Annotated in this window: 45 protein-coding genes and 6 tRNA genes (1 of these 51 only partly in view); 13 read left to right on the top strand and 38 right to left on the bottom strand. The window is 36.7% G+C overall.

The genetic code is table 11. The features are described from left to right. The 26 genes from AC5YGI_RS03660 to AC5YGI_RS03785 all read right to left on the bottom strand — a co-directional run. Positions 1 to 754: the 5' portion of a nucleotide sugar dehydrogenase gene (locus AC5YGI_RS03660; protein WP_330745521.1), read on the bottom strand. It extends 413 nt beyond the left edge of the window; 754 of the gene's 1167 nt are visible here — the first part of the coding sequence; the start codon lies at positions 752 to 754; the stop codon falls past the left edge of the window. Positions 755 to 765: 11 nt separating this feature from the next. After that, positions 766 to 2061: a nucleotide sugar dehydrogenase gene (locus AC5YGI_RS03665; protein ID WP_227943881.1), complete on the bottom strand. Its 1296-nt coding sequence runs from the start codon at positions 2059 to 2061 to the stop codon at positions 766 to 768. A gap of 54 nt (positions 2062 to 2115) precedes the next feature. Continuing rightward, positions 2116 to 4458, bottom strand: a complete 2343-nt coding sequence (locus AC5YGI_RS03670; protein WP_330745520.1) for a GumC family protein — start codon at positions 4456 to 4458, stop codon at positions 2116 to 2118. A gap of 3 nt (positions 4459 to 4461) precedes the next feature. Next, a complete protein-coding gene (locus AC5YGI_RS03675; protein ID WP_496167539.1) occupies positions 4462 to 5172 on the bottom strand; it encodes a polysaccharide biosynthesis/export family protein in 711 nt (236 codons plus the stop codon). Positions 5173 to 6123: 951 nt separating this feature from the next. Next, a tRNA-Asp gene (locus AC5YGI_RS03680) sits at positions 6124 to 6197 on the bottom strand. Positions 6198 to 6229: 32 nt separating this feature from the next. After that, positions 6230 to 6303 (bottom strand) — tRNA-Asp (locus tag AC5YGI_RS03685). A gap of 32 nt (positions 6304 to 6335) precedes the next feature. Beyond that, positions 6336 to 6409 (bottom strand) — tRNA-Asp (locus tag AC5YGI_RS03690). Between the two features lie 33 nt (positions 6410 to 6442). Further along, positions 6443 to 6516: transfer RNA gene (locus AC5YGI_RS03695), tRNA-Asp, on the bottom strand. Positions 6517 to 6642: 126 nt separating this feature from the next. After that, on the bottom strand, positions 6643 to 6960 hold the full coding sequence (trxA, locus tag AC5YGI_RS03700) for a thioredoxin (RefSeq protein ID WP_027374941.1): 318 nt from the start codon (positions 6958 to 6960) through the stop codon (positions 6643 to 6645). A gap of 81 nt (positions 6961 to 7041) precedes the next feature. After that, positions 7042 to 8217, bottom strand: a complete 1176-nt coding sequence (locus tag AC5YGI_RS03705) for a cysteine desulfurase family protein (protein WP_330745518.1) — start codon at positions 8215 to 8217, stop codon at positions 7042 to 7044. Between the two features lie 2 nt (positions 8218 to 8219). Next, positions 8220 to 8687 (bottom strand): hypothetical protein, encoded by a 468-nt coding sequence (locus tag AC5YGI_RS03710; RefSeq protein ID WP_330745517.1) that lies wholly within the window; start codon positions 8685 to 8687, stop codon positions 8220 to 8222. 24 nt (positions 8688 to 8711) lie between these two features. Then, positions 8712 to 9299 (bottom strand): HAD family hydrolase, encoded by a 588-nt coding sequence (locus AC5YGI_RS03715; RefSeq protein WP_137905434.1) that lies wholly within the window; start codon positions 9297 to 9299, stop codon positions 8712 to 8714. Positions 9300 to 9302: 3 nt separating this feature from the next. Then, positions 9303 to 10028, bottom strand: a complete 726-nt coding sequence (locus tag AC5YGI_RS03720; RefSeq protein ID WP_330745516.1) for an SDR family NAD(P)-dependent oxidoreductase — start codon at positions 10026 to 10028, stop codon at positions 9303 to 9305. After that, a complete protein-coding gene (locus AC5YGI_RS03725) occupies positions 10028 to 11347 on the bottom strand; it encodes an FAD-binding oxidoreductase (RefSeq protein ID WP_330745515.1) in 1320 nt (439 codons plus the stop codon). The genes AC5YGI_RS03720 and AC5YGI_RS03725 overlap by 1 nt, the downstream gene beginning before the upstream one ends. Then, a complete protein-coding gene (locus AC5YGI_RS03730; RefSeq protein WP_330745514.1) occupies positions 11344 to 12231 on the bottom strand; it encodes a decaprenyl-phosphate phosphoribosyltransferase in 888 nt (295 codons plus the stop codon). The genes AC5YGI_RS03725 and AC5YGI_RS03730 overlap by 4 nt, the downstream gene beginning before the upstream one ends. A 107-nt stretch (positions 12232 to 12338) precedes the next feature. Then, positions 12339 to 13028: a YiaD family glycine zipper/OmpA-like lipoprotein gene (locus AC5YGI_RS03735; RefSeq protein ID WP_330745513.1), complete on the bottom strand. Its 690-nt coding sequence runs from the start codon at positions 13026 to 13028 to the stop codon at positions 12339 to 12341. A gap of 26 nt (positions 13029 to 13054) precedes the next feature. Further along, positions 13055 to 13546 carry a hypothetical protein gene (locus AC5YGI_RS03740; RefSeq protein WP_496167540.1) on the bottom strand — a complete coding sequence of 164 codons (492 nt, stop codon included), beginning with the start codon at positions 13544 to 13546 and terminating at the stop codon, positions 13055 to 13057. Positions 13547 to 13670: 124 nt separating this feature from the next. Further along, a complete protein-coding gene (locus tag AC5YGI_RS03745) occupies positions 13671 to 15353 on the bottom strand; it encodes a S8 family serine peptidase (protein ID WP_330745512.1) in 1683 nt (560 codons plus the stop codon). Between the two features lie 77 nt (positions 15354 to 15430). Then, on the bottom strand, positions 15431 to 16054 hold the full coding sequence (locus AC5YGI_RS03750) for a WbqC family protein (protein ID WP_442879159.1): 624 nt from the start codon (positions 16052 to 16054) through the stop codon (positions 15431 to 15433). 60 nt (positions 16055 to 16114) lie between these two features. Continuing rightward, positions 16115 to 17761 (bottom strand): signal peptidase I, encoded by a 1647-nt coding sequence (gene lepB, locus AC5YGI_RS03755; protein WP_330745510.1) that lies wholly within the window; start codon positions 17759 to 17761, stop codon positions 16115 to 16117. A 135-nt stretch (positions 17762 to 17896) separates the two neighbouring features. After that, positions 17897 to 18598 (bottom strand): 4-hydroxy-tetrahydrodipicolinate reductase, encoded by a 702-nt coding sequence (gene dapB, locus AC5YGI_RS03760; protein ID WP_330745509.1) that lies wholly within the window; start codon positions 18596 to 18598, stop codon positions 17897 to 17899. A 62-nt stretch (positions 18599 to 18660) separates the two neighbouring features. Then, on the bottom strand, positions 18661 to 19299 hold the full coding sequence (locus AC5YGI_RS03765; RefSeq protein WP_202839779.1) for a DUF5683 domain-containing protein: 639 nt from the start codon (positions 19297 to 19299) through the stop codon (positions 18661 to 18663). Beyond that, positions 19300 to 20190 (bottom strand): ParB/RepB/Spo0J family partition protein, encoded by an 891-nt coding sequence (locus tag AC5YGI_RS03770; protein WP_227943892.1) that lies wholly within the window; start codon positions 20188 to 20190, stop codon positions 19300 to 19302. A gap of 69 nt (positions 20191 to 20259) precedes the next feature. After that, on the bottom strand, positions 20260 to 21033 hold the full coding sequence (locus tag AC5YGI_RS03775; protein WP_002981269.1) for a ParA family protein: 774 nt from the start codon (positions 21031 to 21033) through the stop codon (positions 20260 to 20262). 164 nt (positions 21034 to 21197) lie between these two features. After that, positions 21198 to 22046, bottom strand: coding sequence for an energy transducer TonB (locus AC5YGI_RS03780; RefSeq protein ID WP_496167544.1), 849 nt, complete (start codon positions 22044 to 22046; stop codon positions 21198 to 21200). A 321-nt stretch (positions 22047 to 22367) separates the two neighbouring features. Continuing rightward, on the bottom strand, positions 22368 to 23654 hold the full coding sequence (locus tag AC5YGI_RS03785; RefSeq protein ID WP_330745507.1) for an adenylosuccinate synthase: 1287 nt from the start codon (positions 23652 to 23654) through the stop codon (positions 22368 to 22370). 178 nt (positions 23655 to 23832) lie between these two features. Between AC5YGI_RS03785 and AC5YGI_RS03790 the strand changes: the two genes are divergently transcribed. Then, positions 23833 to 24417: an HI_0983 family protein gene (locus AC5YGI_RS03790; RefSeq protein WP_065119740.1), complete on the top strand. Its 585-nt coding sequence runs from the start codon at positions 23833 to 23835 to the stop codon at positions 24415 to 24417. Between the two features lie 13 nt (positions 24418 to 24430). Then, complete coding sequence (locus AC5YGI_RS03795; RefSeq protein ID WP_496167546.1) at positions 24431 to 25372, top strand: alpha/beta fold hydrolase; 942 nt, start codon at positions 24431 to 24433, stop codon at positions 25370 to 25372. 140 nt (positions 25373 to 25512) lie between these two features. Here the strand turns inward: AC5YGI_RS03795 and AC5YGI_RS03800 are convergent, their stop codons facing one another. After that, a complete protein-coding gene (locus tag AC5YGI_RS03800; RefSeq protein WP_496167548.1) occupies positions 25513 to 27102 on the bottom strand; it encodes an ABC-F family ATP-binding cassette domain-containing protein in 1590 nt (529 codons plus the stop codon). 394 nt (positions 27103 to 27496) lie between these two features. Between AC5YGI_RS03800 and AC5YGI_RS03805 the strand changes: the two genes are divergently transcribed. From AC5YGI_RS03805 to AC5YGI_RS03830, 6 genes are all read left to right on the top strand, one after another. Further along, positions 27497 to 28051, top strand: a complete 555-nt coding sequence (locus AC5YGI_RS03805; protein ID WP_047374145.1) for a phosphoribosyltransferase — start codon at positions 27497 to 27499, stop codon at positions 28049 to 28051. A 151-nt stretch (positions 28052 to 28202) separates the two neighbouring features. Then, complete coding sequence (locus tag AC5YGI_RS03810; RefSeq protein WP_496167549.1) at positions 28203 to 28781, top strand: adenylate kinase; 579 nt, start codon at positions 28203 to 28205, stop codon at positions 28779 to 28781. Between the two features lie 61 nt (positions 28782 to 28842). Then, positions 28843 to 29826 (top strand): GTPase ObgE, encoded by a 984-nt coding sequence (obgE, locus tag AC5YGI_RS03815; protein WP_110010788.1) that lies wholly within the window; start codon positions 28843 to 28845, stop codon positions 29824 to 29826. Positions 29827 to 30084: 258 nt separating this feature from the next. Next, positions 30085 to 30576 (top strand): DUF6438 domain-containing protein, encoded by a 492-nt coding sequence (locus AC5YGI_RS03820; protein ID WP_496167551.1) that lies wholly within the window; start codon positions 30085 to 30087, stop codon positions 30574 to 30576. Between the two features lie 88 nt (positions 30577 to 30664). Then, positions 30665 to 31303: a porin family protein gene (locus tag AC5YGI_RS03825; protein WP_496167553.1), complete on the top strand. Its 639-nt coding sequence runs from the start codon at positions 30665 to 30667 to the stop codon at positions 31301 to 31303. A 178-nt stretch (positions 31304 to 31481) separates the two neighbouring features. Then, positions 31482 to 32786, top strand: a complete 1305-nt coding sequence (locus AC5YGI_RS03830; RefSeq protein WP_330745502.1) for a DEAD/DEAH box helicase — start codon at positions 31482 to 31484, stop codon at positions 32784 to 32786. Between the two features lie 93 nt (positions 32787 to 32879). On the opposite strand, the gene AC5YGI_RS03835 is transcribed toward AC5YGI_RS03830, so the two are convergent. The 7 genes from AC5YGI_RS03835 to AC5YGI_RS03865 all read right to left on the bottom strand — a co-directional run bounded on the left by AC5YGI_RS03835 (position 32880) and on the right by AC5YGI_RS03865 (position 39910). Continuing rightward, positions 32880 to 33641: a TatD family hydrolase gene (locus tag AC5YGI_RS03835; RefSeq protein WP_496167555.1), complete on the bottom strand. Its 762-nt coding sequence runs from the start codon at positions 33639 to 33641 to the stop codon at positions 32880 to 32882. 5 nt (positions 33642 to 33646) lie between these two features. Next, positions 33647 to 34168 (bottom strand): DUF4269 domain-containing protein, encoded by a 522-nt coding sequence (locus tag AC5YGI_RS03840; protein WP_496167556.1) that lies wholly within the window; start codon positions 34166 to 34168, stop codon positions 33647 to 33649. After that, a complete protein-coding gene (locus AC5YGI_RS03845; protein WP_496167557.1) occupies positions 34169 to 35119 on the bottom strand; it encodes a GSCFA domain-containing protein in 951 nt (316 codons plus the stop codon). 74 nt (positions 35120 to 35193) lie between these two features. Continuing rightward, complete coding sequence (locus AC5YGI_RS03850) at positions 35194 to 36165, bottom strand: polyprenyl synthetase family protein (protein ID WP_110010795.1); 972 nt, start codon at positions 36163 to 36165, stop codon at positions 35194 to 35196. A 102-nt stretch (positions 36166 to 36267) separates the two neighbouring features. Next, positions 36268 to 37410, bottom strand: a complete 1143-nt coding sequence (locus tag AC5YGI_RS03855) for an inorganic phosphate transporter (RefSeq protein WP_110010796.1) — start codon at positions 37408 to 37410, stop codon at positions 36268 to 36270. 13 nt (positions 37411 to 37423) lie between these two features. Beyond that, the gene (locus tag AC5YGI_RS03860; RefSeq protein WP_065393534.1) at positions 37424 to 38062 is read right to left on the bottom strand and encodes a DUF47 domain-containing protein; all 639 of its coding nucleotides are present in this window, start codon (positions 38060 to 38062) and stop codon (positions 37424 to 37426) included. Between the two features lie 150 nt (positions 38063 to 38212). Continuing rightward, positions 38213 to 39910: a DEAD/DEAH box helicase gene (locus AC5YGI_RS03865; protein WP_496167560.1), complete on the bottom strand. Its 1698-nt coding sequence runs from the start codon at positions 39908 to 39910 to the stop codon at positions 38213 to 38215. Between the two features lie 421 nt (positions 39911 to 40331). On the opposite strand from AC5YGI_RS03865, the gene AC5YGI_RS03870 reads away from it, so the two are divergent. The 3 genes from AC5YGI_RS03870 (at position 40332) to AC5YGI_RS03880 (ending at position 43521) form a co-directional block, all read left to right on the top strand. Then, positions 40332 to 40997, top strand: coding sequence for a DUF2461 domain-containing protein (locus tag AC5YGI_RS03870; protein ID WP_496167561.1), 666 nt, complete (start codon positions 40332 to 40334; stop codon positions 40995 to 40997). 241 nt (positions 40998 to 41238) lie between these two features. Beyond that, positions 41239 to 42033: an FkbM family methyltransferase gene (locus tag AC5YGI_RS03875; protein ID WP_110010799.1), complete on the top strand. Its 795-nt coding sequence runs from the start codon at positions 41239 to 41241 to the stop codon at positions 42031 to 42033. 9 nt (positions 42034 to 42042) lie between these two features. Beyond that, a complete protein-coding gene (locus tag AC5YGI_RS03880) occupies positions 42043 to 43521 on the top strand; it encodes a lipopolysaccharide biosynthesis protein (protein WP_330745496.1) in 1479 nt (492 codons plus the stop codon). A gap of 19 nt (positions 43522 to 43540) precedes the next feature. Here AC5YGI_RS03880 and AC5YGI_RS03885 read toward each other — a convergent pair whose 3' ends face one another. The 4 genes from AC5YGI_RS03885 to AC5YGI_RS03900 all read right to left on the bottom strand — a co-directional run bounded on the left by AC5YGI_RS03885 (position 43541) and on the right by AC5YGI_RS03900 (position 48148). Further along, the gene (locus AC5YGI_RS03885) at positions 43541 to 44581 is read right to left on the bottom strand and encodes a hypothetical protein (RefSeq protein ID WP_496167562.1); all 1041 of its coding nucleotides are present in this window, start codon (positions 44579 to 44581) and stop codon (positions 43541 to 43543) included. 122 nt (positions 44582 to 44703) lie between these two features. Next, entirely contained in the window at positions 44704 to 45558 is an 855-nt protein-coding gene (locus AC5YGI_RS03890; RefSeq protein WP_330745494.1) for a glycosyltransferase family 2 protein, read from the bottom strand. A gap of 91 nt (positions 45559 to 45649) precedes the next feature. Further along, a complete protein-coding gene (gene aspA / locus AC5YGI_RS03895) occupies positions 45650 to 47050 on the bottom strand; it encodes an aspartate ammonia-lyase (RefSeq protein WP_496167565.1) in 1401 nt (466 codons plus the stop codon). Between the two features lie 72 nt (positions 47051 to 47122). Continuing rightward, the gene (locus AC5YGI_RS03900) at positions 47123 to 48148 is read right to left on the bottom strand and encodes an N-acetylmuramoyl-L-alanine amidase (RefSeq protein WP_330745493.1); all 1026 of its coding nucleotides are present in this window, start codon (positions 48146 to 48148) and stop codon (positions 47123 to 47125) included. Between the two features lie 135 nt (positions 48149 to 48283). On the opposite strand from AC5YGI_RS03900, the gene AC5YGI_RS03905 reads away from it, so the two are divergent. Continuing rightward, positions 48284 to 48368, top strand: a tRNA-Ser gene (locus AC5YGI_RS03905). Between the two features lie 14 nt (positions 48369 to 48382). Further along, a tRNA-Pro gene (locus tag AC5YGI_RS03910) sits at positions 48383 to 48457 on the top strand. Positions 48458 to 48546: the final 89 nt, after the last annotated feature.

Raw genomic sequence — 48546 nt, forward strand, 5'->3', positions numbered from 1 at the left:
ATCCTCCGTATCCAAAAGACGGATTATTATAATGCGATCCAATTCTTGGATCCAGACCAACACCTTCCACAATCTGGCGGGTATCCAGCTCGTGGATTTGCGCATAGCTGTCTAATTCGTTAAAATAAGCTACCCTCAGTGCCAGATAGGTATTGGAAAACAATTTAATGGCTTCTGCTTCGGTAGGATTAGTAAACAAAACCGGAATATCCTTTTTTACCGCACCTTCTTTCAGTAATTCTGCGAAAATCCTTGCTCGCTCACTCTGCTCCCCGACAATAATTCTCGAAGGATATAAATTATCATATAAAGCTTTGCCTTCTCTCAAAAATTCCGGAGAAAACACTACATTATCTAAATGCATTCTGCTTTTTAACTCTACGGTATACCCCACCGGAACTGTAGATTTAATAATAATTACAGCCTCAGAATTATACTCTGCAATTTCCTTAATTACATTCTCAACACTGCTTGTGTCGAAATAATTGGTAGTGGGGTCATAATCTGTTGGAGTGGCAACAATAATATATTCAGCCTTATCGTAAGCTTCCTTTTTATCTAAAGTGGCTTTGAAATTAAGGGGTTTAGTACTAAGAAACGTACTGATCTCATCATCTTCAATAGGAGATTTTTTAGAATTAAGCAACTCTACTCTCTCCTGAACAATATCTAAAGCTACAACTTCATTATGTTGGGCCAATAAGACGGCATTAGACAAACCTACATACCCTGTTCCTACGACTGCTATTTTCATTCTCTACTTTTTTATAAACGATTATCGTATTTCTCTAAAATTCCTTTAACATCATATAAAACTCCTCCTTCCTTCAGATATCGGGAAAGATCAATATTCAGGAATTCATCATGAGAAACTGTGAGAACAATTGCATCAAACTGTCCTTTCACATCTTCAAGAGAATTGGTAGATTGTATACCATATTCGTGCATTACTTCTTCTGGATTTGCCCACGGATCATACGTTGTAACTTCTACAGAATAGTCTTCCAGAGCATTGATAACATCTGCAGCTTTCGTATTTCTTACATCCGGACAGTTTTCTTTAAAAGTGATTCCAAGATTCAGTACTTTGGCATCCGTAATGTTGATTCTTTTCTTAATCATTGTTTTTACCACCTCGGAAGCTACAAACTGCCCCATGGAATCATTCAGTCTTCTTGCTGTAAGGATAAGCTCAGAATAATATCCCACGTCCTGCGCTTTTTGGGCAAGATAGAAAGGATCTACCCCGATACAGTGTCCTCCTACCAATCCTGGCTTGAATTTCAAGAAATTCCATTTCGTTCCTGCTGCCTCCAAAACGGCATGTGTATCAATATCCAGGAGATTAAATATTTTGGCAAGCTCATTCACAAAAGCAATATTGATATCACGTTGTGAATTTTCAATAACTTTTGATGCTTCAGCTACTTTGATGGTAGGTGCCAAATGGGTACCTGCTGCAATTACAGATTTATATAATTCGTCAACTTTTTTACCAATTTCCGGTGTAGAACCTGAAGTTACCTTTAAAATTTTCTCTACGGTACGTTCTTTATCTCCCGGGTTGATTCTTTCAGGAGAATATCCTGCAAAGAAGTCCTCGTTAAACTTTAATCCCGAAACTTTTTCCAGCACAGGGATACATTCTTCTTCTGTAACACCGGGATAAACAGTAGATTCATAAATAACAATATCCCCTTTTTTCAATACTTTTCCTACTGTTTCAGATGCTTTATATAAAGGCGTCAGGTCCGGACGATTATGTCTGTCTACCGGTGTAGGAACAGTTACGATATAGATGTTAGCCTCTTTAATATCTTCCAGATCAGATGAGCAAAGCAATCCTTTTGATGAGTTTGAAAACGGGTTCTCTTTTACTAAAACCGGCTGCAGTACTTCATCTTCTACTTCCAAAGTGGAATCTTTTCCGCTATTCAGTTCTGCAATTCTGGCCTGGTTGATATCAAAACCTACTACGGCATATTTTGTTGCAAATAAACGGGCCAGTGGTAATCCTACATACCCCAATCCGATTACCCCAATTTTATTCTGTATATTCATATTAAATGTGATGTTCTTACTTTATTTTAATGTTTATTTTGAAGATAATTTGATTTATTTATTAAAAAGCTTTTGCCACCAGTTTTTCTTCTTATCAGCTGTATATCCGTAACCATAGCCATAGTTGTATCCGTAGCCGTAACCACCAACATTTTTAGAAACATCATTGATCACGAAAGAAACGTTTGATATTTTTGATTCTTTAACCAGTTTATTGGCAAAATCAATTAATATTTTTCTTGAAACGCCCGATCTCACCACGTATAATGAAGCGTCGGCTGTATCAGAGATACTCAATGTATCTGAAACAAGCATCAGTGGAGCAGAGTCGATTACAATATATTCGTAACGGGACGACATCTCACTGATAAGCTTCTGATAACGGCCGTTGGAAAGAAGCTCCTGAGGATTTGGAGGAATAGACCCCGCATAGATTACATCACATTCAGGGTTGGTATCGGAAGTATGTATAAGGTCTTCTACATCTGTAGTTTCATCATATAAATATTCCGTAAGACCGGCATTCTTAATACGTTCATCATCATATCTCTGGATCTGTGGATTTCTGACGTCCGAACCAATGAGTAATGATCTTCCGTTTTTGCTTCCCAATGTCAGAGCAAGATTTACAGAAACCAGCGTTTTTCCTTCTCCTTTCACAGAAGAAGTTACCAGTATAACTTTCGCAGAATCTTTCTTAGGAAGTAGAAATTTAAGATTGGAAACCAAGATTCTGAATGCTTCAGCCAACTCTGAGAAATCGTTTTTCTGTACAAGGTGATTCTGGTTATCTTTAAGAGAAGGAATATCTGCAAGCACCCCAAGTGACGAATTTTCTGAAATATCTGTACGGTTGTAGATTTTATCATCCCACATGAAGAAAAGATAGAACACTCCCAACGGCAGCATCAATCCTAATAGAACTGCAGCCAGAAGAATGATATTTTTCTTAGGTGAAACAGGAACATCATCAGTATAAGCAGGGTTTACAATTTTAGCTTTCGGAACATTAACAGATAGATTGATCGCATTTTCTTCCCTTTTTTGTAAAAGGAAAAGGAAAAGCTGCTCTTTAAGGTTCTGTTGACGCTCGATACCTCTGTAGATTTTCGACTGTCCCGGAACTTTTTCAATCATTCCTGTGCTGGCAGAAATCTGGCTGTTTACCTGCGCAATAGATGCCTGGATTGTTGCTTTCTGCTGACGGATGTTATCTCTTACGATTTCTTTTAGTGAAGAAATTTCTTTATTCATTTCTATCACTGCAGGGTTTTCATTGGTAGCCTGCTTCAAAGTTTTATTTCTGGTGATAACCAACGTATTATATTGTGAAATTGCCTGTTCCAAAGAAGGATTAAGTCCTAAATTTGAAGGCATAAGCTGATTATCTCCTTTTGAAGCTTCATTTTGAAGGGAATTAAGAAGATCCAGCTGTGTTTGCTGCTGAAGAAGCTGCTTTGTGTTCTCGTTTGTATTTTGAAGCGCCAATTGAGCCTGAGCCTCTAAGTCTACGATTTTGTTACGGTTCTGGAAGTCTTCTTTCTGATTCTCCACTCCGGAAAGATCCCGTGAAATAACTTCTAAACGTTTATCGATAAACTCTTGTGTATTTTGAGCCTGTAAGTTTTTATCTCTTAGCCCATCCAGATTATACTGCTTGGTTACTTCATTAAGGATGGCTTCTGATTTTTCGGGAACAGTTCCCACGATGCTGATGTCCATAAGCATCGCTTTCTGATCCGGAAGATCAACCTGGATTTTCTTTTCTAAAGATTTTACCTTCTCTATTGGATTCCAGAAAACAATTTTATACTTATTTTTAAAGGTAAGGCCCGGAACTTTTTGAAGAACTACAGTTCCAAAATCTAGTATCAGGTTTTTACCAAAAGTTCCCTTTACTTTTTTGTTTTCCTTATCCTCCAGAACAAATTCATTTCCATTTACTTCTTTTACTTCATATTCGGAAGAAACAAATTTCTTGACATTTTTATAAGAAATAATTTCTGCAACAATGGGTACCTTGGTAAACAATTCGGAATCCCTTATCTCACCCGAATTATAATATTGTATATTAAGATTTAGATTTTCAACAACCTTCATCAGGATGGGTCTTGAGTTTACTACAGCCACTTCACTCTTTAGCTCATCTGCATTTCCTAAACCCAGTCCTAAGTTATCAAGATCAATTAATGCACCTGTTAAATCAGACTGTTTTTTATCAAATTTTAATGTAGTAGTTGATTGATACTGAGGTACAGCATATCTTAGATATATAAAGGCCACAATAACAAATAATAGGACAGATGCTATAAACCAAGGCCATTTGACTAAATATTTCCCAATGATCTTTCTTAAATTCAAAGATTCTTCACTTTCCTGAAATTCTATCTGCTGCATATTTTATTTACGAGTTAAAGCAATAATAAGTGTACCAGCTGTCAGTAAAGCACCAATAATCTGGAATGTAAGGGCTCTGTTCGGATTCGAGTTAGCCTGAACCTGTTTATTTTTGTCCGGCTGCACATATAATATGTCATTCTGCTTCATATAATAATAGGGCGAACTGACAATATCAGATCTTGTAAGATCGATATTAACAATCTGATCTGTACCGCTATCATCAGCACGGATAAGCTTTACATTGGTACGGTCTCCGAAATCCGTCATATCACCTGCAAGCCCAAGTGCCTGAAAAATATTGATTTTCTGAGAAACACTTTCTTTCTGCCCCGGTTCCTTTACCTCTCCTAAAACGCTTACGTTAAAATTTTTAAGGGTAATGGTTACCAGTGGATCTGTCAGATATCTCTTAAGACGCGATTCAAGCTCCTGTTTTAGCTGTACCTGCGTCATTCCTTTAGCGTACACATTTCCTAAAACCGGAAAAGAGATATAACCTTCTTCATTAACAAGGTATTGACTTGGTTCTACATATTGGTTAATTCCCCTGCTAGCGTCACCCCCTACCTTATTTGCGGTATTAAGGTTAAAAGGCTTTACTGCTATTTCGTCAAGTGCAGATACAAGAATCAGGAGAGCATCTCCTTCCTGAATATGCAGGCCCTGAAACTTGGCTTTTGCAACCTCTTCTTCCATATTATGCTTTGACATATATACCATATTCTGCTTCGGTCTGCATGATAATAAAGTAACCGATAACAGTACTATATATGCAATAATAGTTTTATTCATATGTTATTATTCTTATCTACTTGTGTTATTATTTAGGTTTATCGAACTAATTTCAACTATATTTAAATACATATTGTAATAAAACGACTATACTATTTAAATATTTTAAAGCGCACTTTAAATTCTCATGTTAAAATCACTTCTTTCTCTAGCAATTTTCATTCCGTTTAAAAACAAAATGATGAAATTATTATTTTAATATGAACTTTTTTATTTATTTAATTCTTTAATTTTAATTATATGCTTCATTTTCAGATATTCTACATTGCTTGTAAATTTTTAATGACATTTTCTTTTTACAATTCATCAACTGAATTTCCTCAGTTTAATCCTGAATGATCATGTTGATATCATGAGGAATTTTTCTGACACATTTATTATTAAGATTTGCGGTTGCCATTTTGAATACTAGAAAAACTAAGGAAAAATAAAAACAGAATAGTAATCTCGATCAACGAAAATACTTTTTCATCCTGATATCCATTTAAAGTAATTGGTAAGTTCAGACTAATCGGGGGAAAATATAAAACCAAAACAAGAAAAAAAACGGCTAAAATATAACCAGGAAAAGCCAACCACTCAGCCATATACCTTAAGCCCGTAATCTTAAAAATATTCCCCATATACAATAAATCTAGATTTCATTTTCATTAATTCAACAGCCAGTGGTTTTTATTATTGAACGAAGGTAGCAATTATTATTAATATTTTTAATTCTATATGTTAATTTTTGTTTAAAATATAAACTTCAATATTGGAATATTATGAAAGTAAATTTGAAAAATTTATATTCTCTGAACGCTAAAAACACAAAAAAAATACTGCAAAAATATATTTTACAGTATTCTGACTACCTTGATATTGTAGTTGCGATCCGGACGGGACTCGAACCCGCGACCTCCGCCGTGACAGGGCGGCATTCTAACCAGCTGAACTACCGGATCAATTTTTTAAAAAGAAATTGAGAAAACTTCCGCGATCCGGACGGGACTCGAACCCGCGACCTCCGCCGTGACAGGGCGGCATTCTAACCAGCTGAACTACCGGATCAATTTTTTAAAAAGAAATTGAGAAAACTTCTGCGATCCGGACGGGACTCGAACCCGCGACCTCCGCCGTGACAGGGCGGCATTCTAACCAGCTGAACTACCGGATCAATTTTTTTAAAGTAAATTGAGAAAAACTTATGCGATCCGGACGGGACTCGAACCCGCGACCTCCGCCGTGACAGGGCGGCATTCTAACCAGCTGAACTACCGGATCATTATTTTAAAGAACGTCGTTTCTTTTTCGTGGTTGCAAAATTACAACTTTTTTTGTTACCTGCAAATTATTTTAAAAAAAATGCCTCCCAATACTGGAAGGCGTTCATTATCAAACTTATTTTTTTTATAAGTGAGCGCTTAGTTTTTCAGCGATTACCTCTTTTGGAGCTACACCCACTAATTTGTCTACTACTTCTCCATTCTTAAAAATAAGAACTGTAGGAATATTTCTGATACCGTACTGCATAGAAATCTCCTGGTTGTTGTCTACATCTACTTTCCCTACTACCGCTTTACCTTCAAAATCTGATGCTACTTCTTCGATGATTGGTCCTAAAGTTCTGCAAGGTCCGCACCATACTGCCCAGAAGTCTACTAATACCGGTTTATCTGATTTTAAAACCGTATCCTGAAATGAGCTGTCTGTAATTTCTAAAGCCATTTTTGTTTCTTTTATTTTAATTAATATTATTTTCTTTTAATCCTTTTGGATATTCAAAATTACGATTTTTAAAGCACAAGACTATCTATGCTCAACATTAGTTTTTTCTATAGTATAATCGCTTGAGATTTCCTTCAACGCATTGACCAAAGTGTCAATCTCCGCTTTAGTCGTCATATGGCTGAAAGAGATACGTAATGGCGTACAATGATCCATTTCATCCTCAGAAAGCACCATCATCATCACCATTGAGGGTTTTGACGCTCCAGATGAACATGCGCTTCCCTGAGAAATTGCAATTCCTTTCATATCCAGCTGAAGACCTATCAATGGATTTTTATAAGGCAGTAATGCACTTAAAACTGTATAAAGGCTATTTTCCTTTTCTGCACTTCTTCCGTTGAATTTAATTCCTTCAATTTCAGCAGAAAGTCTTTCAATTGCATAATCCTTGATATTCTGCATATGTTGGGTATATTCCTCCATATGATTCAGAGAAAGTTCTAAAGCTTTTCCTAATCCTACGATACCACAAACATTTTCAGTTCCGGCTCTAAGACTTCTTTCCTGAGGTCCTCCGGTAATAATTCCTTTTAAGCCTGTTGCTTTTCTGATAAATGCAAATCCGGCTCCTTTCGGACCATGAAACTTATGGGCACTACACGATGCAAAGTCCACAGGGATATCAGAGAAGTCAAGGTTCATATGAGCCATTGTCTGCACGGTATCTGAGTGGAAAAGTGCCTGATACTGTTTGCAAAGCTGGGCAACCTGTTTAAGGTTAATGATATTTCCGATTTCGTTGTTGGCATGCATTAAGCTTACCAATGTTTTTTTATCTGAAGCTTTTAAAAGTTCTTCCAGTTTAGCAAGATCAATATCTCCTTTTTCATTCGGGCGGATGTAGTTTACCTCTACCCCTTTTCTGCTTTTCATATCCAGAATACTTTCAGAAACGCATTTATGTTCCAGAGGAGAGCTGATGATTCTTTCTACTCCAAGGTGTTCTACCGAGGATTTGATGATCATATTATTTGATTCCGTACCACATGAAGTGAAAATAATTTCAGCAGGAGTTACATGAAGATAGTCTGCAACCTGTCTTCTTACATTTTCAATAAGGATTTTTGCTTCCTGGCCAAAGCTGTGCGTTGAAGAAGGGTTTCCGAAGTTCATCTTCATTGTGCCTACCATTGCATCTATAACTTCTTCTGCAAGCGGAGTGGTTGCGGCATTATCTAAATATACTTTATCCATTGTTATTTTGAATATTTTATTTCTACAGAGGTAAATTTATAATCTGTGGGAACAGTAAATATAAACCAGGGACTTGAGATCACCTGAATTTCCATTCCACCGGAAGGTTCTCCGGCAGGAACTTCTACATACAGAATCTGGTTTTTCACTGATATATTTTTGATCTCTTCAATTTTATGACTTCCTGATCTGAAGGTTCCCAAATTGTATAAAACAACTTTTTTATTTTTCGGAAATTGTGGATATTTGATATAAGATTCTTTTCCCGGTTCTGAAATACCAAAACTTCCGCTGATAATATTGCGAAAATCCTTTTCGTCTTTAATAATCTTAAAGCCGGGAGCATCGGTTCCTCCCTGATTTTCAGAAACAAGGAGTTCCGTATTTTCCTGCATAGCAGAAGACTTCTGAGATGAAGTGCCGGCACAGCCCATAAAGAGTACTGCACATGCAATGATCAGGCTTTTCATTTTTTACAATTTTATCTCCCAAAATTAGTGAAAAAATTGGTAATGTCCCTCATTTGCCCATTTCAACATCGGCCGATCTCCGGAAGTATCACCAAATGCAATAATTTTATCGTACTTGGAATCGTTAATTTCCTCTTTTATTCTTATCAATTTTTCCTTTCCGTTACAATTTTTTCCTACAAAGTTTCCGGTAAAAATACCGTTTTTAAACTCTGCCCGCGTAGAAACAAGCTCCATTTTCAGTTCTTCAGCGAATGGTTTTACCCAGATATCCAATGAAGCGGTTACTAATAAACTCTGTGTATTATTCCTATCGATATTTTTTATAAAATCCAATGCATTCTCCCTTACTATTTTAGGGTAGTGCTGTTCAAAAAACTGTTTAGACTTCTGTTCAATTTTCTCCTGGGTCTGTCCTCTTAAGATAGAACCGATAAAGCTTTTTTTAACTTTTTCCGTTTCAGCCAGTTTTAGCTTCAACAGGATAAAAAGAGGCACGTGTCTCAAAAATTGTATACGGTATTTTGTTGAATCGTAAAATTTAAGATACATAAACATGGTATCCTTATATGTCAGGGTTCCGTCAAAATCAAAACAATACAATTTTTTCATTTTTTAAAGCTTTAATTTCTTGAATATAAACTCAGGAATATTCCTGATAATCATCATAATAATACTCCAAACCGGCAAAACATATGCCACATTTCTCTGTTTTTTGAAGGCTTTGTAAATACAGGAAGCTGCCTGTTTTGGTGTGGCTGTCAGTTTCGGATTTAAAGGCAGGCCTTCTGTCATTTTGGTTGCCATAAATCCAGGTTTTATCGTAAGAACATGCACTTTTTTATCAAAAAGATAATTTCTCAAACCGCTCAGATAAGCCGTAAAAGCTGCTTTCGCACTTCCATAGATAAAGTTACTCTGTCTTCCCCGGTCTCCTGCCACTGATGAAAGCCCGATAATCGTGCCGGATCTTCTGCTTTCAAACTTTTGGGCAAAATAATTCATTAAAGGAACCAGTTTTGAATAATTGATATCAATGATACGCTCTGTATTTCTGTTATCATATAACCCCTCTTCGGTTCCCTCGCCTAAATATCCTACGGCACAAAATAATACATTTGAATTGATATTATCAAATCTATTGTAATCAATTTCTTTTGTCAGATCCAGCTCAATAACTTCCGCCTGCTGCAAAAACTTTACATCAAGATGTCTTGCAAAACGCTCTGTAGTTTCTTTATTTGAGGTAAAAAGATAGATTTTTTCAAACTTTTCTCCTTCCTGAAGTGCTTTTTCCACAAAAGCCTGTGCCACTTCAGATGTACTTCCCAGAACTATCATTATGAATTATTATTTATGATTCTCTTGTGCTGTAAAGACACAAATTTAGGATTTTGAATATTTTTCAGGTAGTTGGTAAGCGATGATCTGCTCATACTGTCTTTGGTAAGATAAATTCTTCCTCCAAACTCCTGAACAATAGCATCAAGCTGATCTACCAGTTTTTTCAGTTTTGAATTAACTTTAAAATCCAGTGCCAATGTATACCCCTCCACAGGGAATGAGTTATAAGCCTGAGGATTGTTTTTTCCAAAAAGTTTTAAAACCGCTAAGAATGATCCGTTCCCGCTTTTAGCGATCGTTTCAAGGATTCTTTTCATACCTTCTTTTCCTGTTTCTTTAGGAATTACCATCTGGTATTGTATAAAACCGGACTTCCCATAGATCTTATTCCAATCTGTGATCGCATCCAAAGGATAGAAAAACGTTTCATAGTCGATAAAGTTTTTCACTTCTTTTTTAGATTGCTTTTTATAGTATAACCAGTTGAAAATCTTTACGGTAAGGGCATTCAGTACAAATCCCGGAAAATAAAAAGGAACTGTAGGAGAAAATTTCTTCTTCAATCTCAAAGGTGTTTTGGAAAAACTATGGGGAAGTTCATGCTGAAAAGCATGTTCTCCTCTCATAAGAATACTTCTTCCGATATTTTTTCCTTTCTGAAGACAATCAATCCAGGCAACCGTGTAGGTCCAGTTTTCACTTTCATCGAACAGCTTAAAGATCTCATCCAGATTGTCTGCTTTGATACTTTCCTGACGAATGTATGCGGACTCTATATTTTTAAGTTTAAATTTTGCTGTGAGAATAATACCGGTAAGTCCCATTCCACCAATGGTAGCCCAAAACTTTTCTGTATTTTCCTCTCTGGAACAGGTAAGGATCTCCCCTTTCTCAGTCATGAGCTTAAATTCAAGCACATATTCTGAAAAGCAACCTTCTGCATGATGGTTTTTTCCATGAACATCCGATGCTATAGCACCTCCTACCGATACAAATTTTGTCCCGGGAGTAACGTATAGAAAATATCCCTGCGGAACTGCTATTTCCAGTACATCTGAAAGCAGCACTCCGGATTCACATTCTATGATCCCGTTCAGACGGTCAAAATTGATGAACTTATTTAATTTTTTTGTTGAAAATATAGCTTCTCCCAATGAAGCATCTCCATAACATCTCCCATTTCCTCTCGCTATGACTTCGTTGTGATTGAGTACAAATTCTTTTATTTTTCTGAAACTGTCCTCAGATCTCATTTCCTTCTCTACTATTGGAAAATTTCCCCAGTTGGTAACTTTCTGTATGAAATTCGGCTTCATTTCTTAAAATAAATTTGAATTAAAAATGCAACGACCCAAAGTAATAAAGTAACCTGTATATAACGGTCTCTGTAGACAATTTTTGTAGGAGACTCCGTTCTGTTGTAAACAAGCGTCTGCTGAAGATATCTTAACAGCGCAAAAACCACGAAAATCACGGTATAAAAGACTCTTTCGTGAAACCTTGCCTGAACTTCAGGAGACAGGGTAAACATCAGGTAGCATACTATGGCCAGCGTAATAGAAATGGATAAAGCAATATCTGCAAACTGCACGTTATAGCCATCCAGTGCTTTTCTTGTTTTTCCTGAAACCTGGGCATTGATAAGCTCTCCCCTTCTTTTTCCTATAGCCAGTACCAAAGCCAATACAAAGGTCAGCAGAATCGCCCATTGCGAAATGCTGATTCCGGTAATATAACCTCCAGCCAGTACACGCAGGACAAATCCTATGGCAATAATAAAAATATCAATAATAGGAACGTGTTTAAGCCTGAAAGTATAGGCAAGATTCATAACTACATAAAATCCTATGATGATTGCAAATTTCCAAAGAAATTCATGGAAATAAAGTTGAGTAAAAAATACAAGACCAATATCAGCAATGATAAGACCTATAAGAATTCCTATCGCTTTTGATTTTGAAATAGCTCCACTCGCCAAAGGTCTTCTCCTTTTCTCAGGGTGTTTTCTGTCTGCTTCAATATCATTATAATCATTCAGGATATAAACAACACTTGCTGCAAGTGAAAATATGACAAATGCAAAAATGCTTTTGAGAAGCAGATCTATATTGGTAATATTACCTGAAAAGAACAGAGGGACAAATACAAAAAGGTTTTTCACCCATTGCTCCACACGGAGCAGTTTTAAATATTTCTTCATTTATGTTATTTCAAATACAAAAATAATAAATTCAAAATTTCTAGCATAAAAATACAAAAAAAACCGCCGGGGCGGTCTTTTACGAAAATATTTATATATTAAATTAACTATTGCCCTTGTTTGGCATCGTTAATCATTTTTTCATTGGCAGTAATTGCAAACTCTACTCTTCTGTTTTTAGCTCTTCCTTCTTCAGTATCATTGCTAGCTACAGGCATCGCTTCACCTTCACCTTTTGTAAACATTCTGCTTGATGCAATTCCTTTTCCTGATAAATAGGCTTTCACAGCGTCTGCTCTTCTTTGAGAAAGTTTCAGGTTGTACTCATCCGAACCTTTGCTGTCTGTGTGACCATAGATATTGATATTCGTATCTGGATTATTAGCCAGTACTTCAGCTAATTTATCAAGGTTGGTCTGTGCTACAGAAGTAAGATTTGAAGAGTCGAAAGCGAAATTGACAATACTTTCGTTCATAGTTACTTTAATACCATCTCCTACTCTTTCTACCTGAGCACCTGGTAAAGTTTCTTTAATATCTTTCGCCTGCTTATCCATTTTGTTACCGATAACGTTACCAGCAACACCTCCGATAATACCTCCCAATACAGCTCCGATAGCTCCGTTTCCTCCTTTACCTACATTGTTACCAAGGATACCTCCCAGTACTGCTCCCGAAGCAGCTCCTACCGCTGTACCTCTTTGTTGGTGATTTGAATTCTGAACCGCTTCACAGCTTGTCAATAATAATGCTGATGACAAGAAAAGGGCTCCTACGTATGTTTTTGTAAATTTCATTTTTTTTGATCTTTTATGTTGATAAATTATTTCATTCCAGTTCTCTGGAAGTTGTAAACTACTTTTACATTACCTCCTTCAAAAGGAACATCTTGCTCAAGTGAAAACTGATCTGTACTCTGATTAATCATTGTAAGACTGTAACCTGCTGTATTTTGTTTAGCTTTTGTACCTGAAGCAATTTTTTTAAACATAAACGTATTAACGCCTTTTACTTCAAATTTGATTGGCTGTGTAATTGCCGGGCAATCTCCACCACCGTTTAAAGTATACGCTCCTGTCCAGTTATTGGGAATCAATCTCCAGTGGCTTCCTACGAAGCACTGTGCGTCTGCACCTTCATCAAAAGGCTTAATTTTATAACCTTTATCATAATCTATGCTTACAATCTGCCAGTCTCCTTTCATTTTCAGGAAGTCGGCTCTTTGATTTTGAGATGTAGCTGCTTTGTTAACAGAGGAACACGAAACTGCAAAAAGTGATGTTCCCAACATCCCTGCAAGTAGTAACTTTTTCATTTTGTTGTTTATTATTTTGTTACTATAAAGTTACAAAAAACCGTGCCAAAATTTAAAATAAAAAATAAAAAGTCCGAAAAAATCCGGACTCCTTATGGTTTCTCCTTAAACACAGGGAGATAAATTATTTTTTAACAGCCTTTTTTACGGATTTCGAAGGCCTGGCTGTGCCTGTAGTTTTTCCTTTATAAAAGTTGGTATAGGCATACTCTGCTGCCTTTTTCAGGTCGATAACCCCACCTGCCTGAGATTGGTCACCAAAACCATCGGCAGTACTTGGGTTGCTGCTTTTCACAAGAGCTTCAATGATCTGATAAGGTTTAAGATCCGGCATATAAGCCAGTAAAACAGCTGCTCCTCCGGCCACAACAGGGGAAGCCATAGAAGTGCCCTGAAGGTATTTATATTCGTTTTTAGGAACGGTAGAATAGATTTCTTCTCCCGGAGCAAAAACGTTCACCATCTTTTTATTGTAATTGGAAAAATCTGCTCTCAGTGCATTATTTTTATTCGTACTTGCTCCTACCACAAGAACATTGCTTACAAATGGTTTCTCGTCTGTAACATTTTTAAAGTTGGTAGGATATGCGAGATGTTCTGCTACATCTTCATTTTCGTTACCTGCAGCTTTTACTAAAAGAACGCCTTTATCTTCAGCATATTTGAAAGCATCCCAAACCACATTTTTACCAGGAGAAACAGGTTTTCCAAAGCTCATATTTAAAACTTTCGCACCGTTATCTACAGCATATCTGATCGCATTGGCAACGTCTTTATCTCTTTCATCACCATTCGGAACTGTTCTTACAGACATAATTTTAGCCACTTTGGAAGCTACTCCATACTGAACTTCTTTTCCTTGCGGAAGTCCGGCAATAATTCCTGCCACGTGGGTTCCATGTTCTGCATCCGGTCCTTCATAATGATTATTTCCATAGATTTTTTCAGAATAGTCATCGTAGTTATCCCCTACAATTTCTTTTCTCGGATCATAGGAAAGGTCATATTGTTTTGCAGCAGGAGCAAAATGATCGATGGCTTCTTTCATTTCCTCCTTCATCTTTTTTTCAAATTCCGCGGCTGATTTTCCTTTAAATTCCGGACTTTGTGAAATCTGGCCTAAAAATTCCTTCGCAATGGCATCTCTCTGATCTGTCGGAGCTTTGATCGCAGCAATAGTTTCAGCGGTTACAGGCTTACCTGCCAGCAGTTTTACCATATTAGGAATCAGCTCGTTCAGCATAGAATAAGTCTGAAAGTTTTGTTTTGCCTCGATACTCTTTTTATTGAACATATCTTTGGCTTTCATATACATCTCAAACTCTTCCTTCATCTTAGCCTGGTTGGCTTTATTTTGTGTGGAATCATCTCCTTCGAAGACAGGTTTATATTTGGCAACTACTCTTGTCACCTCCATATTATCGATATCAATATCACCGTTTTTACCTCCTATAAAGTTCCATCCATGTACGTCATCAATATACCCGTTTCCATCATCATCTTTACCGTTACCGGGAACCTCGTTTGGATTTGACCATAGATTTTTTACCAATCCGGGATGATCTACCTGTACTCCACTGTCTAATACACCCACCACGACTGTTTTAGGCTTCAGACCTTTAGATTCCAGGTATTTATAAGCATTTGCTGTATTTACCCCATATACTTTTGAAGTTGCAAAATCTTTGTGATACCATGTCATAAGATCTTTATCTTCGCTGGGATCAATACTTTTAGCTTTAGATTCCTGTGCAAAGGATAAACTAAAACCTGCAAAAAAAACTGCAGCTAATAATACCTTTTTCATATGTTGATATTTAATTTTTAAAGAGATATGCCAATCACCGTTATCATCTGTTTTATATTTTACCAACAGTGATTGTACTAATATTGTTGTTTTATATTTTTTATATATACGAGTGATTCCGGGCCTTTATTACAAATAAGGTCAAGAACCGACAGGTCTTCCAAAAATCCGAATTTATCAGAGAATGTCTGGTAATAGTCTTCCATCTGAAATTCTGAAGGAAGTTTTGCCGAAAACTTTTCCCTGAAATTGATACTCTCCGGATTTTTGATATATTCTACATTCAAAGAGTGTGCCTTTTCTGTTTTAAGTATCTGTTGGATGACTTCTATCCCTTTAAGGTTAAAATCCAGCAGAAACTTTTCTTTAAGGTCAAATATTTTTCTGAACTTATCTTCATAATACTCAAAATAAGGAGAGCTTTGATATGCTGTCTTAATGGATTTCCAATGAAGCGTTCTCCAGTCTTCGCGGTAAGAAATTTCAACATCTTTGAATTCTCTTTTCCCGTTATGATTGATAGGAATTATTAATGATAATTTTCCGTTGGCACCATAAATATTGGCTCTGTTTCTATACGTCTGCTTCGGAAAATTTTCAAACTGTTCAAATACAATTTCATTCTCAGGATTCAAAAACACTGAGAACCAAGAGATTGGAGGCATATAAAATGCCGGCAATAATACATTCTTCATATTCATAATGCAAAAATGAAGTATTTTTTCAAATACTTCATTCTATTTTACGTTTAATTTTTTTTATTAATTGTCTTCAGTTTTTTTCTTTCTGAATAATTTCATGAAATAATCCCATCCGAAGAACAAGATCAGGATCATGGCTGCAATCCACCAGTAAGAGGTTTTATTAGATTCTCCTGTGTTGGTTGCTTTGAACATTCTTTCCCAACGGATTTTTTTAGGAGCCTGATACGTTGAGCTTGCATCCGGAAATACTCCCTGTACGCTCATCCACGTAAACATTGGTTTTCCAACAATATTTTCTTCCGGAACGAAACCAAAGAATCTTGCATCCAATGACGCATCTCTGTTGTCCCCGATCATCATATAATAATCCTGTTGAATGGTATACTGATTCGCTTCTTTACCATTAATAAAAATCTTTCCGTTCTTTTTCTCTAAGCTGTTGTGTTCATATTCAGAAATGATCCATTGGTACATTGGAAGTGTCTCCTGATTGATCGCTACCACATCTCCTTTTTTAGGAATTCTAACCGGGCCGTACCAATCCTGATTCCAAGGTTTGTTGATCGGGAAAATAGATTGTGTGGTATCAATTTTAGTTTTAGCTTCGTCTCTGTAATATACTGCAGCTTCTCCTTTTGGTGAAACTTCTTCCTTCATATCAATAACATGAGGAAGTTCTTTAATTTCTTTAGCCGTTTTATCTGTTAAACCCTGGAATCCATAAAGGAAACCTCCGTTATTCTGCTGTACTTCCTGAACCGGTAAAAATCCATAAGCTTTATATAAAGTAGGGATATCCAATTGAGCATCCGTTGTTACAATATATCTGTGCTGTACCTCCTGATCTCCTAAAACCACTTCCGGCTTTCCATTCACGAAAAGTCTTCCGGCTCTCATTTCAAAAGTATCTCCTGCTGTAGCCACACATCTTTTTACGTAAGGATCTTTTCTGTCAATTGCTGTATGTACGGAATCCTGAGGATAGTTGAAAACTACTACATCATTTTTCTGTGGTTTGTTGAATTGTAAAATTCTTGTGTATGGAAGCTTCACTGCATCTACGTAAGACTTTGGATCATCTTTCGGGTTTCCTTTCTGTCCTGTATCCATAATGGTTCCCTGAAGGAAAGGTATGGCTACCGGACGCATTGGAAGTCTGTATCCGTAGCTCCATTTGTTTACAAAAAGGAAGTCACCCACCAACAATGTTCTTTCCATAGATCCTGTAGGAATCCCGAAAGGCTGTGTTACAAAAACGTGGATAATAGTGGCAAAAACTACCGCAAAAGTAATGGAACCAATAAATGTGTCTTTCTTTTTATCGTTTTTTTCTTCGTCTGTAAGAAACAGGTCGTTTGCATTTTCATCTTCTAACTCTACATCTTTAGAATAGTTGATGACCGCCATATAAATAAACGGCAGAATCACGGTAAGAATCTGATCTTTGAAAAGTGTTTTCCCAAACTTTTTCACTAAATAAAGGTGGAAAACCGACATCATGATGGGGCCTACTATCGGAAGATAAGACATGATTGCCCACCATTTCGGATGTTTTGTTTCTTTGAGAATAATGAAATAGTTATAGAAAGGGATAAAAGCAAACAGAGGGCTATATCCCATTTTCTTGAACAGTTTCCAAGATGAAATCCCCATCAGTACGGATAGTATGAGGACATATACTGTATAAGTTAAAAAATAATTCATAAATTTTTGTGCCTATTCTTAAGATATAAATAATAAAAATGATGAGTAATAAATGATAAAAGCAGTCCGCTGTTTACAATTCACTATTCATCATTTTCTGCTTATTGGTCTGCAATTTACAGAATTTGTTACAAATTAAAGTCCCAAAACGTCTTTCATTGCGAAGTTTCCTTTTTTATCTTTAATCCACTCAGCAGCGACTACCGCTCCCAGGGCAAAACCGTTTCTGTTGAAAGCGGTATGCTTGATTTCGATTTCGTCCACTTCACTTCTGTAATACACGCTGTGTGTTCCCGGAACTTCATCTTCACGTATGGCAAAAATTCCAAGCTGCTTCCCTTCTGTTTCTTCCAGTTTCCAGGCATCGAATTTCGGATTGTTCTGAATGATTCCCTCAGCGATGGAAATTGCAGTCCCACTTGGAGCATCTTTTTTATGGATGTGATGAATTTCTTCCAGCTGGCAAGAATATTCATCTACGTTTTTCATCAGGTCTGCCAGCTTTTCGTTCAGAGCAAAGAATAAATTCACGCCTAAACTAAAGTTAGAACCATATAAGAAAGCAGTTCCATTATCTACGGCCAGTTTTTCAATTTCAGCTTTTTGATCAAGCCATCCTGTTGTTCCGCAGATCACGGGAATTTTATTTTCAAGACAAGCTTTGATGTTTTCAAAAGCTACTTCCGGCAGTGAAAATTCAATCACAACATCCGGGTTATTAAGATTCTCAGCAGTCGGGGTTTCCTTCAGACGGGCAACTACTTCATGACCTCTCTTCTGTGCGATCTCATCAATGATCTTACCCATTTTACCGTAACCAACTAATGCTATTTTCATATAATCTTATTTATTTTTAATGCTGCATTCAATCTTCAGACCTTCTGCAGATATGTTGTATTTTAAAATCTGTAACTTAAACTGAAGCCTGTTTTTGGTGCGCTGTAGCCATACTGGTCCTGAATAACCGATGGCTTAAACACCAGATCCGGATCATGACGGCTTTCATAAAGATGAGCGTCTACTACAGCATCTACAATATTCAGAATATAAATCAAACCAGTAATGGCAATGGCATAATCCCTTTGCCTCTTGGCTCTGTCCTGTGCATTACCCAACGCTCTTTTGTCCAGCCATGGGTGGCTGTCTACGAATTCATTGGGAGTTCCGTTCAGCTTTGCCACGTAATATTCACGGTATTTTTTGTATTGGTTATCATTCCATACGGCAATACCAACCCCAGCACCTACTGCTCCCCAGACAATAGGAATTTTCCAGTATTTTTTGTTATAAAACTGTCCTAAACCGGGTAAAACTGCAGAGTACAATCCTGCTCTGGTAGGATTAAGCTTTAAGGTTTTTGCTGTGGGACCGTTTGCTTTTTCAAGATCTTCAATGATTTTGGCTTCGGTTTTACCAGGCTTTACGACACGGGTTTCTTCTTTCGGAGGAGTCTGCATCCGAACGGTATCGATAGGTTTTACTTGTGAGTAAGCCAGTGCAGCGATACACAAGAAAAATGTGAAAAATATTTTCTTCATTTATTTAATATGGGATAAAATATATTCCAGCTCTTCTTCATTTTTGAAGTCCAGAACAATTTTACCTTTTTTACCATTTCCAGAAGCTTTGATCTCTACTTTCACGTCTAAGATATCAGCAATGGTCTTCTGGGCTTTTTTATAGTTATTGGAAAGCTCCACTTTTGCTTTTTTGGCAGCAGGAGACTTCGGGTTCTTCAATGCAGCAGCAGCCTGTTCGGCCTGACGAACGTTTAATTTTTCTTTGATAATAAGATCAAATAAAATCTGCTGAGCTTCTTCACTTTCAAGACTGATAATCGCTCTTCCGTGTCCTGCAGAAATCTCACCGCTTCTGATAGCATTCTGAATATCCGGATTTAATCTTAGCAGTCTGATAGAATTGGTAATTGTACTTCTGTCCTTTCCTATTCTCTGGCTCAGGTTTTCCTGAGTAAGACCGATTTCCTCCAAAAGCCTGTGATAAGTTAATGCAATTTCAATAGCATCAAGGTCTTCTCTCTGGATATTTTCAACAAGAGCCATTTCAAGAAGCTCCTGGTCATTGACTAAACGGATATAGGCAGGAATAGTTGTTAATCCGGCAATTTTAGTTGCCCTGTAACGTCTTTCCCCGGAAATGATTTCAAACTTCTCCCCGTCTTTTCTCAGGGTAATCGGCTGGATTACGCCTAAGTTTTTAATAGACTGTGCAAGTTCGTTTAATGCTTTTTCATCAAAATAAGTTCTCGGCTGCGTTGGGTTCGGATAGATATCTTCAAGCGCAACTTCCACAATATTTCCCACAAACTTATCTGCTCCTTCATCAGTAGCGGAATTGATCGTTGCTTTGGATTCTGCACTTAAAATGGCGCCCAGGCCGCGTCCCATAGCTCTTTTTTTGTCCTTCATAGATATAATTGATAAATGATGTTTGAGAAGTGATGACCAGCATTCACTTATTGCCCATTCATTATTAATTTAATTCTTTATTAAGTTTTCATTCTTCAAAAGAACTTCTTCAGCTAACTGAATATACTGAACAGCTCCTTTACTTTCTGCATCATAGTTCAGGATACTTTCCCCGAAACTTGGTGCTTCACTCAGTCTTACGTTTCTGCTGATAATGGTTTCAAAAACCATCTCAGGGAAATGTAAATTTACTTCTTCCACAACCTGATTGGATAGTCTCAATCTGCTGTCGTACATGGTTAAAAGAAGACCTTCAATTCCAAGATCTTTATTATGGATTTTTTGAACATTTTTAACGGTGTTCAACAATTTCCCAAGCCCTTCTAATGCAAAATATTCGCACTGAATCGGAATGATTACAGAATCTGCTGCTGTAAGAGCATTTACCGTAATAAGACCTAAACTCGGTGCACAGTCGATGATAATATAATCATAATCATCCCTTACACTTGCCAATGCTTTTTTCAGCATATACTCACGGTCTTCCTTGTCTACCAATTCAATTTCCGCTGCTACCAGATCGATATGTGACGGAATAATATCCAGGTTGGGAGTTGCCGTTCTTTTGATACAGACTCTTGTATCTGCACTATGCTCAAGAAGATTATAGGTAGAATACTGAACATCCTCAACACCCAAGCCGGATGTTGCATTCGCCTGAGGGTCAGCATCAATAATTAATATTCTTTTTTCCAATACTCCTAATGCTGCTGCCAAATTTACAGCGGTGGTAGTTTTACCAACACCTCCCTTTTGATTAGCAATACCTATGATTTTTGCCATTATTAGAACTTTAAGTTTCAAAAATACACTTTTTTCTTTGCTCTCGGTGAGTGGGGAAAATCAAAATTGAGTTAAAATATTGTTAATAAGCAATTTAACGATAAAAAAAATTATCCACAAAAAAAAATCTTTGTGGATAACTACTTGAAATTTACTTTTCCGTATTAATTCTCAAATTTCATGGAGATGGGAAATTTGAAATAACTTCTTACGAATTCTCCTTTTTTGTTTTTGGCCGGGATCCATTTTCCTTTGTTGGAAATTGATTTAATAGTTCTCATTGCCTCATTGTTAAAATCGGCGTTGGTTCCGTTAGCTTTTACCCCTGAGATGGTTCCGTCCATTTCTACAATAAAGGTAACTGTCGTCTTTACAACATCTTCGGATTCAAATCCTGAACTGTCGAAGCTGTTCATTACTTTATTTCTGAAGGAGTCTATTCCTCCTGCAAAATTGGCTTCTACCCCAAGTTCTCCTGCTTCAGCAATTTTACTTTTGTCCACCGGATCAGCAATCACAGGCGGAGGTGTTGTCATTACAGGACCTGTTCCTACTGTTAGTGTCGGAACATTGGGTGTATTCGGCGCAACAGGATCTCCTTTAAAATTGTCTTTAAATCCTGCTACAGCATCATCAGGAATGGGATCTTTTTTCACATTATCCTGAGCTGTACTTGATGGCGTAGGCACTGTACTGTCAAATGTTTTTGTATTGGGTGCTACCTCAGGCTTTACCGGAGTAATTTTTACCGGCGGAGCAACAGGATCATCAGGAATTAATACTGGTGGAGGAAGTACATACCCTCCATCTGTTATAACTTCTACAGGTTTCAATGCAGAAATCACAAATGGTGTAATGGATACTGCAGCCATTAAACTTGCTCCGATCAAAAGCGCTTTGGTTAATATTCTATCTGATTCGTTTCTTAATACATAGGCACCATAGTCTTTATTGCGGTGCTCGAACAGGACTTCGTTGAACCGAAATTCCTGGTTTTGGTTATGTTGTTTCATCACTACTACTATTTAAACTGTTAAAAATTTTGATTATTAGTTTTATTGTTCTTATCGATAAGTAATGTTTCAATATCAAAACATCTGCCAAAATTTTATCAAAACAACATAATATTAGAAAATTTTATGATAATGTTTAAATTTTAACATTTACACATAAAAGGTTTATAGAAAAAAAGGAGTTATTTCTTCTCAAGTAAATAAGGAATAAACTCAATGACTTCTTACCCCTTGTCAAGGTTTAAAACCTTGACAAGGGTCATAAAACAAAAAAAGAGACCATCAATGATGATCTCTTTTTATTGTATGTTCTAAAAAATATTAGAATAATTCTTTTCTGATGATGTTCTGACTTCTTTCAGGACCTACAGAAACTAAGTATACGTTGATTCCTAAGTATTTCTCGATAAACTCGATGTATTTCTGAGCAGTATCAGGAAGTTCATCATAGCTTCTTGCTTTCGTAATATCTTCGCTCCAACCTGGTAAATCCTGATAGATTGGCTCGTAGTTGTATAGCTTTTCTGTTGACGAAGTGAAATAATCGATGATTTTTCCGTCTTCAGTTTTGTAATGTGTTACTACTTTCAGGTTCTCAATTCCTGTAAGAACATCAAGCTTAGTGATCACAAGGTTGTTGATTCCGTTGATCATACAAGCATGCTTTAAGGAAACAAGGTCTAACCAACCTGTTCTTCTTGGTCTACCTGTAGTTGCTCCGAACTCACCACCGATCTGTCTGATTTTCTCACCCAGTTCATTATCCAATTCAGAAGGAAAAGGTCCGTTTCCTACTCTTGTACAGTAAGCTTTCGCTACTCCAATAAGGTTCTGAAGTGAAGTTGGCGGAACACCAGCTCCTGAACAAACACCTCCTGTAGATGGAGAAGATGAAGTTACGTATGGATACGTTCCAAAGTCAATGTCAAGCATTAACGCCTGCGCTCCTTCGAATAAAACGTTTTTACCATCTCTGATTGCTTCGTTCAGCTCTAATTCAGTATCAACGATTCTGTCCTGAAGCTGCTTTCCGATTTCTAAATACTCGTTATAGATTTCTTCAACATCTAAAGCCGGTTTTCCGTAATATTTTTCAAAAAGAGAATTCTTAACTTTTAAGTTTTTCTCAATTTTATCTCTTAAAATCTCAGGATTTAAAAGGTCTACCATTCTGATCCCGACTCTTGCAATTTTATCTTCATAACAAGGTCCGATTCCTTTTTTGGTAGTTCCGATCTGAGTTCCTCCGTGCTCCTCTTCACGGTAAGTATCCAAAAGGATGTGGTAAGGCATAATGACATGCGCTCTTCTGCTGATAAAGATGTGATCTGTTCTCAAGCCTTTGCTCTCGATCTGACCAACTTCTTTAATGAAAGACTTAGGGTTTACCACTACTCCGTTCGCAATGATACATTTCCCTTTGCATTGAAGAACTCCTGAAGGAAGAAGGTGTAGAACGAATTTCTCATCACCCACATAAACCGTGTGACCAGCGTTGTCTCCACCCTGGAAACGTACTACATAGTCCGATTTTGCTGATAAAACATCCGTGATTTTTCCTTTGCCTTCATCTCCGTACTGAAGACCTACAACTACATAAGTTGACATATTTTACTTTTGTTTTTAGATTCGTGCAAAATTACTCTGAAAAAAAATGACGACCAAATTATAGAGGATATTTATTTTGAGTTGGGGTGAAAATCATGAGGTTGAATATTACTTCATTTCTACCTTTTTACTTTCACACCTATATAAAATGGATTATATTTACTATAAATTTATACAAATGAAAATTAAAATTCTGATTCTACTTTTAATAATCCCTCTTATTTATGTGAACGCTCAAAATAAAGTAAATGATTATCTAAATATACGTGGTCCCATTAAGCTAAATCAAAAGGAATATAATCTCGTATGGAGTTCGCATCCTAATGAAAATTATTTTAAACAGGAATATGTAAGCTCACATGATAACATCCATAAATACAACAGTATGGTATTGGTCGATTTTATAAAAGGTGATTTTAATATCAAGGATGTTGTGGATCAAAAAGTAGCTGAACTGCAGGAAATGAAAAAGACCAACCCAGTCGTCAATTACCAGATTTTTGAAAATAAGGAAGAATATATTTTAGATTTTCTTATCAGTGAAAATTCAAAGGACGGCAAGGAAATACTTATTGCAGAAAGAAATATTTATCGCTACAAAATCATTAGTAATGGAAAGAATAAAGGCGTTCTTCTTTTTGCACTGAGTGAAAGAGGGTATCCGGAAAATATTGATTCTTTTTTTAATAATTTAAAAACCAATTCTTCAAAATTAATTGAAACGGTTGGAAATTATAAACTTCCAGATATTGAAATAAAATAATATTCCAATTACTATGAACCCATCACAAAAGTCTGCCTATTTACCATCAAAAATAAACAGCAGTTCAGAACTTTTCTACACTCTGTTTTCTCCGGAGACAACAAAAGCCACCCTTCTCATTGTTCACGGCATGCAGGAACACAGCGGAAGATATGCAGAGATTGCAGAATATTTTGCGTCTCATGGAATTGCTGTATTGACGTATGATCACCTGGGGCATGGAAAATCTGTAAAAGAAAAAAAGGATATTGGTTTCTTCCAGCTTGAAAAACCGGATGAAAGACTTATAGCCGATGCAAAAATGATGGCAGATCATCTTGCAGAGCAATATCCAGATGTTCCCCATTTTATTCTGGGCCATTCTATGGGATCTTTTATTACACGTTGCCTTCTTCAAAAAGCCAGCAGTCAATTTTCAGGAGCTGTCATTACAGGAACCGGCGGACCTTTACCAGGAATCGATATATTGAGAGGGTATTTATCATTGGCTACGGCTATTGCTCCCCGTCATCGTACGTTTTTAAATTCTGTTTTTACAAGTGTCAATAACAAGCATTTTAAAAAGGATAAAGATTTCAGCAACACAAGCTGGCTCAGTATTAATCCTGAAAACAGAAAGGCTTTTGAACAGGATGAACTTTGCGGAATTCCGTTTACCCATAATGCTTTTTATACTCTATTTACCGTTTATAAAAAGGCGACTGCAAGAAACTGGGCTTCTTCTATTTCAAAATCCTTCCCTTTTTTATTTGTAAGCGGGCAGAATGATCCGATTGGCGATTTTGGAAAAGGAGTCATGCATACGGTCGATAACTTAAAAGCTGATGGTTTTGAAAATGTGGACGTAAAGATCTATCCGGAAATGCGTCATGAGATTTTGAACGAATCCATAAGAGAAGAGGTTCTGACGGAAATTTATAAGTGGATATTTAAATTCAATAATCACAGAGAATAAAAATTCCAGATAGCAATTATCTGGAATTTCTGTATAAGTTTCGGCTAAAGCCGATGGATTCTAATCTTATTGATAGACGGGCTAAAGCCCATCTCTATTGAATATCAAAATGATTCTGTATAATTTGTGAAACCCAGGTATCAATTCAGGATTAATTCCTGACCAGTTCCAATCTCTCCCAGAAAAACTTCATCGTGGGAAATCACCAACAGGGTTCCATGATAATCTTTGATAGAATGGGTGAGAATTTCCACATTCTGCAAATCAAGGTTATTGGTAGGTTCATCAAGGATGATCATATCCGGTGCTTTATTGCTGATGGAAAGTCCGCAGAGAAGTAACCGTAAACGCTCTCCTCCACTCAGCATACCGCATTTTTTATCCCAGGTATCTTTTCCAAACAAAAATCTGGACAGTAATGTTTTGACTTCTGATTCCTGCATGGCACTGTCATTGAAAGTCTGTACAAAATCATACAACGTTGAGTCATTATCAATCAGAGAATATTCCTGATCAATGTAAATACTGTTGAAATCTGCTTTTTTTATTCTCCCTTCCGAAGGCTGAAGACTTCCTAACAAAAGTTTTATCAGCGTCGTTTTTCCTGAACCGTTTCCTCCTTTTATTGAAATTCTGTCTCCACTGCTGATTTCAAGATTAAGATTTTCTTTCCAGAGTTTTCCTTTTCCATAACTGAAGTTGAGATCTTCGGCTGTAATTAAAACCTTCCCTGAATGCAGATTGGAATCATTAAAATTCACTTTCATCTGCTCAAAATTCTTTAACGAGGAACGCAAATCCCTCAAATCACCTGAGATACCACTTATTTTCTCAGCATGGACACTTTTCAGCTTTGAACTGTTTTTTTCCGCATTATTCCGAAGAGTATTCATCATAATCCTTGCTACTCCGGATTTTTCCTGTTTGCCTTTACCTCTCGCATCCAGTTTTTGCTTTCGTTCTAATGTTTCCCGTTCTTTTTCTTTTGCTTTTTTTAAAGCCCGCTCTTTGGAATGGATATCATTTTGCAATGCTTCCTCCTCCACTTCTTTCTGTTCGGCATAAAAGTCATAGTTTCCACCATAAGTTGCAATTCCCTGATTACTTAATTCGAATATAGTATCCACAAGATTGAGCAAAGTACGGTCGTGGCTTACGATAACCACTGTTGAATCTGTTTTGTCGATAAGGTCATACAAGAGTTTTCTTCCTTCCCTATCCAGATGATTGGTCGGCTCATCCAATACGATAATATCAGGTTGATTGATCTGAATTCCGGCAAGAAAAACTTTCGTCTTCTGGCCGCCACTCAAGCCTTCAAGCTTTTGAGTTAATTCAAAATTCCCGAGTCCCCAATACTCCAGAGCCTGCTTACACCGATCTTCAATGTCCCAGTCATCATTGAGCGTTTCAAAATAAATTTCATCCACCTCACCATTGGTAATTTTCTGGAGGGCATATAATTTCTGATCTATTTTCAGACATTCCGCGATGGTAAGATGATTACAATTTCCAAACATCTGAGGCACATAAAAAATATCGCCCTGGATATTAACGCTGCCTTCTGAAGGTAGTATTTCGTCTGCTATTATTTTCAGCAGAGTTGATTTCCCCATGCCGTTACTGCCTAGCAAAGCAGATCTGGTATGAGCCTGTATTGTTACATTGATATGATTAAATAGAAGATTTCCTCCCGGAAACCCAAAGGATATATTTTGCAGTAAAATCATGATTTCTTTCTTAAATAGTATAATTAAACACCAGCAACACTGGCGTTGCCGTTTATTGAATCTGAAAGAAATTATATCCTACATGTCTGTATTTTGGGTTTTGAAAGTACAAAGATACTCATTTTCGGAATATTATATTTCATTAATGATCAGGAAATTGATCACCTTCTTTTCTCTCCTTTTTCAAACACCTGTTTTTTTATCACTTTCAAGATCTTGATTTTTGAAGCTATATCATTATACATCACTGGAAAGCTTATCGTTATTCCTATTTAAACATACTTTATCATGATATACAGTTGTACTGCTGCAAAACCCTTAAACTTTCAAACTGATAAAAACAGGAAAGTATTTTAATCAAAATTCCGTAACTTTGCCAACTACTAAAAATTTTATGGAAAGCATTAAAGTTCACGACAAAACTTTCGTTCCTTATTTAAAGGATGCCGAAATTCAGGAAATTGTAAAAGAGACAGCGTTAAGAATTTATGAAGATTACAAGGACGAAGTTCCTGTTTTCATTGGGGTTTTAAATGGGGTGGTGATGTTCTTCTCAGATCTTTTAAAATATTACCCGGGAGAATGCGAAATTGCCTTCATTCAAATGAGTTCTTATGTAGGAACTGAGTCTACAGGGATCGTTTATCAGAAAATGGAGCTTACCAAAGATGTAAGAGACCGTCATATTATTCTTGTTGAAGATATCGTAGATACAGGAAATACCGTTGAAAGTCTTTTTAAATATTTCAAAGAAACACAACGTCCTAAATCTGTAAAACTGGCTAGTTTCCTGCTGAAACCGGAGATTTACAAGAAAGATTTCAAACTGGATTATATCGGAAAGGAAATTCCTAACAAGTTTGTACTTGGATATGGACTGGATTATGACGAATTGGGTAGAAACCTTCCGAATTTATATCAGCTGGAAGACGGACAAATCAACCATTAAACGCTGTTGGCTATTAGCTGATAGCTTTTAGCTTAAAATTATATAAAGAAATAAATTTAATAATAACTTAAAAAAGCTGAAAGCAAAGAGCAAACCGCCAAAAGCCAAAAGCCAGAAGCAAAATGCCAGTTGCCTAAAGCGAATCAACATTATGATAAACATTGTTCTGTTCGGCCCTCCAGGAAGTGGAAAAGGAACACAAGCTCAGAATCTGATCGAAAAATTCAATTTAAAACAGGTTTCAACAGGTGATCTTTTCAGATACAATATGAAAAACGACACTGAACTTGGAAAACTGGCTAAATCATACATCGATAAGGGAGAATTGGTTCCGGACCAGGTAACAACAGATATGCTGATCGATGAGATCAAAAAACCTACTAATACCAACGGTTTTATTTTTGACGGATATCCAAGAACAACTGCACAGACAGAAGCTTTGGAAACGATCGTTAAAGAAGTACTGAATGACGAGATTGATATCTGTCTTTCATTGGTGGTAGAGGATAAAATTTTGGTGGAAAGACTTCTGAAAAGAGGTGAAACCAGCGGAAGATCAGACGACAGCAATGTAGAGATCATAGAAAACAGAATTAAAGAATATTATACCAAAACAGCAGAAGTTGCCGAGCTTTATAAAAAGCAGGGAAAATATGTAGAGGTAAACGGTGTTGGAGAAATTGATGAGATTTCCCAAAAACTTTTCGCTGAGGTAGAGAAAATTAAATAATCGGGATATGGGTACGGGATGAAATTTCATCCCGTCATTCTCACCCCGCAACACAAACTATATGTCTAACTTTGTAGATTACGTAAAGATCCATTGTAAAAGCGGACACGGAGGTGCTGGTTCTGCCCACCTTCGCCGTGAAAAGTATATTCCTAAAGGTGGTCCTGACGGAGGCGACGGAGGTCGTGGAGGTCATATCATTATGAAAGGAAATGCCAATGAATGGACTTTGCTTCCACTCCGATACACCCGTCACGTAAAAGCAGAACGTGGTGAAAACGGAGGAAAAAACCAGCTTACCGGTGCCTACGGAGCTGATGTTTATATTGAGGTTCCGGTGGGAACTATTGCCAAAAATGAAGAAGGCGAAATTATCGGTGAAATTTTAGAAGACGGACAGGAAATCATCCTGATGCATGGTGGTAAAGGAGGGTTAGGAAACGAGCATTTCAAGTCTTCTACGAATCAGACCCCAAGATATGCACAGCCAGGTCTTCCGGGAGAAGAAGGGTATATCGTTTTCGAGCTTAAAATTTTGGCAGATGTAGGTCTGGTTGGGTTTCCGAATGCCGGAAAATCTACACTTTTAGCATCTGTTTCTGCGGCAAAACCAAAAATTGCCAATTATGCCTTTACGACATTGACTCCTAACCTTGGAATTGTAGATTACAGAAATTACAAATCATTTGTAATGGCTGATATTCCGGGAATTATTGAAGGAGCAGCGGAAGGAAAAGGTTTAGGACACAGATTCCTGAGACATATTGAAAGAAATTCCATCCTTTTATTCTTAATTCCGGCTGACTCTGAGGATCATTTCAACGAGTTTAAAATTCTTGAAAATGAACTGAAGGAGTACAATCCTGAACTTCTGGATAAAGATTTCATTGTTTCCATTTCAAAATCTGATCTTCTGGATGATGAACTGAAAAAGGAAATTGCAGCAGAGTTCCCGGAGAACAAGCAGCCTTTATTCTTTTCAGGTGTTACCGGAGAAGGCCTTATGGAACTTAAGGATGCTATCTGGAAACAATTGCACGGATAGAAAAATTGATTTATCAGTTCTGTTTTTTCATAAAATAAAACTGCAGCATACAAAATAGTCTTAGGTTTTCCTGAGGCTATTTTTCTGTATATAATTCTGATATTTTTCTACATTTTAAACCATTAAGAATGGATTTTTCTTAACATTTTCATTGGATATTAATTGTTCAATAAAAATTTAAACTGATTTAATATAAAAACAAAAGAAATTTTCTCTTTTGGAACAATTATTGGGAGATCCTCTGAAATTGAAAAAACTATGAAATATTTGCTAGCCATTTGTGCATTTGTGTTTTTGACATCCTGTACAACTTCTCAAAAAGTAAATTCAAAATATGCTGCCATTGAATATGAGGCTACTCCATGTTTTGGATTCTGTCCTGTTTTTAAAATGACGATCAATCCGGACAGAACTGCGGTTTTTGAAGCAGAACATTTTAATTTTAATGATAAACCTTCGAAAGATGAGTTTTCAAAGCCGCGTGAAGGAACTTTTAAAGGAACCATTAAAGAAGAGGATTACAATAAGTTGATCACCTTACTGGACGGATTAGATGTAAAATCACTCAATGATAAATACGGTGAACACAATATTACCGATCTTCCAACCTCTTATTTAAGAATCAAATTTGCTGACGGAACTTCAAAAAATGTAGAAGATTATGGAAAACGCGGAAGCGAGAAGCTTTCGGAAGTGTACCAGTTTTTTGAAAACCTGAGAAAAAACCAGGAATGGACTAAAGTGAAATAGTTTCATTTAAAAAATATTAAATTATCTTTGTTACCATAATTCCTCCCACCGAGGAATTTTTTTTATAAAATTATTAACCATCAACAACATGAGAAAAAACTTTTTTTTCGTTTCAGTATTTGCCTGTTCAGGTTTCATTAATGCCCAAACACAACACCCCACCAAAACAGAATCCTCTGTCAGCCTTGGAGTGAAAGGAGGATATTCTTTATCCAGCATGAAACTTTTTGATGATAAACTGGATTCCCAGTCTTATTTCTATGCAGGTATTCTGGCAGAGCAGCCAATATCCCACAAGTTCGGATTGCAGGCTGAGGTTCTTTATACTCAGCTAGGCGGTAAAATTTCATATCCTATAACAATACCAAACACTCAGGGTAGTTTAGGAAATATGAATTATACATATTCTCTAACTCAAATACAGGTGCCCATTTCTGCAAAGTATTATATTATTCCTAATCTTTCTGCTTCTGCCGGGATGAATATTGGCTTCAATATATCTACAAAAGTAGAAGCCAGTAGCAGGATAACAGGAACTGAGAAAAGAAATTATGATGGAGTAAAGACCTTAAACCTATTTCCATTCCTGGGAGCAGAATACAAGCTTAGCAAAAAGTTTTTTGTAGATGCAAGATATAATTTCAATTTTATAGAAATAAGTAAAAGCAATACTTTACCTATGAAAGCCGGATTTCTTCAGGCTGGTGCAGGATATAGATTTAAATAAACTACAGATATCTAACAGAAAAAAATGGCGGCTCCTATTCGGGTGGCCATTTCTGTTTTTCAATAGGCAATAAGTCTAAAAAAGTGGAAAAAGATACTTAAAAATATTTAGACTACCTTTGCAGAATGTAATTCTTTCAGACTGAAGGAATTTTTATTTAAATTTTAAAATAATTCATTTGAATTTTACAGACTTAAACTTAATAGAACCTATTGCAAAAGCAATCCAGGAGCAGGGTTACACGACTCCGACTCCTATCCAGGAAAGATCTATTCCTGATATCTTAGAAGGCAGAGACTTTTTAGGTTGTGCGCAGACAGGAACAGGAAAAACAGCGGCTTTTTCCATCCCTATCCTACAGAATTTATCCAAAAATAAAATTCCCAATAAACATATAAAAGCCTTAATCCTTACCCCCACCAGAGAACTGGCTATCCAGATTGAGGAAAACATTAATGCTTACGGTAAATATCTTCCGCTAAAACAACTTGTTATTTTCGGAGGCGTAAAACAAGGAAATCAGGAAGCTGCTTTGAGAAAAGGGGTTGATATTCTGGTAGCAACACCGGGAAGACTTCTGGACTTTATTGCACAGGGAATCATCAGCCTGAAAAACCTTGAAATTTTTGTTCTTGATGAAGCAGACAGAATGCTGGATATGGGATTTGTACATGATGTAAAAAGAGTTATTAAACTTTTACCTCAGAAAAGACAGACTTTATTCTTTTCGGCAACAATGCCCGGCGAGATCCAAAAACTGGCTAATTCCATTCTGAATAATCCTGTAAAAGTGGAAGTAACACCGGTTTCTTCTACAGCAGATACCATCAAACAATCTGTATATTTTGTAGAAAAGGACAACAAGCTGAATCTGCTTTCTCATATTCTTAAAAATGACATTTCAGATTCTGTACTGGTTTTTGCAAGAACAAAGCATGGCGCGGATAAGATTTCAAGAAAACTTCAGAAAGATAATATCTCTGCAGAGGCAATTCACGGTAACAAATCTCAGAATGCACGACAAAATGCGTTGAACAATTTCAAATCCGGAAAAACAAGGGTTCTTGTGGCTACAGATATTGCAGCCAGAGGAATTGATATTGATGAACTGAAATTCGTAATCAATTTTGAACTATCCGATGTTTCTGAAACCTATGTACACAGAATCGGAAGAACAGGAAGAGCCGGAGCTGAAGGAACCTCTATTTCTTTTGTAGACGGACTTGATCTTCTGAATTTAAAGAATACAGAAAAGCTGATTGGCAAGAAAATCCCTGTGATCAAGGATCATCCGTTCCATACTGATGATCTGGTGGCACAGAAAAGGGATTCGAATAACAAACCTGTTCCTGCCGGCGGCGGAAAGCCCAAAACAGAAAACAGTAATAATTCAAGGTCTAATAATAACCGTAAAAAGCCTTCTGCGGGAGCTTCCGTAGGTTTTAAAAAGCCTAAGAATAAGAATTTCACAAGAAAGAAATAAAAAAGACAAACCCCTTTTCAGTATTGAAAAGGGGTTTTTGTTTATCTTCAACTAACAGTATCTCCAGTTTCTCTCTTCCATCTTCCAGCCGCTTTACTTAAAAAGATTCTTTGCATTCTCTGTCGTGATACGGTCTATCTCAGTGAAATCTTTTCCATAGATATTCACCAGTTTTCCGGCTACCAGATCAAGATAGGAACTTTCATTTCTTTTTCCTCTGTGTGGAACCGGCGCGAGATAAGGAGAATCTGTTTCCAGGACAATTTTATCCAATGGCACCTCGTTCAGAAACTGATCTATTTTTCCGTTTTTGAAGGTCACTACCCCACCGATTCCTAAAATAAAATTAAGATCAATGGCATGCTGTGCCTGTTCCAGATTTCCTGAAAAACAATGGAAAATCCCTCTTAGTTTTGGATGTTTTTTTCTTTCTAAAACCTCAAATGTCTCATCAAAACTTTCTCTGGTATGAATGACAATTGGAAGATCTTTTTCTATGGCCCAGTCGATTTGCTGCTCAAAGGCTTTCACCTGTATATCGAGTGTTGTTTTATCCCAGTACAGATCTATTCCGATCTCTCCTATCGCAGGAAAATGTCTCTGATCAAGATAATTTTTTACGATTTCAAGTTCTTTTTCCCATGATTCCGGTTTTACATAACATGGATGTAGTCCCATCATAGAAAAAATCTGCCCCGGATATTCTGTTTCCAGCTGCAGCATTTTCTCATGAGACTCTGAGTCAATAGCCGGAAGGTAAAATTCTGTTATTCCTTTGTCTAAAGCCCTCTGAATGGCTTCTTTTCTGTCTTCATCAAATTCTTCTGCGTATAGATGTGTATGTGTATCAATCATTTTATTTAAAATTTCAATAGATCTTCATAAGGGTTTTCAAGTCCCAGCAATAATCCGAAAGCGGGTTCTGTTTTTATTCCCTGTTTTTTAAGTTCTATTATTTTCTGTTTAAATTCTTCTCCTTTTTCCTGTAATATTTTGTATTCGGCCATCATATGAAGATAGGCGTTTTGCTGTATTGTAGGCTTATTCTGTCCAAAGATCTCGATCGGGAAACCATCAAGCACAAAATTCAAAGTCATGCATTTTTCCCCGTAGATAATGGGATATTCAACGTCAACATCGTGAGGGATGAACCTGCTGAACATTAAATCATCCAGAAAATCTTCTTCAAATCTTAAATCAACCTCAAAAATAATATCCAGATCACTTCCTGCTATATCTATTTCAATAGGAACAGTTCCTGCTAAAATAGGTGAATACTCTTTTAATTTCTCAAAAAAGCGATGCTTTGTAAGAAGTTCGTAAACCCTTTTCTGTCTTTCATTGCCATTTCTGAGATAATCAATCTTGGTGAAATCAGGCATTTAAAATATTTTATGTTTTACCTTTTTGCGCTGGGCTTCAATTCTTTGATCCAGTTTTTCTCTGAATTCTATAAACTTTGGATCTTTCTTATCACTGGTTTTATGTTCAAGAGCTTTGATAATCTTAAAGTTTTCTTTGATAAAATTCTGAGTCTCTTCTGAAAAATAAGACCTTCCGAATTTCTCAAAAATATAATTAACCGCCTGTGCGCTGGGATGGATCATATCTTCCTTATAGAAACGGTAATCCCGCAGGTCATCCATTAAAATTTCATAGACAGGCAGATAATGACAGTCTTCAAACATCGAAATGGATTCGTGGATGGCTGTAATCAGTTTGGATTTACTTAACTGGTTTTCTACCATTCCATCCTTGGTATGCCTTACAGGTGAAACCGTAAACAGGATCTGTACTCCTTCTTTGCAAATATCTTTAAGATCCAGAATCGTCTGGTAAATTGAGCTGGTAAGCTCCTGATGGGAAAGCAGCCTTTTTTCAAAAAACTTTTGTGGAATTTTATGACAGTTGGCTACCAGTTTATTTTTGGGCAGAAACTCATAAATAAATGATGATCCATAAGTAATGATGATCCAGTCGGCTTCCTGAAGAAAGGCATTTCCCGCTTCAATAGCTCCATTAATCTTATCCAGGGTCTGATGAATATAGCGGGTATCAAAACTGGTATGATGATCCAGAGAGATATATTCTTCATTGTAAGTAATCAGTTCCTCTTCTTCATAAAATGCAGAATCATGTAATCTGTTGATGGCATGATTGATGGAATAAGGATTAAAAATCGTCCCGAAAGGATTATTAAGGGTCTGAAGTTGCCCGTCCTGCAATAGATCTGTCATTTCAGAGGCAAAACATGATCCTATTGAGAATATTTTATCTTCAATCTCAATCTTCTTTTCTGATGCGGGAATGTCAACTTCTGTTCTGAATTTCATTGTATAAGGATTAGGATTTAGGTATCAGGACTCAGGCCAACTAATTCCTAAGCCCTAATTCCTATTAACCTTATTTAACTTTCTCTTCTCAACAAATAATTGGCCAGTTCGATAAAAGGTTTTTTCTTTTCTTCAGGAACATCTATTTTCTGAAGGTAGCTTTGTCCGATTTCATTATGTTTTTCAATCAGTCGTAATGCTTTTTCATCCACTTTTGTTCTTCTGAAAATCTTTTCAACTCCGTAGACTTTATCAACATTTTCAGTCTTTTTAGAATACCAGTAATCCAGTTCTTTTCTTTCTTCATCGGTAGCATGTTCTCTTGCTAACAGATACAGAACTGTTTTCTTGTTTTCGTAAATATCTCCTGCGTGTTTTTTTCCAAACTGTGCCTGATCTCCGAAGACATCAAGATAATCATCCATAATCTGGAAGGCAATTCCGATATGCTTTCCGAAATTGAAAATAGCTTTCGCATCTTTAAAATCTGCTTTTGCAATCAAAGCTCCGATTTCAAATGAAGAAGCACTCAACACCCCGGTTTTGTAGGTAATCATTCTGATATAATCATCAAAAGTAACGTCTTTCTGAGTTTCAAAGTTGATATCATACTGCTGTCCTTCACAAAGCAAAAGCCCCGTGTGGGTAAATATTCTGATACATGCTTTGAAGATTTCAGGTTCAAGATCTTCAAAAAACTTATAGGCTTTCAGCATCAGTCCGTCTCCGGAAAGAATTCCTACGTTAAGACCATGTAAAGTATGAATGGTAGGCTTGTTTCTTCTCAAAGGAGCTTCGTCCATAATATCATCATGGATCAGGGTGAAGTTATGGAAAAACTCGATAGCCAACGCCGGCTTGATGGCCTGTTTAAGATCTCCACCGAACATCTCACATGCCATCAGCACCATAATAGGACGAAGACGTTTTCCACCATGGGAAATAATATAATTCATCGGCTCGTAAAGCTCCGAAGGTTTATCTTTAAAAGTATATTTAGTGATGGCATCTGCAACAATCTGCTGGTATCTGTCTAAAAATTCCATAAAATCTTATAATTTGAACAAAAATACGATTTTTCAAGGCTTTATAAAACAAAAAACTTTGCCCAAAAGGACAAAGTTTGTATAATTATATGATTTGTTTTTTTAGAAAACGAAGGTTACCACAAGATAGGTAATTCCTGCAACAATGGCAGAGATTGGAATGGTAAGAACCCAGGCCCAAAGTAAGCTTACAGTGATTCCCCATCTTACCGCTGAAATTCTTTTTGTTAATCCTACCCCGATGATAGAACCTGTAATCGTATGGGTTGTAGATACAGGAATACCAAAGTGGTCTGTGATGAATAAAGTAATAGCCCCTGCAGTTTCTGCACTTACTCCTTCTAATGAAGTTACTTTGGTAATCTTGGTACCCATTGTTTTGATAATCTTCCAACCACCGCTCATTGTACCTAAACCGATGGCAAGGAACGAAACTAAAGGAACCCAGATATAATGCTGCGCAAAATAATCAAAACGTTCTGCAGAAGGAATATTCAGATACTGAACATCCTGAAGCATATTAACGTGATAATAAATTACTGCTGCACCAATGATCCCCATTACTTTCTGTGCATCATTCAAACCGTGTCCCAAGCTGAATAAAGCGGATGAAGCCAGCTGCAATCTTTTGAAAGACTGGTCTGCTTTGTGCGGGTTTGATCTTTTATAAAGATGTACAATGATCAGGGTAATGATAATTGAAATAATCATCCCTATAATCGGAGCCATGAAAATGAACAGGAAGATAGGAATTACTTTATCAAATTTCACCACACTCTGGTGTGTTACCTGATTGAAAGCTTCTTTAACAGTACCCCACATTCCAAGATCTGGCTGGGCTGCAGCCACATCGTGATAATCCATCATGAAAGCATGCATAAGAGCTGCTCCCAGGAATCCTCCGATCAGCGTATGTGATGATGAAGAAGGGATTCCGAACCACCATGTAAGCAGGTTCCAGGCAATAGCTGCCACAAGACCGGAAAATATAACTTCAAGGGTGATAAAATTCTCGTTAACTGTTTTGGCAATTGTATTACCAATTTTGAATTCTCCAATAATATAAGCAGCTATAAAGAATGCTGCGAAGTTCCAAAGCGCCGCCCAAAGTACAGCCTGGAATGGAGTTAAAACTTTTGTAGAAACTATAGTTGCAATTGAGTTGGCTGCATCATGGAAACCATTGATATAATCGAAGATCAGGGCCAGCGCAATAATAACTACAAGTAAAATCGGAAATTCCATTTTTTGCTATGTATTATGCGTATTTAATCATGATGTTCTCAATGGTATTGGCAACATCTTCTGCTTTGTCTGTTACAATTTCAAGGTAGTTTAATACGGAAGAAACTTTAATAATGTTGATCGCATCATTCGTTTCAAATAATTCTACCATTGAGTTGGAAAGCAAATCGTCAGCAATATTCTCAATAGAGTTCACCTTAATACAAGCTTCTTTCACCTGCTCCATGTTTTTAAACCCTTTAAGGTTTTTCATCGCATTCTGAATTTCAAGACATGCTTTGTGGATCAATAAAGAGAAGTCTGAATACGCCTTCATCTCAGGTGATTTGTAAAGGAAAATATATTTTGTGGAAGCGTAGATATAATCAGCGATATCATCAAGCCCTGTTGCCAATGTGTGGATGTCCTCACGGTCAAAAGGTGTAATGAAGTTTTTCCCTAATTCTACGAAAATTTCGTGAGTAAGTTCATCGTTCTTGTGTTCGAAGTCGCTCATTTTCTTCAACATTGAATCGTCATTAAGATCGAAATCCTTGATTCCTGCGTTGAATTCTTCTGACATTGCAACTAGATTTTCAGTTACTTTTTCGAAAAGTACAAAGAAGATTTTATCTTTTGGTTGAAAAGCGTGGAAAATATTACCAATTCCCATTTTTTAGTATTTATAATTCGTGTGCAAATTTCTTAAAAAAGGATTGCACGTGAAACTATATAACATTAAGTTTTGTTAACATTCGCTTAACTACTGATTATCAAATAAAAAAACCGGCATGAATGCCGGTTTTGTATGGTATAGGAAGGATTAGTTGGCTACTTCAGCTCTCATATCTTTTCCTTTGAATTTCATCGATTGAATATTGCTCAATACATTGTCTTTGAACGATTTTTCAACTTCGAAGAAAGAGAATTTCTCTAAGATTTCGATATCACCGATTTCCGCTCTTTTCTTGCTTTTTCCGCCAGCAGTAGCTTTGTTGATAATATCTAAAACATCAAGTTTCTTCAAATGGTCTTTTTTACCAAGGTTGAAGAAGAATCTTACCATGTTTTCATCTCTTCTTCTTGGTTTTCCGCCACGATCTCTGTCTCTCTCACGTCCGCGATCTCTGTCGCGACCTCTATCTCTGTCTCTGTCACGTCCACGGTCTCTTCTTGAGTAATCGTCATCCCTGCTGCTTAATTTCTGCTCAGCAAGGTCGTGCTTGTCTTTGTAGTATAAAGCAAGATCTTTCAACTGGAACTGCAGCAGCTGGTGCACCAGTTCTTCTTTTGTGAAGTTGCTCAGATCCGGGATTAAGCTATCATCAAATTCGAAAAGATCTTCGTGCTCTGTCAATAATTTTTCAAATACACCTCCTACCTGAGCTTTGATAATATCATCACCTGTAGGGATAAATCTTTCGTGGATTTCAATTTTAGTTGCAGATTTGATCTGTTTCAGTTTTCTGCTTTCTTCAGGCTTGATCAGAGCCATAGAAATACCGTCTTTTCCAGCTCTACCTGTTCTTCCGCTTCTGTGAACGAATACTTCAGGGTCATCCGGTAAAGAGAAGTGAATAACGTGAGTAAGAGAGTTTACATCCAGTCCTCTTGCGGCAACATCTGTAGCCACAAGAATATCAATATTTTTCAATCTGAATTTCTTCATTACCGTATCTCTCTGCGCCTGAGAAAGATCACCGTGAAGAGCATCAGCGGCATATCCGTTCTGCATTAAGAAATCAGCAACCTCCTGAGTTTCCATTCTCGTTCTGCAGAAGATAATGGAATACTGGTTTGGATTTGCATCGATAAGTCTCTTCAATGCTTCTTTTTTCTGACGGTATCCTACAACATAGTATTCGTGAGTAATGTTCTTCTTCACTTCGTTGATAGAACCTACAGAAATACGATGTGGTTTTGTAAGATAATTTTTGGAAATTCTTTCCACTTCTTTATTCATCGTTGCAGAGAATAAGAAAGTTTGTTTCGTTTCCGGAGTTTCGCTTAGAATGGTTTCCAATTCATCCTTGAATCCCATAGAAAGCATTTCATCAGCTTCGTCTAATACTAACCAATGAATTGCAGAAAAGTCCAATGCTTTTCTGTTGATAAGATCAATTACTCTTCCCGGAGTTCCCACGATAATCTGTGGCTTATCCTTCAAAGATCTCATCTGCTCTACAATACTACTTCCACCATAAACCGCAGTTGTCTTGATGTCTTTCATATACTTAGAGTAATTCTTTATGTCCTTCGAAATCTGAAGACATAATTCCCGTGTCGGACAAAGCACCAATAATTGGATTTTGCGACTCGTATCGTCAATCATATCCAAAATCGGAAGCGAAAACGCTGCTGTTTTGCCTGTCCCTGTCTGCGCAAGTGCGATCAAGTCGCGAATATCTGAAAGAATAAAAGGGATAGTCTGTTTTTGGATTTCTGTTGGGCTTTCGTAACCCAGTTCGCCAATTGCCTTAAGGATATCAGGACTTAAATTGGTTTCCGTAAATAAATTCATTAACTATTTTAAAATTTTTGCAAAGATACAATAAATATTTGATTTGTTTTTGAATAAATTTTTAAATATGCAAACTTAAATTCACAATCCTGTAATATATCTTTGATTTTTGGAAAATTAAATCTAAAAAAAGAAGCCTTGATTTAAAAAGTTGTTAAACATTATTTTTTTTTATTAAATTGGATTAATTTTTTCCGTGTTATTTATGAATTTTCAAAAATAAAGCCATTAAATGCAAATTTTTGTTTTTCATATTCTTATTTATCGCTATTGAATATTGTCCCCTAATTAATAGTTTTTGTACATTTGAGTTGTGGAATTCGCGGTTCGGGTTGCGAGACTGGACATCCGAGACTTTGATTCGGGATTCTGGGTATGAAATCCAGGATCTCACTTAATAACAAAAAACACCTATTACAATATGTCTTCAAGTATTTCTTCCAAAACATTTGATTTTTTAAAAAAGTTAAATAAAAACAATAACCGCGATTGGTTTAATGAAAATAAAAATTTATACACAGAATCACAGCAAAACGTGGTATCCTTTCTGGATGAGCTCATCAGAGAGATGTCCGGTTTTGATGAAGAACTTGCTAAAATAGACAGTAAAAAAGCCCTGTTCAGGATTTACAGGGATACCCGTTTTTCAAAGGATAAGTCACCTTATAAAACGAATTTCGGAGCTTCTCTGGGCATGGGAAAAGGAAATCAGAAAGGAGGTTATTATCTTCACCTGGAACCCGGAAAATCCTTTTTAGCCGGAGGAATCTATATGCCGGAATCTTCTGTCCTGAAAGAAGTCCGTAAGGAAATTTCTTTGTATGGAGATGATTTCCTGAAAATTCTCAATAATAAAGATTTTAAAAAACATTTTCCGGAGCTTGATCAGGACGATAAACTGAAGAAAGTCCCTCAAGGCTTTGAAAAGGAAGACCCTATGGCAGAATACCTCAAGCTTAAAAACTTTATTGTAGTATACTCTCTGAAAGATGAAGAAGTACTGGACAAAAATGCGGTAAAAAACATGACCCAAATTTTCAAGCTGATGAAACCTTTCAATGATTTCCTGAATACGCCTCTGCTTTAATTTCTGATCATAAATCACAGATTCAACAGACAACTGCGTGTATTCTCGCTGGCCACGATGTTTAAAACATGTGTTGCAGAGATAAGATGTCTCTGTGACAAATTGAGAATATCTTAAAATTCAATGGGTTACAAAATCAAATTTTAAAATTCAGTACTGAAAATCAAGCTATTACAATTAACATTTTTTAAGAAAAGTTTTACATTTTTATGTATCTTTGCTGTTCGCCAAAAAGCCAACAATGTCTTTATACCAAAAAATTGCAGAGAAACTACAATACATAAGCCCGAATTTTTACAAAAAAAGATATTTTAAAACTTTAAATAATCTTAATAAAAACAACTTTTCGGAACGTAATGTAGAACCGGAACTGGTATGGATCAAAGAATACCTTTCTAAAAATGCTGTAATCCTTGATATTGGTGCGAATGTAGGAACTTTCCTTTATCAGTTGGAAAAAACGTTAAATCATGACCATATTTATGGTTTTGAGCCTAACAAAAAGCTTTGCACACGATTGAAAAGACTGTTTCCGGCCATGCATATCTTTCCTCTTGCTCTTTCTGACGAAAACAGAATTGCTGAGTTCAAAGTACCTATTATAAACGGAAAAACGGTTGCTTCCCGCGGTACTTTAAACACGGCTTACAAAGAAAAGGGAGAAGAGAAAAGCTATACAGAGAAAGTAAAAGTGATCAAGCTGGATGAATGGGCAGCACTTGAACATTTCAACAGGCTTGATTTTATTAAAATAGACGTTGAAGGAAACGAAATAAAGACCCTTTCCGGCGCGAGAGAAACGATCAGACAGTTCAAGCCAACCCTGATGGTTGAGATGGAACAAAGACACCATGAAACGCCGATCTGGAATGAGATATCCGAAGTGATGAGCTGGGGATATGACGCCAAATATCTGAACAGAAACAGTTTTACGCTGGAGGATCTTACAGAAGATATTATTACACAAAATACAAACGACGAAAAAAATAAAACTCAGTACATCAACAATATTATTTTTATACCTAAAAACATTTAAAACAACTTTATGAGTGTAGTAGCGAGACAAGGCTTCAAATATTCCATTATCGGTTATATTGGTTTTTTGCTGGGCACCGTTTCCGCAATATTCATATTTCCGAATGATTTTGAATTTTACGGAAAACTGCGCTACAGTATGCAAACCGCTGAAATGCTTGTTCCTTTTGTTGTTTTTGGTATTTCTTATGCGAATGTAAAATTTTTTAATGCTTTGCAGAAAGAAGGAAAAAACCAGAATATGCTTTCACTATCTCTTGTGACAGTTCTGATCAATTTTCTCATTTTTGTTACTGTATTTTTTATCCTCCCCTATTTTTATCCGAAATTTGTACATTCAGAAGCGTGGAAAATTAAAAAAATTATTTTACCCTTAATTTTAATTTTGTCACTCTGTGCTATTTTCAATAAATACACTTCAAATTATAAAAGAATTGTCGTCTCGAATATCTTTGACAATCTTTTCCCTAAAATAGCAAATCTGGGCGCTTTCTGTCTTTTCTTCTACTTTTCTTTGTCTCAGAATATTGCACTGGCTTTTTTCTTCGGAATATTTGCGCTCATGCTGTTCGGGTATATTTATTATACCAATAAGCTGGAAAAAATAAAGTTCGACATCAGCACAGATTATTTCAAAAAAAATAATTTCTGGAAGGAATTCCTGAACTACAGCTTCTTTGGATTTCTGGGAACATTTGGAAATTATCTGGCGATCAACAGTTTTATGATTGGAGAATTTATGGGAATGGAAGAAAACGGGATATATTCCGTTCTCTATGCTTTGATTTCTCTGATCTCTATCCCCCAATTGGGACTATTCAATATTTCAGCTCCGATTATCAGTAAAAATCTGGCAGACGGAGATATGGTAGAACTGGACAGATTCCATAAGAAGACGTCTTTAACACTCTATTTCCTTGGCGCTGTGTTGTTCTCATGTATTATGGTTGGATTCCCATATCTGACGCAGTTTATGCCAAAGAACGGAACCATGCTCAGAGAGTACGAGCCGGTAGTATGGATCTGGGGCTCTGCTGTATTGATCGACCTTGCAACGGGATTTAATGGAAATATTATTTCACTCTCAAAATATTACAGATTCAATATTCTGGTCATGCTTTTACTGGCCGGATTAACGATCGGACTGAATTATTATTTTATTAAAAACACACCTCTGAAACTGATTGGAATTGCTTTATCAACAGCTATTTCACTTACGATTTATAATGTGGTGAAAATTGTTTTCAATTATATTGTATTTAAAGTTTCGCCTTTAAGTATTGAAATGATTTTCGTGTCTATTATCTGTACTTTAGCCATTACAGTAGCCATTGTTCTTCCTAATTTCAACAGCAATCTGATTAATCTTGTTTACAAACCTGCAGTTGTTTTGGTACTGATCTATATCGGAAATTACTTCACCAAGATTTTCCCGGTTGAAGACTATCTGAATATGAGGTTTATCAAGAGTGTATTTAAGATAAAATAAGAGAACAATTCAGACTTTTTTAGATTAAAGATGTTAGAAATTGTTCCAGTCTCTTCTGAACTTCTTTCCTGCCATAAGTTTTATAAAAATCAAATGGAGTTTCCGAAACAGTGCTTAATTGTTCAAGAACATTTTCTTTTTCAGCAATAATAAAGTCTAATTTTGAGGGATAATTTCCTGGAAAAATAGCCAGTTTCCCATAAGCTATGGCATCGCCCAGGTTTCCTGTCATCTTAGTCAGTCCATACGTTTCTTTCATGCTGAAGAATTCTGTATCCTGCTGAATCGGACACCACAAAACGTCTGCTTTCTGCATCCATTTTTCAAAATCCCCGGAGGGCACCCTTTCTGAAAAATAGGTGATTTTAATGTTTTCGGGTAATTTTCCGGACAGATTTTCAAGTTGTTTTAACTCGTGTCCGCCTGCTTTTCCAAGGAAAACAAACTGGCAAATCCTGTCTGTATGGAGATTCTGAATAGTTTTAAAAATATAGGCGTAATCTCTTCTCTTTTGTGAAACCCCACCAGGAATTACGACCATAAGATTTTCATTTTTTGTCCTGTCAAAATCTCTGGTATAAAACAGTGGCAGATACTGATATTGATCCGAAGTCATTGCTTCATCCAGTACAAAAAGAGACCGGGATGCCTGATACACTTTGGTTTTGTACAGTAATCCTTCTTTCAGCCACAATTTTAACCTGAAAATAACATCTCCTTTGAAAACGCTTTTTATCAGATCCAGCTTTGAAGCTTTTATGAAATTAAGATTATGGATAATGACCGCGGTATTGTACTTTTTTGTCACTGCAAAAAATGTATTAAAATAACGATGAACAGTTCCTATTACCACAAGGTCATATCCTTTCCCTTTTAACTGATCCAGAATCATGGAACTGTCTGATAAGAAAACAGCTTCATCATGATGGCTGATCTGATCTTTTATCCTTTTTGAAAAATAATAGTCTACGGTAAAATCCTCAGAACCTTCCATAATATCCATGAAAGCCTGAGCAATTTCTGCGTGAGTGTCTATTTCTATGTAAGCTATTTTTTTCACGGGTTAACGGGAGTTATATCTTAAGTTTTGGCTAAAGCCAATGGATTTTTATTTTTTTGATTAAACGGGCTAAAGCCCGTTTCAATTGATGAACATTTGCAATGTATAAAATAATTTATCTTTTACATCTTCAGCCATTTCTTTTTCAACGTTTTCAGACGCTGATCATTAACGGCTTTTTGTTCTTCTTTTGTAATTTTCAATTCTAATTTCTTTGATCTGCAGCTTTCATAAGACCTGATAATATCAAAGAAAAATGAAGCAGACTTACTTTTCACAGCTTCTTTTGAGGAGGCGATGTATGCCAGAAACCTGTTCAGTCCTAAGAAATAAAAATATCTTCCGTAATAATCCGCTGGGCGTATCGTATAATCGGCACCTTTTACTTTAATCAGCTTTACATGCAGCTCCGGAAGAACAACTTCTTTCCACCCAAGATTATCCAGTAAAATGGAATCAATATTATCCCAGCCCAGTGTTTCCCTTATGCCGCCAATCTGAATAAAACATTCTTTACGGTAGGCCTTCATAGGACCTCTTACATGATGTTTATTGGAATTTCCTTCATATACCCAGTTTCCGTCTTTTTCAATATACAAAAGGCCTCCTACCAATCCAAATTCCGGATGCGTGGCAAAAGCTGTTTCTACAACTGACAGATAATTTTCCGGAAGAATGATATCGGCATCAAATTTACAGATAATATCAAATTCATCCATAGCCTGGGTCTGAAGTCCGTTTTTGAAAGCGTGAACCACTTTTGATCCCGGCTGGTGTTCAGATTTCTGAAGGTTGACCGTTTCAAAACGGGAATCAGCTTCCGTATATTTTCTGATCACCTCAGCTGTTCTGTCTGTAGAACCGTCATTCACTACCACTACTTTAAAATCTTTGCTGCTTTGCTGTTGTAAAGAATCAAGAGTAAATGGAAGGTTGTTTTCTTCGTTATGGGCAGGAATTATGATTAAAAACCTCACGAATTATAGTATAAATGATGAATAATAAATGATCAATGATGAGAAGCTTTCGAGGGCATCAATTACCATTGATCATTTATCGTTGATGAATTTATTTGTTATGCGGTTTCAGCATATTCTTCGGATCAAGAATTTCGTCCAGCTTTTCCTGAGAGACAATTCCTTTTTCCAGAACAAGATTGTAAACACTTTTCCCGGTTTCCAAAGCTTCTTTTGCAATCTGTGTAGACTGTTTGTACCCGATGTAAGGATTCAATGCCGTTACAATTCCGATGCTGTGTTTCACCATATTCAGGCAGACTTCCTTATTGGCTGTAATTCCAACCACACACTTGTCGCGAAGTGTATCCAAAGCATTGCAAAGGAAGTTGATATTTTCCATGATGGCATGAGAAAGTACCGGTTCCATTACATTCAGCTGTAACTGTCCTGCTTCTGCTGCAAAGGTTACCGTAAGATCGTTTCCAATCACTTTGAAACATACCTGATTAACCACTTCCGGAATTACAGGATTTACTTTCCCCGGCATAATAGAAGAACCCGGCTGCATTGGCGGAAGATTAATTTCAAAAAGGCCTGCTCTTGGACCTGATGAAAGTAATCTTAAATCGTTACAAATCTTTGACAGTTTCACAGCAAGGCGTTTCATTGCTGATGAGTAGATCACATAAGATCCCGTATCAGGGGTAGCTTCCACAAGGTCTGGTGCTGAAACAATCGGAAATCCTGTTATCTGAGCTAAGTTTTTAGCACAAAGGGCTGCATAGCCTACCGGAGCATTTATTCCTGTTCCGATGGCAGTAGCCCCCATATTTACTTCTACAAAAAGGCTGGCATTGTTATTCAGCTTGGAGATATCCTCTTCCAAAGTGGCTGCATACGCTTCAAATTCCTGCCCTAAAGTCATCGGGACTGCATCCTGAAGTTGTGTACGTCCCATTTTGATTACATCCTGAAATTCCTGTCCTTTTGCACGGAAAGCAGTGATAATTCTTTCTAATTTTTCTACCAGCCCAATGTTCATCTGAAGCAATCCCATTTTGATAGCTGTAGGATAAGCGTCATTGGTAGACTGAGAAAGGTTGATATGATCATTAGGCGAACAGAATTCGTATTCTCCTTTATTTTTTCCTAATTTTTCCAATACGATGTTAGCGATCACTTCATTCGCATTCATGTTGATAGAAGTTCCTGCTCCCCCCTGAATCATATCTACCGGAAACTGCTCATGATATTTCCCTTCTACAATTTCATCACACGCTTCTGCTATTTTAAAATACAGGTTTTCGTCCAGAAGTCCTAATTCATAATTGGTTTTTGCGGCTGCTTTTTTTACAAAAGCCAACCCTTTTATGAAATCCGGATACGAAGACAAAAGCTGTCCTGAGATTTTAAAATTGTCGATAGCTCTTTGTGTCTGAACCCCATAATAAGCATCTAAAGGCACATTCAGTTCGCCTAATAGATCACTTTCTTTTCTGAAATTTTCCATTACAGATATTTTACTGTTTTTGATCGTTTAAAGATAGCAAAAACGCATCTAACCGATGCGTTTTAATTTGAATTATTTTACTGGATATTTTTGATTTAAAGCCTGGAGTATTGCCCATGTTTCAGCATCCATGATTCCGTCATAATTCTGTGGACGGAAGTGGTACTGGAATGCCTCAATTGTTTTCTTGGTAGCATCATCCCATTGTCCGCTAGGATCAATTGCATATCCGAATTTCTGCAATGAAGTCTGAATAAGGAAAATAAAACTGGACTCATTATATCTTGCTGCCAGGTCGGCTTGTGCAGGTTCAAGATAAGTCTGTTTAGCAGCTTCATCATACCACATTCCAACCTGATATTCGTCATAGAGCTTTTTCCATGGGAACATCGGTCCCGGATCCTGTTTTCTTGTAGGAGCAATATCTGAATGCCCCAATACGTTTGTTGGCTGGATCTGATATCTTGTTACAATATCTTTAACCAGAGCAGCCACTTTTTTCACCTGCTCATCACTAAAAGGGGCAAAAGTTCTTTTACCGGTACTATCTGTAGTATATCCTGTATTTACAATTTCAATACCGATAGAATTATCATTAAGATTTTTGTCATTTCTCCATGCACTTATCCCTGCATGGTATGCTCTTTTATTTTCATCTACCAATTGATAGATCTCGTTATCTCCTGTATTATTTACCAGATAATGGGCACTTACCGACTGTTGGGTAAGAACACTGATTGATTTATCATCTGCAAGAGCGGTATAATGTAATATCAGATAACGCTGTCTGAAATTCTGCCCCACTGCAGGAAAATAAGTTTTTACCACTTTATATCCGCCCGGTTTTGCAGATACAATAGAACCGTAACTTGCCGTATTATCATTTTTTGTTGGGTCTGCTATATTGGTCGTAAAAAATTCTACTCCATGATCAGATATAACTTTTGGTTTTGGAGCAACCGGAGGTTTTGTCTGAACCGTTGGTTTCGCCTGTGTTATTGGGGTTTTCGGTTTGTAAGTATTTTTTTTCACATTTTGCTGAGAAGTACATGAAAAAACAAATGTGCTTAATCCGATGATATATAATGTTTTACGCATCAGTTTGGTTTTTGGATGATTTATTAGTTCAAAAATACACAAAATTTTCTTGAATTTTATTTGGTAAATAAAGAAATCTGTTCTATATTTGCACTCGCAATAACGGAACAACGATCATTAAAAAATAAACAAAAAGGAGGGTTGCCGGAGTGGTTAACGGAGCAGTTTGCTAAACTGTCGACGCGAAAGTGTCGCAAGGGTTCGAATCCCTTACCCTCCGCTCTTCTATATATTCGGGGCGTAGCGTAGTCCGGTCATCGCGCCTGGTTTGGGACCAGGAGGTCGCAGGTTCGAATCCTGCCGCCCCGACTTTTTAATGTGCTTATTACTAAGCGAGAATCAACTTCTAAGGGTGCGTAGCTCAGCTGGATAGAGCATCTGCCTTCTAAGCAGACGGT

The organism is Chryseobacterium sp. CS3K3.1 (genome assembly GCF_059515165.1).

Excerpts from the sequence above, each read along its gene's own strand:
- AC5YGI_RS03870 (WP_496167561.1), top strand. The coding sequence starts at position 40,332 with ATGTCTTCAAGTATTTCTTCCAAAACATTTGATTTTTTAAAAAAGTTA.
- AC5YGI_RS03820 (WP_496167551.1), top strand. The coding sequence starts at position 30,085 with ATGAAATATTTGCTAGCCATTTGTGCATTTGTGTTTTTGACATCCTGT.
- AC5YGI_RS03790 (WP_065119740.1), top strand. The coding sequence starts at position 23,833 with ATGAAAATTAAAATTCTGATTCTACTTTTAATAATCCCTCTTATTTAT.
- AC5YGI_RS03720 (WP_330745516.1), bottom strand. The coding sequence starts at position 10,028 with ATGATAGTTCTGGGAAGTACATCTGAAGTGGCACAGGCTTTTGTGGAA.
- AC5YGI_RS03805 (WP_047374145.1), top strand. The coding sequence starts at position 27,497 with ATGGAAAGCATTAAAGTTCACGACAAAACTTTCGTTCCTTATTTAAAG.
- AC5YGI_RS03850 (WP_110010795.1), bottom strand. The coding sequence starts at position 36,165 with ATGGAATTTTTAGACAGATACCAGCAGATTGTTGCAGATGCCATCACT.
- obgE (WP_110010788.1), top strand. The coding sequence starts at position 28,843 with ATGTCTAACTTTGTAGATTACGTAAAGATCCATTGTAAAAGCGGACAC.
- lepB (WP_330745510.1), bottom strand. The coding sequence starts at position 17,761 with ATGAATTATTTTTTAACTTATACAGTATATGTCCTCATACTATCCGTA.
- AC5YGI_RS03725 (WP_330745515.1), bottom strand. The coding sequence starts at position 11,347 with ATGAAGCCGAATTTCATACAGAAAGTTACCAACTGGGGAAATTTTCCA.
- AC5YGI_RS03795 (WP_496167546.1), top strand. The coding sequence starts at position 24,431 with ATGAACCCATCACAAAAGTCTGCCTATTTACCATCAAAAATAAACAGC.
- AC5YGI_RS03705 (WP_330745518.1), bottom strand. The coding sequence starts at position 8,217 with ATGGATAAAGTATATTTAGATAATGCCGCAACCACTCCGCTTGCAGAA.
- AC5YGI_RS03780 (WP_496167544.1), bottom strand. The coding sequence starts at position 22,046 with ATGAAACAACATAACCAAAACCAGGAATTTCGGTTCAACGAAGTCCTG.
- AC5YGI_RS03730 (WP_330745514.1), bottom strand. The coding sequence starts at position 12,231 with ATGAAGAAATATTTAAAACTGCTCCGTGTGGAGCAATGGGTGAAAAAC.
- AC5YGI_RS03900 (WP_330745493.1), bottom strand. The coding sequence starts at position 48,148 with ATGCGTAAAACATTATATATCATCGGATTAAGCACATTTGTTTTTTCA.
- trxA (WP_027374941.1), bottom strand. The coding sequence starts at position 6,960 with ATGGCTTTAGAAATTACAGACAGCTCATTTCAGGATACGGTTTTAAAA.
- aspA (WP_496167565.1), bottom strand. The coding sequence starts at position 47,050 with ATGGAAAATTTCAGAAAAGAAAGTGATCTATTAGGCGAACTGAATGTG.
- AC5YGI_RS03785 (WP_330745507.1), bottom strand. The coding sequence starts at position 23,654 with ATGTCAACTTATGTAGTTGTAGGTCTTCAGTACGGAGATGAAGGCAAA.
- AC5YGI_RS03840 (WP_496167556.1), bottom strand. The coding sequence starts at position 34,168 with ATGCCTGATTTCACCAAGATTGATTATCTCAGAAATGGCAATGAAAGA.
- AC5YGI_RS03740 (WP_496167540.1), bottom strand. The coding sequence starts at position 13,546 with ATGAAAAAGTTACTACTTGCAGGGATGTTGGGAACATCACTTTTTGCA.
- AC5YGI_RS03810 (WP_496167549.1), top strand. The coding sequence starts at position 28,203 with ATGATAAACATTGTTCTGTTCGGCCCTCCAGGAAGTGGAAAAGGAACA.
- AC5YGI_RS03825 (WP_496167553.1), top strand. The coding sequence starts at position 30,665 with ATGAGAAAAAACTTTTTTTTCGTTTCAGTATTTGCCTGTTCAGGTTTC.
- AC5YGI_RS03855 (WP_110010796.1), bottom strand. The coding sequence starts at position 37,410 with ATGGAATTTCCGATTTTACTTGTAGTTATTATTGCGCTGGCCCTGATC.
- AC5YGI_RS03745 (WP_330745512.1), bottom strand. The coding sequence starts at position 15,353 with ATGAAAAAGGTATTATTAGCTGCAGTTTTTTTTGCAGGTTTTAGTTTA.
- AC5YGI_RS03865 (WP_496167560.1), bottom strand. The coding sequence starts at position 39,910 with ATGAATTTATTTACGGAAACCAATTTAAGTCCTGATATCCTTAAGGCA.
- AC5YGI_RS03750 (WP_442879159.1), bottom strand. The coding sequence starts at position 16,054 with ATGAATATGAAGAATGTATTATTGCCGGCATTTTATATGCCTCCAATC.
- AC5YGI_RS03845 (WP_496167557.1), bottom strand. The coding sequence starts at position 35,119 with ATGAAATTCAGAACAGAAGTTGACATTCCCGCATCAGAAAAGAAGATT.
- AC5YGI_RS03670 (WP_330745520.1), bottom strand. The coding sequence starts at position 4,458 with ATGCAGCAGATAGAATTTCAGGAAAGTGAAGAATCTTTGAATTTAAGA.
- AC5YGI_RS03675 (WP_496167539.1), bottom strand. The coding sequence starts at position 5,172 with ATGTCAAAGCATAATATGGAAGAAGAGGTTGCAAAAGCCAAGTTTCAG.
- AC5YGI_RS03715 (WP_137905434.1), bottom strand. The coding sequence starts at position 9,299 with ATGAAAAAATTGTATTGTTTTGATTTTGACGGAACCCTGACATATAAG.
- AC5YGI_RS03800 (WP_496167548.1), bottom strand. The coding sequence starts at position 27,102 with ATGATTTTACTGCAAAATATATCCTTTGGGTTTCCGGGAGGAAATCTT.
- dapB (WP_330745509.1), bottom strand. The coding sequence starts at position 18,598 with ATGAAAATAGCATTAGTTGGTTACGGTAAAATGGGTAAGATCATTGAT.
- AC5YGI_RS03765 (WP_202839779.1), bottom strand. The coding sequence starts at position 19,299 with ATGAAGAAAATATTTTTCACATTTTTCTTGTGTATCGCTGCACTGGCT.
- AC5YGI_RS03710 (WP_330745517.1), bottom strand. The coding sequence starts at position 8,687 with ATGAAAAGCCTGATCATTGCATGTGCAGTACTCTTTATGGGCTGTGCC.
- AC5YGI_RS03770 (WP_227943892.1), bottom strand. The coding sequence starts at position 20,190 with ATGAAGGACAAAAAAAGAGCTATGGGACGCGGCCTGGGCGCCATTTTA.
- AC5YGI_RS03775 (WP_002981269.1), bottom strand. The coding sequence starts at position 21,033 with ATGGCAAAAATCATAGGTATTGCTAATCAAAAGGGAGGTGTTGGTAAA.
- AC5YGI_RS03835 (WP_496167555.1), bottom strand. The coding sequence starts at position 33,641 with ATGATTGATACACATACACATCTATACGCAGAAGAATTTGATGAAGAC.
- AC5YGI_RS03665 (WP_227943881.1), bottom strand. The coding sequence starts at position 2,061 with ATGAATATACAGAATAAAATTGGGGTAATCGGATTGGGGTATGTAGGA.
- AC5YGI_RS03860 (WP_065393534.1), bottom strand. The coding sequence starts at position 38,062 with ATGGGAATTGGTAATATTTTCCACGCTTTTCAACCAAAAGATAAAATC.
- AC5YGI_RS03875 (WP_110010799.1), top strand. The coding sequence starts at position 41,239 with ATGTCTTTATACCAAAAAATTGCAGAGAAACTACAATACATAAGCCCG.
- AC5YGI_RS03735 (WP_330745513.1), bottom strand. The coding sequence starts at position 13,028 with ATGAAATTTACAAAAACATACGTAGGAGCCCTTTTCTTGTCATCAGCA.
- AC5YGI_RS03880 (WP_330745496.1), top strand. The coding sequence starts at position 42,043 with ATGAGTGTAGTAGCGAGACAAGGCTTCAAATATTCCATTATCGGTTAT.